41 protein-coding genes and 1 tRNA gene are annotated in these 46,519 nt (G+C 54.8%); 16 read left to right on the forward strand and 26 right to left on the reverse strand.

What is annotated here, in order from left to right; all coding sequences use genetic code 11:
- On the reverse strand, nt 1-1,606 hold a 1,606-nt coding region (gene ygfK, locus DWV16_RS19585), incomplete at its 3' end, for a putative selenate reductase subunit YgfK (protein WP_243007306.1).
- Between the two features lie 26 nt (nt 1,607-1,632).
- Nucleotides 1,633-2,970 (reverse strand): putative aminohydrolase SsnA, encoded by a 1,338-nt coding sequence (ssnA, locus tag DWV16_RS09760; RefSeq protein WP_118478995.1) that lies wholly within the window; start codon nt 2,968-2,970, stop codon nt 1,633-1,635.
- Nucleotides 2,971-3,327: 357 nt separating this feature from the next.
- Here ssnA and DWV16_RS09765 point away from each other — a divergent pair, with 357 nt between their 5' ends.
- Together DWV16_RS09765 and DWV16_RS19045 are read left to right on the forward strand one after the other, a co-directional pair.
- Nucleotides 3,328-3,960, forward strand: a complete 633-nt coding sequence (locus DWV16_RS09765) for a transcriptional regulator (protein ID WP_066458801.1) — start codon at nt 3,328-3,330, stop codon at nt 3,958-3,960.
- 161 nt (nt 3,961-4,121) lie between these two features.
- Nucleotides 4,122-4,298 (forward strand): hypothetical protein, encoded by a 177-nt coding sequence (locus DWV16_RS19045; RefSeq protein WP_158572841.1) that lies wholly within the window; start codon nt 4,122-4,124, stop codon nt 4,296-4,298.
- A gap of 645 nt (nt 4,299-4,943) precedes the next feature.
- On the opposite strand, the gene DWV16_RS09770 is transcribed toward DWV16_RS19045, so the two are convergent.
- The 16 genes from DWV16_RS09770 to DWV16_RS09845 form a co-directional block, all read right to left on the reverse strand.
- Entirely contained in the window at nt 4,944-5,582 is a 639-nt protein-coding gene (locus tag DWV16_RS09770; protein ID WP_066458798.1) for a transcriptional regulator, read from the reverse strand.
- A 24-nt stretch (nt 5,583-5,606) separates the two neighbouring features.
- Nucleotides 5,607-6,938, reverse strand: a complete 1,332-nt coding sequence (locus DWV16_RS09775; RefSeq protein WP_066458796.1) for a uracil-xanthine permease family protein — start codon at nt 6,936-6,938, stop codon at nt 5,607-5,609.
- 190 nt (nt 6,939-7,128) lie between these two features.
- Nucleotides 7,129-7,503 (reverse strand): RidA family protein, encoded by a 375-nt coding sequence (locus DWV16_RS09780; protein WP_118478997.1) that lies wholly within the window; start codon nt 7,501-7,503, stop codon nt 7,129-7,131.
- A gap of 140 nt (nt 7,504-7,643) precedes the next feature.
- On the reverse strand, nt 7,644-8,690 hold the full coding sequence (locus DWV16_RS09785; protein WP_118478999.1) for a sulfate/molybdate ABC transporter ATP-binding protein: 1,047 nt from the start codon (nt 8,688-8,690) through the stop codon (nt 7,644-7,646).
- Nucleotides 8,687-9,376 (reverse strand): molybdate ABC transporter permease subunit, encoded by a 690-nt coding sequence (gene modB / locus DWV16_RS09790; protein WP_118479001.1) that lies wholly within the window; start codon nt 9,374-9,376, stop codon nt 8,687-8,689. Before modB ends, DWV16_RS09785 begins: the two co-directional genes overlap by 4 nt.
- Nucleotides 9,377-9,398: 22 nt before the next feature.
- Nucleotides 9,399-10,247 (reverse strand): molybdate ABC transporter substrate-binding protein, encoded by an 849-nt coding sequence (gene modA / locus DWV16_RS09795; RefSeq protein ID WP_118479003.1) that lies wholly within the window; start codon nt 10,245-10,247, stop codon nt 9,399-9,401.
- A gap of 19 nt (nt 10,248-10,266) precedes the next feature.
- A complete protein-coding gene (locus tag DWV16_RS09800) occupies nt 10,267-10,767 on the reverse strand; it encodes a molybdenum cofactor biosynthesis protein B (RefSeq protein WP_066458786.1) in 501 nt (166 codons plus the stop codon).
- Complete coding sequence (locus DWV16_RS09805) at nt 10,760-11,239, reverse strand: MOSC domain-containing protein (protein WP_242863664.1); 480 nt, start codon at nt 11,237-11,239, stop codon at nt 10,760-10,762. The genes DWV16_RS09800 and DWV16_RS09805 overlap by 8 nt, the downstream gene beginning before the upstream one ends.
- Nucleotides 11,202-12,173, reverse strand: a complete 972-nt coding sequence (gene moaA, locus DWV16_RS09810) for a GTP 3',8-cyclase MoaA (protein ID WP_066458783.1) — start codon at nt 12,171-12,173, stop codon at nt 11,202-11,204. The genes DWV16_RS09805 and moaA overlap by 38 nt, the downstream gene beginning before the upstream one ends.
- 20 nt (nt 12,174-12,193) lie before the next feature.
- The gene (gene moaC / locus DWV16_RS09815) at nt 12,194-12,673 is read right to left on the reverse strand and encodes a cyclic pyranopterin monophosphate synthase MoaC (protein WP_118479007.1); all 480 of its coding nucleotides are present in this window, start codon (nt 12,671-12,673) and stop codon (nt 12,194-12,196) included.
- Entirely contained in the window at nt 12,673-13,698 is a 1,026-nt protein-coding gene (locus DWV16_RS09820) for a molybdopterin-binding protein (RefSeq protein ID WP_118479009.1), read from the reverse strand. The genes moaC and DWV16_RS09820 overlap by 1 nt, the downstream gene beginning before the upstream one ends.
- Nucleotides 13,685-14,080, reverse strand: coding sequence for a winged helix-turn-helix domain-containing protein (locus DWV16_RS09825; protein WP_066458779.1), 396 nt, complete (start codon nt 14,078-14,080; stop codon nt 13,685-13,687). Before DWV16_RS09825 ends, DWV16_RS09820 begins: the two co-directional genes overlap by 14 nt.
- Nucleotides 14,081-14,225: 145 nt before the next feature.
- Nucleotides 14,226-14,711, reverse strand: a complete 486-nt coding sequence (gene xdhC / locus DWV16_RS09830) for a xanthine dehydrogenase subunit XdhC (RefSeq protein ID WP_066458778.1) — start codon at nt 14,709-14,711, stop codon at nt 14,226-14,228.
- Nucleotides 14,704-15,591, reverse strand: coding sequence for a xanthine dehydrogenase subunit XdhB (gene xdhB, locus DWV16_RS09835; RefSeq protein ID WP_066458776.1), 888 nt, complete (start codon nt 15,589-15,591; stop codon nt 14,704-14,706). Before xdhB ends, xdhC begins: the two co-directional genes overlap by 8 nt.
- Nucleotides 15,584-17,899 (reverse strand): xanthine dehydrogenase subunit XdhA, encoded by a 2,316-nt coding sequence (gene xdhA / locus DWV16_RS09840; protein ID WP_118479011.1) that lies wholly within the window; start codon nt 17,897-17,899, stop codon nt 15,584-15,586. The genes xdhB and xdhA overlap by 8 nt, the downstream gene beginning before the upstream one ends.
- Nucleotides 17,900-18,087: 188 nt before the next feature.
- Nucleotides 18,088-19,362, reverse strand: a complete 1,275-nt coding sequence (locus DWV16_RS09845; RefSeq protein ID WP_118479013.1) for an amidohydrolase family protein — start codon at nt 19,360-19,362, stop codon at nt 18,088-18,090.
- A gap of 213 nt (nt 19,363-19,575) precedes the next feature.
- Here DWV16_RS09845 and DWV16_RS09850 point away from each other — a divergent pair, with 213 nt between their 5' ends.
- On the forward strand, nt 19,576-20,325 hold the full coding sequence (locus DWV16_RS09850; RefSeq protein WP_066458771.1) for a GntR family transcriptional regulator: 750 nt from the start codon (nt 19,576-19,578) through the stop codon (nt 20,323-20,325).
- Nucleotides 20,326-20,384: 59 nt separating this feature from the next.
- On the opposite strand, the gene DWV16_RS19325 is transcribed toward DWV16_RS09850, so the two are convergent.
- The 3 genes from DWV16_RS19325 to DWV16_RS09860 form a co-directional block, all read right to left on the reverse strand.
- Nucleotides 20,385-20,540, reverse strand: a complete 156-nt coding sequence (locus DWV16_RS19325; RefSeq protein WP_187116782.1) for a hypothetical protein — start codon at nt 20,538-20,540, stop codon at nt 20,385-20,387.
- A 16-nt stretch (nt 20,541-20,556) separates the two neighbouring features.
- Nucleotides 20,557-21,696 (reverse strand): sodium ion-translocating decarboxylase subunit beta, encoded by a 1,140-nt coding sequence (locus tag DWV16_RS09855; RefSeq protein ID WP_066458770.1) that lies wholly within the window; start codon nt 21,694-21,696, stop codon nt 20,557-20,559.
- Between the two features lie 392 nt (nt 21,697-22,088).
- On the reverse strand, nt 22,089-24,584 hold the full coding sequence (locus DWV16_RS09860) for a GGDEF domain-containing protein (protein ID WP_158572842.1): 2,496 nt from the start codon (nt 24,582-24,584) through the stop codon (nt 22,089-22,091).
- 189 nt (nt 24,585-24,773) lie between these two features.
- Between DWV16_RS09860 and DWV16_RS09865 the strand changes: the two genes are divergently transcribed.
- The 8 genes from DWV16_RS09865 to DWV16_RS09900 all read left to right on the forward strand — a co-directional run bounded on the left by DWV16_RS09865 (nt 24,774) and on the right by DWV16_RS09900 (nt 38,058).
- Nucleotides 24,774-25,976, forward strand: coding sequence for a dicarboxylate/amino acid:cation symporter (locus DWV16_RS09865; protein WP_066458766.1), 1,203 nt, complete (start codon nt 24,774-24,776; stop codon nt 25,974-25,976).
- 413 nt (nt 25,977-26,389) lie between these two features.
- Nucleotides 26,390-27,271, forward strand: a complete 882-nt coding sequence (locus DWV16_RS09870) for a GGDEF domain-containing protein (protein WP_118479017.1) — start codon at nt 26,390-26,392, stop codon at nt 27,269-27,271.
- A gap of 57 nt (nt 27,272-27,328) precedes the next feature.
- Nucleotides 27,329-27,709: an Hpt domain-containing protein gene (locus DWV16_RS09875; protein ID WP_066458760.1), complete on the forward strand. Its 381-nt coding sequence runs from the start codon at nt 27,329-27,331 to the stop codon at nt 27,707-27,709.
- The gene (locus tag DWV16_RS09880) at nt 27,706-29,772 is read left to right on the forward strand and encodes a diguanylate cyclase (protein WP_118479019.1); all 2,067 of its coding nucleotides are present in this window, start codon (nt 27,706-27,708) and stop codon (nt 29,770-29,772) included. Before DWV16_RS09875 ends, DWV16_RS09880 begins: the two co-directional genes overlap by 4 nt.
- Nucleotides 29,773-29,847: 75 nt before the next feature.
- Nucleotides 29,848-31,314 carry a GntR family transcriptional regulator gene (locus DWV16_RS09885; protein WP_118479021.1) on the forward strand — a complete coding sequence of 489 codons (1,467 nt, stop codon included), beginning with the start codon at nt 29,848-29,850 and terminating at the stop codon, nt 31,312-31,314.
- Nucleotides 31,315-31,449: 135 nt separating this feature from the next.
- Nucleotides 31,450-34,131 carry an ATP-binding protein gene (locus tag DWV16_RS09890; RefSeq protein ID WP_243007307.1) on the forward strand — a complete coding sequence of 894 codons (2,682 nt, stop codon included), beginning with the start codon at nt 31,450-31,452 and terminating at the stop codon, nt 34,129-34,131.
- Nucleotides 34,124-36,280, forward strand: a complete 2,157-nt coding sequence (locus DWV16_RS09895; protein ID WP_118479025.1) for an ATP-binding protein — start codon at nt 34,124-34,126, stop codon at nt 36,278-36,280. Before DWV16_RS09890 ends, DWV16_RS09895 begins: the two co-directional genes overlap by 8 nt.
- Nucleotides 36,277-38,058, forward strand: coding sequence for an ABC transporter substrate-binding protein (locus DWV16_RS09900; protein WP_118479027.1), 1,782 nt, complete (start codon nt 36,277-36,279; stop codon nt 38,056-38,058). Before DWV16_RS09895 ends, DWV16_RS09900 begins: the two co-directional genes overlap by 4 nt.
- Nucleotides 38,059-38,177: 119 nt before the next feature.
- Here DWV16_RS09900 and DWV16_RS09905 read toward each other — a convergent pair whose 3' ends face one another.
- Genes DWV16_RS09905 through nagA form a run of 4 tightly spaced genes read right to left on the reverse strand, consistent with a single transcriptional unit; the run spans nt 38,178 to nt 40,949 of the window.
- Nucleotides 38,178-38,714 carry a 6-phosphogluconolactonase gene (locus DWV16_RS09905; protein ID WP_370219034.1) on the reverse strand — a complete coding sequence of 179 codons (537 nt, stop codon included), beginning with the start codon at nt 38,712-38,714 and terminating at the stop codon, nt 38,178-38,180.
- An 11-nt stretch (nt 38,715-38,725) separates the two neighbouring features.
- Nucleotides 38,726-38,947, reverse strand: a complete 222-nt coding sequence (locus DWV16_RS19845) for a hypothetical protein (RefSeq protein WP_370219036.1) — start codon at nt 38,945-38,947, stop codon at nt 38,726-38,728.
- Between the two features lie 32 nt (nt 38,948-38,979).
- Nucleotides 38,980-39,720 (reverse strand): glucosamine-6-phosphate deaminase, encoded by a 741-nt coding sequence (locus DWV16_RS09910; protein ID WP_066458746.1) that lies wholly within the window; start codon nt 39,718-39,720, stop codon nt 38,980-38,982.
- Between the two features lie 50 nt (nt 39,721-39,770).
- A complete protein-coding gene (nagA, locus tag DWV16_RS09915) occupies nt 39,771-40,949 on the reverse strand; it encodes an N-acetylglucosamine-6-phosphate deacetylase (protein WP_066458744.1) in 1,179 nt (392 codons plus the stop codon).
- A gap of 240 nt (nt 40,950-41,189) precedes the next feature.
- Between nagA and DWV16_RS09920 the strand changes: the two genes are divergently transcribed.
- The 4 genes from DWV16_RS09920 to DWV16_RS09935 all read left to right on the forward strand — a co-directional run bounded on the left by DWV16_RS09920 (nt 41,190) and on the right by DWV16_RS09935 (nt 45,403).
- Nucleotides 41,190-42,257 carry a LacI family DNA-binding transcriptional regulator gene (locus tag DWV16_RS09920; RefSeq protein ID WP_066458742.1) on the forward strand — a complete coding sequence of 356 codons (1,068 nt, stop codon included), beginning with the start codon at nt 41,190-41,192 and terminating at the stop codon, nt 42,255-42,257.
- A 101-nt stretch (nt 42,258-42,358) separates the two neighbouring features.
- Entirely contained in the window at nt 42,359-43,417 is a 1,059-nt protein-coding gene (locus DWV16_RS09925) for a TRAP transporter substrate-binding protein (protein ID WP_066458740.1), read from the forward strand.
- Between the two features lie 112 nt (nt 43,418-43,529).
- On the forward strand, nt 43,530-44,102 hold the full coding sequence (locus DWV16_RS09930; RefSeq protein ID WP_118479029.1) for a TRAP transporter small permease: 573 nt from the start codon (nt 43,530-43,532) through the stop codon (nt 44,100-44,102).
- Entirely contained in the window at nt 44,099-45,403 is a 1,305-nt protein-coding gene (locus tag DWV16_RS09935) for a TRAP transporter large permease (RefSeq protein WP_066458738.1), read from the forward strand. Before DWV16_RS09930 ends, DWV16_RS09935 begins: the two co-directional genes overlap by 4 nt.
- An 80-nt stretch (nt 45,404-45,483) precedes the next feature.
- Here the strand turns inward: DWV16_RS09935 and DWV16_RS09940 are convergent, their stop codons facing one another.
- Complete coding sequence (locus DWV16_RS09940) at nt 45,484-46,257, reverse strand: type III pantothenate kinase (RefSeq protein ID WP_066458736.1); 774 nt, start codon at nt 46,255-46,257, stop codon at nt 45,484-45,486.
- A gap of 168 nt (nt 46,258-46,425) precedes the next feature.
- On the opposite strand from DWV16_RS09940, the gene DWV16_RS09945 reads away from it, so the two are divergent.
- Nucleotides 46,426-46,501 (forward strand) — tRNA-Thr (locus DWV16_RS09945).
- Nucleotides 46,502-46,519 lie beyond the last annotated feature (18 nt).

Below are 46,519 nucleotides of genomic sequence, written 5' to 3' on the forward strand. Positions count from 1 at the left end.
CGGGCTTTTTGAGTTCTTTCATGAGGTCTGCGTAGGCCGCTTTTGCCGCTTCAAGCTTCACATCGCGGATGCGCACGCTCTCCTCATAGAAATTGCGGGTGCATTTGTCCGCGCAGTGATGCGGGCAGATGGTGCCGGTGATGAATGGCAGCGGATTGCGCTCGGTGATGACTCTAAGCGCCTCCAGGTAGTTTCCCTCACCCGCCAGCCGCAGATAGGCCGGAATGTCCTGGCTGATCGGGCAGCCGTCACGGCAGGGAGCTTCGAAGCAGTCGACAAGCGGCACCTTCCTCGCCATTTTGCGGGACGGCAGGGGCTTGATCGGCTTGCGGTAGTAGGGATCCCCGAGCGCATCCTCGGCAAAATCGCTGACCGCCGCGACATTCACCCCGCTAAATGGCTGGTCGCCGCAGTTGAGGAGCGCTTCGGCCATCTGATAAATCCGTTCGTAGCCGCCCGGCTTTAAAAGCGTAGTGGCCAGGGTGATCGGCCAGATGCCGCAGGCGAAAAGCTTTTCAATGTTATGCAGATCCGCGCCGCCGGAATACGAGATGCGCAGCTTGCCGTCAAATTCCTTGGCGATCTTTTTCGCGAGCGAGATGGTCAGTGGATAAAGCGACCGGCCAGACATGTACATCTCCTCGCTTGGCAGCTCGCCGGCGGATACCTCGACCGGAAAGGTGTTGGTGAGCTTTACGCCGAATTCGAGTCCGCGCGCCTGCGTGAGTGCGGTGAGACGGTGGAACATCGGCACCGCGTCGGAGAACTGCAGATCCTCCTTAAAGTGGTGGTCGTCAAACACGATATAATCGAAGCCAAGGTCATCCAGCGTTTTGCGGGCGAATTCGTAGCCCAAAAGGGTCGGGTTGCATTTGATGTAGGTGTTGAGGTTCTTCTCGGTGATGAGGTAGGTCGCGATCCGCTCGATCTCCTGCGGCGGGCAGCCGTGCAGGGTCGACAGGGTGATCGAATCGCTCACGCGCGGGCTGACCGCCTCGATATAGGCCGCGTCCACCTTGGCAAAACGGCGCACATTCGCAAGCGCCCACTTTTTGCATGCCTGGAACACTTCGGTGTTTCCTGCGTCCTTCATTCCTTCGATGTATGCATCAATTTTGGGAGTTTTGATCCCCTCCAGGTCGTAGCCGACCGACATATTGAATACAAAACCATCCGGATCTCCCAAATCCAGTTCCTTTGCCAACAGCTTGCAGGCAAACCACGCCTTGACATATTCGTCGAACGCCTGCGGGACGGTCAGTTCGGTCGACCATTCGCAGTTGTAGCATTCATCCGCGGCGGTAATACAGGGTTTCGCCACACAGGCGGAAAGCTCCTCGCCATCCATCTTCTGCACCGTCTTGAGCTCGAAAAAGCGGCTTCCCGCCGCATAAGCGGCGATGATGTTCTGCGCGAGCTGGGTGTGCGGGCCAGCCGCCGGTCCAAACGGCGCTTCGAGCCGCTCTTTGAAGATCGGCAGCTTTTTATCATCCGGTTTGTGCCGGAAAACCTTCGCCACGCCGAAGATCGATTTCTGCTGCGCATATTCATTCAGTGCCCAGTTCATCAATTTATCAAATGCGATCGGTCTCATCTTATCGCTCATGATCATATCCTCCTTGCGCTTCTCTTTTATTTGCCCGCGTTGATCCGTTTCCACATGCCAGCGGCCTGTTCCCGTGCATGCGCGAGGACCGCCTGTTCATCGATGCCAATGAGTTCCCGGTCCTTCATCCGGACCTTTCCATCGATGATGGTGGTCACCGTCTGTCGGCCGCTCATGCCGAACAGGGTGTGACCGTTCGCATTGTCCGCGCTCATCGGGGTGAGCGGGATATAGTCGCTCACGATGATGTCTGCCGCCGCTCCTTCCGAAAGTTCGCCCAGCGGCTTTTGGAAGGAACGCGCGCCGATGGCGGCGTTGTTTTCGAACAGCATCTGCGGCACTTCCGCCCATGCGACGGTCGGGTCGCAGAGATTGTGTTTATGCAGGCAGTTGGCGGCCTTCATCGACTCGTACATGTCGTTCGTGTAGCCGTCGGTGCCGAGCCCACAGAGGATGCCCCGGCGCATCAGCTCGATGGTCGGCGGACAGCCGACCGCGTTTCCCATATTCGATTCCGGGTTATGTACCACCATGGTATCCGTCTGTTTGAGAATGTCCATCTCGATCCCGTTGATATGAATGCAGTGGCCAGTGATGGTCTTTTCCCCGAGGATATCATTGTCGTAGAGCCGGTTGATCACCCGTTTGCCATATTTTTTGAGAGAATCGTAGACATCGGTCATGCCCTCCGCCACATGGATGTGGAAGCCCACGCCTTCCGGCGTATTTTCGCGGCAGTGCGCGAGGGTCGCGTCCGAGAGGGTGAAGGAAGCGTGCATGCCCATCATGCCCTTGACCATGTCGGAATTTTCTTCCGCGCAGAATTTGATGAAGTCCGCGTTCTCTTTGACCGCCTGGCGCATCTTCTCCTCCCCATCCCGGTCGGAGACCTCATAGCACAGGCAGGTGCGCACGCCGAGCGCGCGGGCCGCGTCCGCGATCGCAAAGAGGCTGCCGGGGATCTCGCCGAAACTCGCATGATGGTCAAAAACAGTGGTCACGCCGCATTTGATGCAGTCGAGATAGGTGGCCATCGCGCTCATGCGGGTATCTTCAAGCAGCAGGTTGCGGTCGATCGTCCACCACATGCCGTCGAGGATGTCAAGAAAATTCTGCGGGTTGTAACCGTTGATTGCGATACCGCGCGAGAAGGCGCTGTAGATGTGGTTGTGGGCGTTGATAAGCCCGGGCATGATCATGCCGCCATGTGCGTCGATGAAATCCGCGCCGGGATATTTTTCCTTCAGTTCAGCGGTTGTTCCGACTGCAACGATCGTATCCCCGTCGGCTGCGACACATCCGTTTTCGATCAGGCGGTTGTGTTTCCCGCGGGTGAGCAGCCTTCCGTTTCCTACCAGTAACATGACTTTTTCCTCCTTCATTCGGGTTCATACTTTCAAAACCATTAAAAAAGGCGTCCATCCTATCTTTGGATGAACACCCTGTCCGGCTGGAGGGGGCGGATGCGAATCAGCCGGGTTCAAATGGTGAACATCCAGCCCGTGCGCGCAGCACTCCGTTGCAGCCTGAAAACAATTCAATTTTCATAGAATTTTGCCTTTATTCTATTGACTTTAGTTTAACATGAACAGGCTTAAAATGCAATAGTTCCTGCACATTTTCTAAAAAATATTTTTTAGGTGCAACATTTTTTGTTGCAAAATCCGTCGATTGTGGTATGATGAAGAATAGAATATTCTATTCCGAAGGAGAATCAATCTATGTTTGACGCTATGACGCTGGATTTTTTGAAACAGCTTGCCAAAGGGATCGCACAGCAATTCGGAAATGACTGCGAAGTGGTCGTGCATGACCTGACCTCCAACAATCCGGACAGTTCGATCGTCGCGATTGAAAATGGCCATGTGACCTCCCGCAAGCTTGGCGACGGGCCTTCTCACGTCGTTCTGGAAGCGCTTCATGGCGACCGCAGCAATTTGAAAGACCACCTCAACTATCTGACCAAAACGCACGACGGAAAAATCCTCAAATCGAGCACCATCTATATCCGCGACGAAAACGGCGACGCGGTGGGAATTTTTGCGATCAATTATGACATCACCAGCCTGCTCATGGTGGAAAACGCGCTCAAACCGCTCATCAGCACCGATCAGCCGGAAAAAGAACCGGAACGGATTACCCAAAATGTCAACGACCTGCTCGACGAGCTGATTGAACAGAGTGTGCGCAACGTCGGCAAGCCGGTCGCGCTGATGAACAAGGATGACAAGATCAAAGCGATCCAGTTCCTCAACAACACCGGGGCGTTCCTCATCACCAAGAGCGGCGACAAGGTTTCCAAATACTTCGGCATTTCAAAGTATACGCTTTATAGCTACATCGACGCAAAATAAACTGAAACGGAAAGGGCGGACGCGCGTATGCGCGTCCGCCCTTTATTTTGTTACTGTCTTTGTTGATTGTGGATCATAATATGAGATTTTGTAGTCTCTGTTTTAAAACGACAAAATATTATATAATTTAGTTCCAGATCAAAACAGGCCGGAGTGACAGCATGTTTCAGGTGAGTTCAGACTTTCTCAAAGCGAATATGCCGCGCACCATCCGTTTCACCGAAAGGCTGTTCTCTGAGCTGAACGAGGTCGCACAGCGGGAGGACATCTCCTTTAACATGCTCGTGTTGCAGTGTTGCCAATACGCGCTCAAGCATATGCACAAGGACGATGGATAGTTTAAAAAGAACAGGTAAAGCCCGGGAGTTTCTCCCGGGCGTTCCTTTTTTCTTGAAAAAGGAACCGAAAAAACGCCTGAAGTGGCGCTGCGGCGCAAGTCACGGGGGCGCCGCCCCCGCGACCCCCGCAAGCTTTTGAAAAAGCTTGACCAAAACTTTTGATTGTGAAACTTGGCGAAAACCTTTCGCGATGCGCGAAGCGCATTACAATCCGTTTGTCCGCTTTCGGCGCAGCCGGTTTTCGCAAGGTTGCGAAAACCCGTCCCGCGTTCCTTATCCCGAATCCGCCGCCAAAGGCGGCGGGGCGTCGCAGACGACACTTTGCCGGGGGACACGGGGGCGGAAAGCCCCCGTGAGCAGCCGTCGCGCATAAGCGCGCTTCGCCGCCAGGCGAGCAGGCTGCCAAACGCGGAACGCCACGTTTTGTCTAAGCAGATTGCGCGTGATCTCTGCCGCAGGCAGCAAAATCGCGCGCAAGGGGGCCGCGGGGTCTCCCCGCGTGTCCTTCTTTCGTCCATTTCTTGGACAAGCAAGAAATGGACTCGTGGCGCGCGGCGAAACGCGCAGAAGCGACGCACGGTGAAACGCGCGAAACCATACCGTACGAAGGCGAAAAATACCCGGGAGCCGCCTCCCGGGTATTTCTCACTTCTTGATCATATTTAAATAGCGGTAGATGGTTGGTACCGATACGCCCAGGTTTTCAGCAACACAGCCAATCGCGCCTTTCACCAGGAATGTACCCATATCGTTGAGCCCTTCCACAATCTCCAGCTTATCCTTCTGGCTCATCCTGCCGACCTGCTCCTCAATATTCGGACAAATCCGCTTGATGTTCGCCTGTACCAGATCGCCAACATTCATGTTGAAGTTCTCTTTGATCCCGGTATTTCCCTGTAAACCCAAGGCTGTGATCACCGATCCCAGTTTTTCATAAGCTTCGCTCAATGCGTGGTAATCGCTGTTGATGCAGAGCATCCCGACCATCTGGCCATCCTCATCCTTGATAAAATAAGTCGAGGATTTTAACTGATGCCCATTTTTTGCAACGCCCTGGTAATTCGCCATGTACGGCAGCTTCTCAAAAGAGGCTGTTTTCAGAACATTCAGGCTCAGGTCGGTGATCGGTGAGCCAACCACCCGTCCGCTGATATGCCCATTGCGAATCGCCACCACGCTCTGATGCCAGTCTGTCAGATCATGCAGCACCACTTCGGTGCTGTCTCCCAGACAGTCCGCCAGAAAATCCACCAGCGGCAGATAGGAACGCAGGTATTTGTTCAACGCATCTCCCCCTTTTAGGGAATTTTATTTCTTGATCGCCTCAACCGGATCTTTCGGCAGGATCAGGTTGAGCAGGATGGCGGCCAGAGTCGCGATAACAACTGAGGAGCCGCCGAATACGGTGCCAACCCAGCCCGGGAAGCCCGCCAGCGAACCGGCCGACTGGGTGACGCCCACGCCAAGCGCGACTGAAATGCCAACCACGGCGGTGTTGCGCGGAGTGAGTTTGACCGAGGAGATCATCCGGATACCGGTCATGGTGATCTGCGCGAAAACCGAGATGGTCGCGCCACCGATGACACACTGCGGGATGGTGGTGAGCAGCGCCGAGAACTTCGGGACAAAACCCGCGATCAGCAGAATGATCGCCGCAAAGCCAAAGACCACGCGGTTGACCACACGGTTCACCGTCACGATGCCGACATTCTGGCTGTAGGACGCGGTCGGCAGGCCGCCGAAGAAGGCACCGAAGATGCTCGCGGAGCCCTGGCAGATGATGCCGCGCTGCAGCTCCTGGTCGGTGGGCTCACGGTCGAGGCCGCCGATTGTGGTCGAAGTCAGGTCGCCGATCGTCTGCACCGAGTTGACGATGTACATAACCGCCATCGATACGCAGGCTGCCGGGACAAACTTGAGACCGAAATGCATCGGCACCGGCACCGAGACGATACCCGCCGCGCCGACCGAGGTAAAGTCCACCATGCCCATGCAGAGGGCTACAATATATCCCACAATGATGCCCATCAGGATCGATGCAAGCTTGGTGACGCCTTTGGTGAAGTAGTTGCAGAAGATGACCACGGCCAGCGTGATGATCGCTACCAGCCAGTTCTGCCAGGAACCGAAGGTTTCGCTGCCCGCGCCGCCAGCCATGTATTTGACCGCCGTCGGATAGAGCGAAAGCCCGATTGTGAAGATGACCGTACCGGTCACCATCGGCGGAAAGAACACCCGCAGCTGCTTGACGAAGATGCCAAAAATAATCGCCACCGCGCCGCCGATGATCTGCGCGCCAAGGATGACACGGATATCATGGTATTCATTTCCCAAAGCCAGCAGGGTCGGTACATAGGCGAAGCTGACGCCCATCACGACCGGCAGCCGCGCGCCGACCGGTCCCAGCCCAAACACCTGTACCAGTGTGGCGATTGCCGTGATCAGCAGGGAAACCTGGATCAAAAGGGTTTTATCCGCGGCGCTGATCCCCAGGACGCCGGAGAGGATGATCGCCGGAGTAACGACTCCAACAATCGCCGCCACAACGTGCTGCAATCCCAGAGGCACGACCTCTTTTGCGGCAGGCACACCGGACATTTCAAATACCGAACCTGTTTTCTTGCTGTCGATCTCTTTCATTGCGACACAACCTTACAAAAAATTTTGATGCCTAATATATTTTAATTAGGATCACTTTAACTATAGACCATTTGCAGGTGTGTTGCAAGATTTTTATCACAGTTTTGATAAAAAAGTATCAGGTATACTTTTGGCTATTCTGCACAGAAATTATAAAATCCAGACGCAAATTGGCCAAAAATTTCCGCCGCTATTTGACTGCTATCGCCTCAATTTCAAACAAGGCGCCTTTCGGCAGCGCGGCAACCTGTACGCAGGAACGTGCCGGCGCATGACCGCCAAAGAAATCCGCATAGATCTTGTTGACCGCGGCAAAGTCTCCCATGTCCGCGAGGAAAACAGTGGTTTTTGTCACATCGGAAAGGGACATCCCAGCCTCAGCAAGCACCGCAATCAGGTTCTGAAAAGCCAGCTTCGCCTGTTCTTCCACTCCGCTGCCAAGCTTGCCGGTCTTTGGGTCCGCGCCGAGCTGGCCGGAAGTGTAGACGGTATTTCCCGCGAGAACCGCATGGGAATAAGGGCCGACAGCCGCCGGTGCGTTTTGTGCAGTGATGATTTTATTCATGTTGATAACCTCCTGTGAAGAATTTGGTTACCCATATTATAACATCTTTTTATCAATAATAATAGTTTTTTATTACATTTTTCTTACAAAATTCTAGTCTTAGAAAAAGGGCGGATTCCCCACAGGAATCCGCCCTTTTTTCATCTTTCTTTTTCGCGCAGCGGCAGCAGCTTTTCCATCGGAAAACAGACATACACCGTGCCCATTTTGGAAACCCGCCCAGCGGTTTCCCGCCCGCAGGAAACCCGCAATGGTTCCCGCGCGCCCGGCAGGCGCACCTGCACTACCGCTTTGCGCGGCCGGTCATAGACCTGCTCAACCACAGCCGCAAAACAGTTTTCCCCCGCTTTATCGCAGAAATAAAGATCGTCGTCATGAATTCCAGCCTGACAGCACCCATCAAGCGGACGCGCGAACCGCAGACACATATTCCAGGCAGAAGCGGTCGCGTACTCCCCCGCGATTTCAGTGAGCGGCGAAATATTCTTGCAGCAGAGCAGCCGGGCAGTCTCCACAAAAGATGGCTGTGCGAACAGCTGTCCCGTGGGCGCGCATTCCACGACCCGACCATCCGTCATGACCGCGGTGCGGCCGCAGTAGCGATAGATTTCACTGATACTGTGAGAAACATAGAGAACGGCGCCTTCAAAGGCATCGAGCGCGGCAGCGAACTCCGGCTCGATCGTATGCCGCAGCTGCCCGTCAAGTGCCGAGAACGGTTCGTCGAGCATCAATAGGCCCGGCTCGCTCGCCATCATCCGCGCAAGCGCAACCCGCTGCTGCTGTCCGCCCGAAAGCTGATGCGGCAGACGGTTTTCCATCCCGTCCAGCTGCAGAAGCGAACAGAATTTGCGCACCAGCTCCGGCTGTTTCGCCTTGTCCTTCACACCAGCCGCGATATTCTGCGCAACGGTCATGTTCGGAAACAGCGCGTAGCTCTGGAACATGAGCCCCACCCCGCGCTGCTGTGGGGAAAGGTTTATCCGTTCTTCCGAGTCAAACAGCACCCGCCCGTTTAAAACGATCCGCCCATGATCCGGTTTCACAATTCCCGCGATACAGCGCAGGGTCATGCTTTTGCCGCAGCCCGACGCGCCGAGCAGCCCCAGCACCTCGTTTTCCGCTTCGAGCTTTATATCCAGTGTGAAACTGCCGAGTTGCTTATAAATTTCCGCAAAAAGGCTCATATCCCGCCTCCCGCGGCATTCTTTACCGTCTGCCTGCCATTATAGTAATTCATCAGGCCGAGCACGATGCAGGACACCACCGTGATGATCGCCACCCAGATTGCGGCGGCGTCCATATGCCCGCCCGCCGTGGCAAAATAGATCGCCACCGGCATTGTCTGGGTGCGTCCGGGGATATTGCCCGCGATCATCATCGTCGCGCCGAACTCCCCGAGCGCGCGCGCGAACGAAAGCGCCGCGCCCGCCGCGATCCCCGGCCATGCCTGCGGGACCATCACCCGCAGGAAAATCCGGCTTTCCGGCATCCCAAGCGTACGCGCCGCCCAAACCAGATCCACCGGCACCTGCTCGAGCGCCCCTTTGGCTGCCCGGTACATCAGCGGGAAGGAAACCACCACCGCCGCAAGCACTGTGGCCTGCCAAGAAAAGACAAGCGAAATGTCGAGCCCGCCGAGGAACCTGCCGATCGGGCTGTTACGTCCGAATACCACCAGCAGGAAGAAACCGACCACCGTCGGCGGAAGCACGAGCGGCAGGGTGAACAGTACGTCGGTCAGCCACTTGACCGGGCCGTTCGCATAAAGGAGCAGCCGGGCAAACAGCACCCCGAAAAAAAATACGAGCACCGCCGCAAGCACAGAAGTGCGCAGCGAAATCCAAAGCGGCGCCAGGTCGAACGAGCCCATCCCCGCACCTCCTCAAATAATTTTACGATACCGGGGAGAAGCCGTATTTGACAAACAGATCCTTCGCTTCGTCTCCGAAAAGATAATCGACGAACGCCTTCGCGGCATCGGGAGCGGTGCTGTCCCTGGTCACGCCGACCGGATAGATAACCTTCTTATGGGAACCCTCCGGCGCGGCACAGCAGATTTCCACCTTGTCGCTGATCTTCGCGTCGGTCTCATACACAATCCCGGCCTGTACGTTCTGGGTTTCGACCCAGGAGAGCACTTCGCGCACATCCTTGGCAAAGACAAGTTTGTCTTTCAGCTTGTCGGTGAGGCCGAGATTCGCAAACGCCTCCTCGGTATACTGGCCGACCGGGACGCTCGAAGGTTCACCCACGCCAATCTGGGTGATGGAGGTATCAGCCAAAGCTTCAAACGATTCAATCTTCTCTCCGCCCGCCGGGACAATCAATACGACTTTGTTTTCGAGGATATCCTTCACCGTTGCGTCGTTCATAAGCCCCGCTTCGGAAAGCGCGGTCATCTGCTTTTTGCCCGCCGAGAAAAACACATCGGCCGGTGCGCCCTGTTCGATCTGCTGCTGCAAAGCGCCGGACGCGCCGAAGTTGAAGGTCAGGGTCACACCTTCGTTTTCCGCTTCGTAAAGCGCTTTCATCTCGGTGAGGCAGTCGGTCAGGCTCGCCGCCGCCGAAACCATCAGTTCAACCGGCTCGCCTGCCGCCGCTTCCGAAGCTTCTTCAGAAGACGCTGGCTCGAGGGCCGGTCCGGAGGCCGGCACCGCGGAGGAAGCGGGCTCGGAGCCGGAGGAACATCCTGCGGCCAGCACCATTGCCGCCGCAAGGATCATACAAAACAGTTTTTTCATATTTCTTTTCTCCTTTATATCATTTTGTCTCAGGCGCGGCGCATTCCTGCGCCTTGCCTGTGAGCACCGCAAGCCCATGGGCAAGTTCAGGCATGACAAACGTCAGGTTTTCCCGCACGGCTTTGGGACTGCCGGGCAGGTTCACGATGAGCGTCCCCTTTCGCAGAACCGACACGCCGCGCGAAAGCATCGCCCGTTTCGTTATGTTTAAGCTCGAATAACGCATGGCCTCGGAGATGCCGGGCGCGAGCCTTTCAGCCACATCGAGTGTCGCCTCCGGCGTGCAGTCGCGCGGGGAAAATCCGGTCCCGCCGGTGGTGAACACCAGTTCGGCAACCCCTTCGTCGCACAGCCGGCGCAGCTCGTCCGCAATCACATCCCGTTCGTCCGGCAGGATTTTATAAAAAATGACCTCGTAGCCGTACTGTTCGCAGATCTCCCGCACAACGGCGCCGCTTTTGTCCTCCCGCAGCCCAGCGGCGCCCTTATCGCTTGCTGTGATGATCGCCGCTTTAAACATCGCGCACCTCCATCAAATCCCCCGCCGAGATCGTCCCGCCACGCAGCACCCGCGCGAAAACGCCCTCGGTCGGCATGATACATTCGCCCATCTTCTGATAGATCTGGCAGTGGCTGTGGCATTCCTTGCCGATCTGGGTCATCTCCAGCACCACGCCGTTGCAGTCGAGAATCGTCCCGACCGGCAGCGAGCGGAAATCGATCCCCTCCACCACGAGATTCTCCCCAAACGCGCCGTCGTCCACCTCGGCGCCGCGCGCGCGAAACGCCTCGATCTTATCGTACGAAAGCAGACTCACCTGACGGTGCCAATCTCCCGCGTGCGCATCGTTTTCGATTCCCCAACTCTCCCGGAACACAGCGCTCCCCACATTTTTCTTCTGGGTGCCGCGTTTCTCACTGATGCAGACCGCGATCACTTTTCCACGCATCCGTTCATCCTCCAATCTGCACCATTCGGTGCTGTTCCACATGCGCGGTCCCCCGCGCGCCGAATTGATGTCCCACAGGTTTTTGCAGAATCGCTTCCCGCATGAGCGCAGCAAGCGCTTCGTCGGAAATCCCATCGCGCAGCGGCCCTCGCAGGTCAATCCCAACATCGTAATGCAGGCAGAGCTTTAAAAAGCCCTCCGCCGTCAGCCGCACCCGGTTGCAGCTGTCGCAGAACCGGTCGCTCAGCGCGTTGATGAAGCCGACCCGCCCGCAAAATCCTGGCAGCATCCCGTAGGAAGCCGGCCCTCCGCCATTTCCGGCACACGCCGTCATCGGGCCATACAGCCGTTCGAGCGCTGTCCTGATCCGCCCGCCGGGAATTGGCGTAAAGCCATTGCCCAGGCCGATCGGCATCATCTCAATGAACCGAACGTCCACTGGATGATCCTTTGCCAGCCCCGCCACCGAAAGCGGATGCTGCATCCCGAATTCCTCCGCTGCCACACAGTTCACCTTCACCAAAAGCCCCAGCTCCAGTGCTGTTCTAACCGCCTCCAGCGCCTTGCCAAAACTGTCCCGCCGGGTGATCCGGCAAAAAACGGCCGGATCAAGCGTATCGAGGCTCACATTCACCCCGCCGAGTCCCGCAGCCGCCAGATCCTGCGCCATATCGCAGAAGAGAAGCCCATTCGTCGTGACGCTCACCTGTTCGATCCCGTCGATCTCCTTCACCCGGCGCACCAAATCCACAATACCGCGCCTGACAAGCGGCTCCCCGCCTGTCAGGCGGATGCGGCGCACGCCAAGCTTTGCCGCTGCGCGGCAGACCCGCAGAATTTCTTCGAATGAGAGGATCTCCCGATGGGAGACCGGCTCAACCCCTTCCTCCGGCATGCAGTAAACACAGCGCAAATTGCATCGGTCGGTGACTGACACCCGAAGATAATCAATTTCGCGTCCGCAGTTGTCCCTCATCCGCGCCGCCTCCTTTTCTATTAGACTGGCCGGGTAAATTTCCCCGACTTCCCCCCGCTTTTCTGGAGCAGGCGGATTTCCCCGATCTCCATGCCGCGATCGACCGCTTTGCACATATCGTAAATTGTCAGCAGCGCCACCGAAACGCCGGTGAGCGCTTCCATCTCCACGCCGGTCCTTCCGCTCACCCTGACCGTACAGGCCGCGGTAACTGCCATCCGCTGCGGGTCGACCACAAAGGTGATTTCGCATTTGTTCAACGCGAGCGGGTGACAAAGCGGGATCAGCTCCCAGGTGCGCTTCGCGGCCATGATGCCCGCCACCTGCGCCACGCTGAGCACGTCCCCTTTTTTCGCTGTCCGGGTTACGATCGCCGTATAAGCCTCCCGGTTCATCCGGATCGTCCCCTCCGCGACCGCGGCCCGCTCGGTCACTTCCTTTCCGCTCACATCCACCATCACGGCATTGCCGTTTTCATCGATATGGGTAAGCCCGTCCATCACACACCACCCTTTCCAAACCCGCAGTTTGGATAGCGGCAGGGCTCGCAGCCCAGACAGAGCCCGCCGTTTCCAAGTTTTGCAAGATCTTGCGCCGTGACCGGGTCGTCCGCCATGACGCGCGGCAGAACCAGGTCAAAAATGGTGCGTTTGGCATACATCACACAGCCAGGCAGCCCCATAATGGGCACGCCGCCGAGATACGAAAGCAGGAACATCGCGCCCGGCAGGACCGGCGCGCCGTAGCTTATGATCCGCGCGCCAGTATCGCGGATGGCGGCCGGGGGGCGGTCGTCCGGGTCGACGCTCATGCCGCCGGTACAGACCACCAGTTCCGCGCCGTCCGCAAGGAACGCTTTGATTGCGGCAGTGATATTTTTCGGGTCGTCTCCGCAGGAGGTGACACCCATAACCTGCCCGCCGTATTCCCCCAGCTTTTCCGCGACGACCGGGCTGAAGGTATCTTTGATGCGGCCATGGAACACCTCGTTTCCGGTGGTGACAATACCGCACTTTTTCTGCTTGTAGGGCAGAATCCGCATGACAGGTTCAGTGCCGGCAATGGCTTTCGCGGCATCGAGCTTCTCCTTTGCGATCACGAGCGGGATCACCCGCATCCCCGCGAGTTTGTCGCCTTTTTTAACCGGCAGATGGTTCGAGCGGGCCGCGATCATCAGCTCGCCGAGGGCATTGAGCTTTTCCAGCCGCGCCGCGTCGAATGCGAACAGCCCGTCGCTGGCGGCGGAAAGCTCGATCTTCCCCTCCTTGATGCCGCTCTCCTCCATATGCTCATTTTTGCAAAGATCGCAAAGGATCCTTGCGCCTTCGTCCTCGTGCAGCATGCCCTCCTGTTTCTCCCAGACGTAGAGGTAGTCCTTTCCCATCGAGAGCAGCACCGGAATATCCTCCGCCGCCACAATATGTCCCTTGCGAAAACGCGCGTCCTTGGTCACGCCGCGGATAATCTGGGTCATGTCATGGCAGATCACATGCCCGACCGCATCCTCCGTTCTAATCTTCTTCATGCCTTTCGCCTTCCATCTCACCATTATTTTGCGGTGCGCAGAATGTACCGCCGAAATACTCCGCAAACAGCCGGTCGGCGTTTAAATAGACCGCCTTCTGGAACGCCTCATATCGTTCCACAAAGCTCCGGCCCTGTTCGGTCAACCTTGAAAAACCGCCGCCAGCGCCGCCCACATGCCGCTCCAGCAGCATGAAACCGAGCTCCTGTTCCGCTGTGCGCACAATCTTCCATGCCTTTGAATAGGACATCCCCATCTCGCCGGCAGCCGTCTGGAGCGAACCGGTGCGGTCCACCCGCAGGAGCAGTTCGGAAACGCCCGGCCCGTAGAATACCCCGTCCCGTTTGAGGCGCACCTTCAGGGAATATTGCAGGTTATCCATCGTCCGCCTCCTTCAACCGTTATTCTCAAATAGATATAACGCTTTTCTTATTCTATCATAAAAGTCATACTTGTCAATGCAATCCCGCGTCTTCCAAAAAACCTCCGCCAAAATCGGCGGAGGTTCTCATTTTGAAAAAATTTTTTCATTTTCCAACCACCTTGTGGGTTTCGTTGACAATCCGCTCGAGCGCGTTCAGAATGTTCTGATATCCGGTACAGCGGCAAAGGTGCCCGGAGATAAGTTTACGCAGTTCGTCACGGGTATACTTTTTCCCACTGCCCACAATCTCCACCGCAGACATGATGAGCCCCGGCGTGCAGAAACCGCATTGTACCGCAGCTTCTTCCACAAACGCCTGCTGGATGGGGTCGAGTTCGCCGGCCGGGCCGCGCAGGCCTTCAACCGTGAGGATACTCTTGCCTTCCGCCCAAACGGCCAGATAGATGCAGCTGTCGATCGCCTCGCCGTCCACCAGAACGGTGCAGGCGCCGCATTCCCCAACTTCGCATCCTTTTTTGACGCTGGTGAGCCCCAAACGCTTTCGCAGCGTATCCGCGAGCGATTCGCGCTCATCGACCGCAATCTCTGCGGGCTTGCCGTTGACCGTCATTGTAATCACCTTAAGCATCAGCCACACCTCCCGCATGTTTGATTGCCCTGTCCAGCGCGCGGCGGCTCAGCTCCTTCACAAGCTGGACGCGGAATTCCTTTGACGCGCGCCAGCTCGTGCGCGGCGCAACCTCTGTGGCAGCGGTTTCTGCAACCAGCTCGAAAAGCTCCGCGTCAATCCCGCGCCCTGCCGCGAGCGCTTCGGTCCCGCGGCATCGGATTGGCGTTGGCGCAGCGACGCCGTACGCCAGCCGCAGATCCGCCACCGCCTTTCGATCAGCGGAAAGCTTCACATTGACCGCGCAGCCGAGCGTCGCGATATCCATCGCATTGCGCTGGGCATATTTGATATAGTGCCCGCCAAAACCTTCGTAATCACTTTTTTCAATGAAAATAGCGGTCAGCAGCTCGGCGTGCGCAAGATCAACTCTGCCGGGGCCTTTGTAGAAACGCTCCAGCGGCACCAGGCGCGCGCCATCCGGGCCGGTCAGTTCGAGCATCGCGTTCAGCGTGAGCAGCGTGGAGGCGCTGTCCGCGCTGGTCACGCCGTTGCAGACATTTCCCCCGATCGTCCCGATGTTGCGCAGCTGCGGCCCGCCCGCCTGATCGACCGCTTCACCAAGCATTGGCAGGTGTTTTTGGATGAGCGGATCGTTTGTGATGTGGGAGAAGGTCGTCACTGGCCCGATGCGGATGCGTCCGCCCGCATCCATCGAAACGCCTGTGAGCTCCGGAAGGCTGTGAATGCTCACCAGGCGGCAGCCTGCCAGCTTGCCCTCCCGAATCTTGATAAGCAGGTCGCTGCCGCCCGAAATGACAAGCGCTTTTGGGTCGTCCCGCAAAGCGGCAATCGCGTCCGCAGCGCTTTTTGCCTGATAGATCCCTTCGATATCATACATCCGAAGATCCCTCCCTTCCCTTGATGAGCCCGGCCTCGGTGAACAGCTCCACCAGCTTCTGCGGGTTCATCGGGAGCGTATCCACCGCCACGCCGGTGGCATGCAGCACCGCGTTGCGCACCGCGGGTGCCGGCGGGATCGCGGGCGGCTCACCGAGCGCCTTATTCCCGTAGGGACCGCTTGGATCGACCGGCTGCACAAAATCCGCATGCAATTCCGGTGTGTCCAGCGCGGTGGGCAGTTTGTAATCAAGCAGGTTGCCGTTTAACGGCCTGCCCGCGTCGTTATAGAGGAGCTGCTCGCCCAATCCATACCCCAGTCCCATGCTCATGCCGCCGTGCACCTGTGCTTCCGCGAGCTTCGGGTTGATAAGCACGCCGGAATCGTGGACGTTGATGATATCGAGCACCTTCACCTTGCCGACCGGGATATCCACCTCCACCTCGGCAAAGCAGACGCCGAACGCAAAGGTGTTGTCTTTGCAGTGGTTTGTGGCCTCTGCGGTGATATGTACCGAATGGGTCAGGCTATAGAAGGCCTCCATTGCGAGCGCCTGCATCGTAAGGAGTGTTTCACCGCTTTCATGCGCAACGATGCGGCTGTCGGAAATGTCGAGCGCGTCCGCCGGCAGTTCCAGCATCTCAGAAGCGTAACTGAGGATCTTCTCCCGAAAAATCCCGGCTGTCTTTTTAAGCGCCATGCCGCTGACATAGGTCTGGCGGGAGGCGTATGCGCCGGTATCGAACGGCGCGACGTCGGTATCCTGCATCGTAACAATATGAATGTCCTCATCCCGCAGGCCAATCGTCTCCGCCGCCATCTGGGTGAACACCGTATCGGCGCCCTGGCCGATTTCGGTCGCGCCCATCTGCAATTGTGCCGTGCCGTCCTGGTTGAGAATCAGCCGGCAGGCCGCCGTTTCAAGCGAAATCGGGTAGACGCCAGTCTTGTAGCTGAAAAGCGCCATGCCCACCCCGCGCCGGATGTCGCCGGTCTGGTTCCGGTATGCCCTGCGCTTCTCGTCCCAGCGGATGAACTCCTTGCCCTTCTCGATACACTCGAGCAGGCCAGTCGAATGGCAGGTGATACCGGTCATCGGGTCGACATATCCGAGCCGCATCACATTTTTTTCGCGCATCGTGATCGGATCGAGCCCCAGCGCCGCGGCGATATCGTCCATCCCGCTTTCGAGCGCGAATACCGCCTGCGGGATGCCGTAACCGCGCATCGCGCCGCCGGAAGCGATATTCGTATAGACGGTGTAGGCGTCCGCAGTCAGGGATTTCTCGTCGTGATAGGTGTGGCGGTAGGCGTTCGCCGCGTTCGCCACGATCGCGTGGCCGTGAGACGCATAGCCTCCCTGATTCGACCAAGCTTCCAACCTGCGGGCGACCAGCCTGCCGTCCGAACGGACGGCGGTCCTGACCCGGAAGGTGATTGCATGGCGCACCCGTGTGCAGGAAAAGGTCTCCTCGCGGGAGATTTCCAGCCGCACCGGCCGGCCGCCCACCTGGGTGGTCAGCCAGGCGTTAAGCGGCTCGTAGAGCACCTCCTGCTTGTTGCCGAATCCCCCGCCGATATACGGTTTGATCACCCGTACCCTGCCCCATGGAACGCCGAGCGCCTGCCCGACGACCCGCCGGACGATGTGCGGGATCTGGGTGGAGGAAACCACCACAATCCGGCCGTTCTCCATATAGGCAAAGGAAACAGGCGGCTCGATGTGGCAGTGCTGGACTGTCTGGGTGGTATATTGCTGCTCAAAGACGCGTACCTCATCTTCCCTGACCGCCTCGTCGAAATCCAGGTCGCCGACACGGTAACGGCTGTACGCCAGGATATTATCCGGCCTTTCGTCGTGGATTGGGACGGCCCCGGGCGCCATTGCCTGTTCGACCGTGGTAATTGCGGGATACTCCTCGTACTCGGCCTTTACGAGCCGCGCGGCGCGTGCGGCGGCGATCTCGTCCTCCGCGATGACAACGGCGATCTCGTCGCCGTAAATGCGCACCCGCTCGTTTAAAAGACGGCGGTCGGCCACATCCTGATGTTTCGGATCGGTCGACCAGGGATGCCCAGCGGTCGGAAAACAGCGCTCCGGCGCGTCAAAGCAGGTGAGGATTTTCACCACTCCCGGCACTGCCAGCGCTTCGGAAAGGTCGAATCGCAGCACCCGCCCGTTTGCAATCGTGCTGCGCACGACTTTAGCTTCCAACGCGTTTCGCGGGGTGAGGTCGTCGGTATATTTCGCGTTGCCGGTCACCTTTTCCACCGCGTCCACGCGGTTGATGCTCCTGCCAATTCCCATCGCGCATACCTCCTGTTCAACCGGGAAGTGTTTATCGTTTCTGCCTAAGTTTCATTACAGTTTCTTTCTTTTTCAGGATACAATTTATAAAAGTCATACTTTTATTTGTCAATATTATAACGCCTTCCGGGAAAGAAAACAACCAAATTTTCTCCATCTTCAAAGAAAATTTGGTTGCACAGGTTTGGTTATATTTTTATCCCCGCCACATATTTTTCACAGACTTCGCGGCCATCCGACAAAAAGATCAGCCGCTCCAGCCGCTCCAGCGGCGTGAGCGCCTGCGGATGCGGCAGGCGCGCGTCGTCGAATACCACCGCGTCAAATTCATATCCCTGCTCAAATGCGCCGACCTTGCCGAAAAACGCCCCGCCGCCGCGGGTTGCGAGATAAAACGCCTCAGAAACCGAGAGCGGCTTTTTTGTTTCATCCACCAGCCGCCAGCGCAGTTTGGAAACCTGCACCGCGTCAGCCATGGCCCGCAGCATCGAAAGGGAGAAGCCGCCTGCCATATCGGTGCCCAGCCCCATCGGCATCCCCGCGTCGAGATAGGCGCGCGCCGGAGCAATGCCGGAAGCAAGGTTCTCATTCGACTGCGGGCAGTGCGCGATAAAGACGCCGCGCTTTTGCATCAGCGCCAGTTCCGCCGGTTCCGGATGGACACAGTGCGCCATGACCGTAGGGCAGCTCCCGCCGAACAGGCCAAACCGATCATACGCCTCGCCATAACAGGAAACGCCCGGGCAGAGTTCCTTCACCCACGCAATTTCGGAAAGATTCTCGGAAAGGTGCGACTGAACCGGCAGGCCATAATCCCTTTGCAGCATCGAAAGGCCTTCCAAAAGCGCGTTCGAACAGGAGGGGATGAAGCGCGGCGTGAGGATTGGCCTCACATTCCGGAAATCCGAACAGGCTTCGATCCACTGCCGGGTCGCGTCGAGCGACTGTTCCGGCCCTGCTTCCCGCAGCGCATCCGGGCTGTTTCGGTCCATATTCACCTTGCCGACCAGCGCATGCAGGCCGGCGTTTTCCAGCAGTTCCATCAGCAGCAGGGTCGCCGGGGTGTGGATGGTCGCAAAGATACAGGCGCGGGTGGTCGCGCTCTCTTTGAGCGCGTCGGCAAAGATTCCGTAAGCTTTGCCCGCATAGGCGAGACAATCAAACTTCGCCTCCTCCGGGAATACGCGGGCGTCCAGCCAGTCAAGCAGCTCGAGGTCCATCCCCAGCCCTCGAAAGGCGTACTGCGGCGCATGCAGATGCAGGTCACAAAGCCCCGGGATCACCAGCTTCCCGGTGTGGTCAACCACCCGGATCCCTGCATATTTTTCCGGCAGCACACGGAATACGCCCGCAACCAGACCGTTTTCGCAGATCAGATAACCGTCCGGAAGGCAGCGGATCTCATCTTTTGAAGCGCTGTGCAGGATCGCGCCCTTGACGGCAAATGAAGCGCCCGATTTCATCGTGCAATTCCCCTTTACAGAGATTTTCCCTTGTAATTTGTCTGATTACCGCGTATAATGAAGGATATATTAGGAAATTTGGCAAAGATCGCGGTGGAATTTTATCTAATATCGTTATTAATCATACTAATCTATTCCGTTTTCATCATACCCCATTCCTCCAGTTTTTGCAAGCTCCTTCTATTTTACTTTCAAATGAAAGAGGTTATTCGCATGCCGTCAGAATACGAACTTCCCTATCTGGGCGGAAGGCTCATGTCCACCCAGGTGAGCGCGCTGCTCATCAAGGAGCTGAAGGAAGGCGCTTTTTCAGCCGCGGAACGCCTTCCCTCCGAGGTGGAGCTGGCGGAACGCCTGGGGGTGAGCCGCACCGTCATCCGCGATGCGCTCTCCGATCTGGAACGGGAAGGGTTCATCGAGCGGGTGCGCGGCATCGGGACGGTCATCAACCGGGAGATCGTAGGCCTCAAGCACCGGCTCGATCTGAAACTCGAATATAACGAGCTCATCCGCGACGCGGGCTACCGCCCAGGCGTTGACAGCATTTCGCTGCGGGTGGAGCCCGCCGACGAAGAGCTGGCGGAAATCTTGCAGATCGATTCCGGCGCGCCCGCTATCGTCTGCGAAAAACGGCTGCTCGCCAGCGGTACTCCTGTCATCTATTCGGTTGACTACCTGCCAAAGGCCCTCCTTGAAGGGATGAACTACGCGGATATCGACTGGTCGATGCCGGTGTTCGATATCCTCGACCGGTATTGCGGGCTCACTGTCGTCACCAGTATCGCCAAGCTGCGCGCCACCAACGCCGACCCGCTCATCCGGTCACGTCTGGAGGCTGCAAAAGGCGATGCGCTCATCATGCTCGACGAAATCGGGTTTTGCAAGCTCAGCCGTCCGGTGATGCGTTCCTTTGAATTCTATACCGACTTTTTCGATTTCACGCTTCTGCGCAAAAAATTCTGAACAGCCAAAAAGCCGCGCGCCCATGGGCGCGCGGCTTTTCCATTTTCTGAATGTCGGCTTTATTCGTCCTCGGACTTTTCGGCCTTTGATCCGGCCTTGGTGAGCACCACAACAACGCCCATGATCGCCAGGATAACCGTAAAGATGCCAAACATCCCAAGCCCCATCACTTCAAGGGAAATCCAAAAGTTACTGATTGCGCTTGCACTGAACATTTCTGCAAATCCTCCCTTATTTGATGAATGTCGGGATCAGATACAGGATGATGCCACCGGCGATCACCGACCCGATCTGGCCCGAAACGTTTGCGCCGATGGCATGCATCAGCAAATGATTTTGTTTGTCCTCCGCGAGCGCCATCTTCTGGATGACCCGGGCGGACATCGGGAACGCCGAAATGCCGGCCGCGCCGATCATCGGATTGATCTTCTCCCGCAGGAAAAGGTTCATCAGCTTTGCAAAAAGTACGCCGCCGATCGTATCCATAACAAAGGCCAGAAGCCCCAGGCACATGATGAGCAGGGTCTGCCAGGTTACAAACTGTTCGGCGCGCATCGAGAAGGAGATCGTAATACCGAGCAGCAGGGTGATAATGTTTGCAAATTCGTTCTGCGCGGTCTGCGAGAGGGAGGTCAGCACACCGCATTCGCGCAGGAGGTTTCCGAACATGAGAAAGCCGACCAGCGAAACCGACATCGGCGCGACCAGCCCCGCGATGATCGTGACGATAATCGGAAACAGGATGCGGGTGGTCTTGGTGATGCTCTTCGGGTTATAGGGCATGCGGATCATCCGCTCTTTTTGGGTGGTGACCAGTTTGATGGCAAACGGCTGCACGATCGGTACCAGCGCCATGTATGAATAAGCCGCCACCGCAATCGCACCCATGTAGTTCGATTTGAAGATCTGGGAAACCAGGATCGAAGTCGGGCCGTCGGCGGCGCCGATGATCCCGATGGAAGCGGCGTCCTTAAGGTCAAAACCGCAGAGCGACGCCACGCAGACGGTGAAGAAGATGCCGAACTGCGCCGCCGCGCCAAAGATCATCATCTTCGGGTTCGAAAGCAGCGGCCCGAAATCGATCATCGCGCCAATGCCGATGAACAGAAGGATGGGCAACGCCTCGGAAGATTCAATTGTCGTTTCAAACAGCCATTGGATAATGCCCGGCACCTCTCCGATGCCAGCCGTGACCTGGTTCACAACGCCTGAAAGCGGCAGGTTCACAAGGATCGCGCCGAAGCCCATCGGCATCAGCAACGCGGGTTCAAAGCCTTTTGCAATCGCCAGATAGATCAGCAGCCCGCCAATTGCGTACATCACAATCTGTTCAGGCTGGATCGCAAGGATACCGGATAGCAGAAATTCCATATTTTCGACCCCTTTAATAGAATAGTGGATGCTGTCAACGCCCGCTGCCCGGGCGATCTATAAGAACGGCCGCGAAGGCCGGCACAAACCGGGAAGAATCACAGAATAAAAGACCTGTGTTCATAAAGGACTATGAACACAGGTCTTGTCATTTCAAGTTAAACCATGATCCGAAGCAGGACCCGTGATGTTGATTTAACTGCACCGAAGTACTGACTACTCCCCTGGATTTCGATATGAAACAATTCAATTGTTAACTTTTTATTAAGAATAGCACAGCCGGTTCCCGCTTGTCAATCGTTTCCTGTCCCAGAAGGCCGCTTTTCATCAGGTTTCCCAATTCCGGCACGGTCTTTCCCCTTCGTTTTCAGCTTCCTGCCCCGAAAAGGCGGTCAGACGATCTCGCAGCTGTCCCTTCCGCGCTTTTTCACCGCGTAAAGCGCGCCGTCGGCCTCTTTATAAAGCGCGTCAAAACTTTGCCCCACGTTGGAAAGCGCAACGCCGACGCTGACGGAAACTGGATGCCCATCCTCTCCCGGAAAGATCCCATGAATCCGTTCCAGCAGCATCTCACATTTGCTCTCCACCAGCTTCCGGCTTGTTGTGCGCCTCATGAACACCAAAAATTCATCCCCGCCCAACCGGCCGATGACGTCCTCCTTGCGGAAAACCGCCCGCAGTACGGCGGCGGTTTCCATCAGAACCTGATCCCCGGCAAAGTGGCCAAAACGGTCGTTGACCTCCTTAAAGCAGTCGATATCGATAATGAAAAGCGCGCCCTGATCGTCCTTGCGGTTTCCGGCAAGGATCTTTGTAATCAGGTCGCGGCAGGTCGCCGCGTTATAGATCCCCGTCAGGCTGTCCGACTGCGCCTGGCGCAGCAGGTATTCGCGTTCCTCGCGTTCCCGCTGGACATTCATCATCTTTCCGATTACATAATCCGGCCGGGTTTCCGCTCCGCCGATATTCTTGGTGATCAGGCGCATCCAGCGAAAATTTCCGTCCGGCAGCCTGACGCGGATATCCCGCATCCCATCTTTGCCGGAAACGATCCACTCGTAAAGCGGGATCAGGTCCTCCTCCCCCTTGGCAACCCGTTCCGCCAGCTGTTTCGCGTACTGACGCATAACCCGCGGCCTTCCGAGCTCTTTCGAGCTCTCCTCTGACAAAGTCAGGCAGTCCTTCCGGTAATCATATTCAAACAGGTGCTCGCCCGTCAGCTTGCACAGCTGCTGGTAGCGCAGGTTTTCAAAAGCCAGCGCGCGTTCGGTCCGCACACGCAGGTAAAAATACAGAGACATCGCACCGAGCAGAAGCAACGCGAACACAACCACCGCCAGAATGACAGCGCGGGGATTTGAATCTATAAAGTCCTGGAAGGTGACCGGCGTGGATTCGACCGTATTGGTATAGATGATCGACTGGATATCCGCGTCCGAAATACTGTTCACAACCTTGTTGATGATCGTCAGCAGGTTGACGTCCGCCTGTTTGCTCACACCCATGCAAATCTGTTCGGAAATGTTCGCTTCCGGGATCAGGAGCAGGTTCCGGTAGGCGGACCGATTGAAATGGTATTGGACGGCATAGCTGTCCCCATAGCTGTAATCGGCCTCCCCGCGCTCCACCGCTTCCATGCATTCCTCTATCGTGTCACGCCAGACGGTTTCGCTCCCATAGCGGTTGAATCCTGATAACTCCGGCACGAGCGCGATGCGCAGCCCGGAAAAGTCATCCACCTCCAAATCCTTATGCAGAACCATGATGATTTTGGTTTCGAGGTACGGCCGGGTCAGCGCCACACCATAATCCCGCGCCACATTGTAGTCATAAGGCATCCCCGCCACCATAACGATTTTTCCATCAGCTAGGCTCTCCCGCATGGATGCGGGGGCCCCTGCCGGTTCAAACGAGAAGGCAAGCCCCGTCCGCTGCGCGACCAGCCGGAGAAGATCGACCGAAATGCCGCAAAAATCCCCGGTCTTTTCATCCAACCGCTGTATCGGCGCGTCCGCGGTGGACACTGCCACCGGGATTGTGCCCGCTTCGGAAATATAGGCCTGTTCTTCATCCGAAAGGACCAAGATCGACCGTGTCCCTCCAAAATATTTGTCATAGAGGTTCACCGCAAAATACGGATCGGCCTCGTTGATTTTCAAGATTGCGAAATTGAGTTTGTTAACAATTTCGGAATTTCCCTTTGTGGTCGCAAAATAATATGGCTGCGGGGCAAACTTTGCAATGGTCCGAACGCCCTCCTGCCGGTTCAGGTCCACATCGAGCAGCACATCCGCGCGCCCGTCTTTCAGCGCGGCGGTCTGTTCCTCCTGTGTACCGCACCTGATCAGTTCGTATGTGATCTGGTTCATCTCACAGAACTGCTCAAGCGCCGCAATCCGGCTGTTTGCCATATCGAGCACCGCGATCCGCAGCGGATCCAACGTCCGGTAATTGCTCTCGTTAATCTTTGTATTCTCCTCCAACGCCCAGAGCACCGAATAGGCCATCCCGTAGCTGCTTCCCGGATAATCGTATTCCTGCGCCAGCGCGTCGCTGTAAACCATCGCGCCCAGCAGATCGATTTCCCCCGCCTGGAGCATGCGCAGCATCTCGGTCAGCGATTCGTCGATGCTGCCCGGTACCTGCACAAACTCATATTCCCATCCGGTATACTGGGCAATCTCCTGCAAATACTCATAGGTATAGCCGGAATAATCCCCCGCATCGTCGATTTCGGCAAGCCCCTTCTGAAGGGGGAAGCCCACCCGGATTGTCCGCGCGGACGACGCCAGCGCCTGCGGGGCACAGGAGAGACCCAAACAAAGCCCCGCAACAAACAAAATGCCGAGGGTATTCTTCAAAAGCCGCTTCAACCGGCAGGTTTTCATAATAACGCCCCTCACATCTCCCCGGCCTTGTCCCCGGGGGTTATCTCCCATTCTATCCTAATGCACCTCAAATTGCAAGGCTGCGGCTGCCTTTCACACGGCCCGGAGCGCGGCCTCTTGCCAGAACGCGCCGGATATCGTACAATAGGAAAGCACCGCACCTTCAGAACATACAGATGGAGAGAAAAGATGGAAAAGAAAAAACTTGGCCTTGTGCCGCGCCTCATTATCGGGATCCTGCTCGGCATCCTCATCGGCAGCTTTCTGCCCGCCCCGCTCGTGCGGATTGTGATCACCCTTTCAAGTCTGTTCAGCACCTTTTTGCGCTTCATCATCCCACTGATGATCCTGGCCTTCGTCGTGACCGGCATTGCCGACCTCACCCACGGCGCCGGGAAACTCCTTGGGATCACCGCCGGAATTTCCTATGCTTCCACCATCGTGGCCGGGAGTCTCGCATTCTTTGTTGCAATCAACCTGTTTCCTCATTTTGTCACGGGCGGCATCGTCGCCTCGATCGGAGACCCGGAAGCCGGGATGCTCTCCCCCTATTTCTCAATCCCTCTGGAACCGCTTTTCGATGTCACCGGCGCGATCGTGCTGGCTTTCGTTTTGGGGCTGTGCATCTCTTCGATGCGCGGACGCGAAATCGGCGACAGCGCTTACAGCCTGGCCAATGAGTTTTCAAAAATGATTGTCAAGGTGCTGAACGTGGCCATCATCCCGCTGCTGCCGCTTTACATCATGGGTACCTTCGCCAACATGACCTACAGCGGACAGACCTTCCTGATCCTCTCGGTGCTCTGGAAGGTGTTCCTCGTGGTCATCTGCCTGCACCTTTGCTATCTGCTTGCAATCTTTCTGTTCGCGGGGGCCATCGGCAAAAAGAACCCCTTTTCGATGCTGCGCCACCAGGTTTCCGGCTATCTTGCGGCCATGGGAACCCAGTCGTCCGCCGCGACCATCCCGGTCAACCTGCGCTGCGCCGAGCTAAACGGCGTTTCCGCCCAGATTCGTAACTTTGTGATCCCGCTCTGCGCGAACATCCATCTGGCAGGCAGCATGATCACCATCACCTGCTGCGTCACCAGCGTCCTGCTCATGAACGCAATGGATGTGGGGCTGCACACCATAATTCCATTCATCATGACACTCGGCATCGCGATGGTTGCCGCACCGGGCGCGCCGGGCGGCGCGATCATGTCCGCCCTGCCGTTTCTGCCGATGGTGGGGATCGCCTCGGACAGCGCGCTCGCGAGCCTGTTGATCGCGCTTTACATCACACAGGACAGCTTTGGCACCGCATGCAACGTTTCGGGAGACAATGCCATCGCCGTAGTGGTGGACGCGGTCTATCACCGCTTCATCAAACGTCCGGATCGGAACGCCTAAATCGGAATCGTAAAAAAACATCCCGCTTTGAGCGAGTGTTCATAAGGATATTTCGTAAACCGGCCTAAAATGTGGGGGTATGAGGCGGACAGTTTCGGCTGTCCGCCTTTTGCTATGCCTAAAACCGCAACCTCCAAGCTGTATCAAGACAAGGGCAACGGCATATCGGATATAAACGGCAAAATAGAAAGCGGTTGCGCCGCGTTATTGATATCGGGCAGTTGTTTTACGACAATTTATATGAAACGCTGTGTCTACAAATTGACTTTTGTCGAAATGTGCAGTAAACTAATATATTATAGGTACACGGTTTTGGCGCGTGGATTTTCGAGGTAAATATAGCGTCATTTGCTTCTGCTGAAATAGCTTTTAGATTTAGATAAAGAGTGAAGTTGATAAGGGAGCGCGGGAAAATGTTTGAATTTAAGCGATTGGAAGATGAACTGCAAAAACAGCTTTCTCTTCATGTTCCGGAATTTTACCGCATCGTGGATGTTGATACGCACAAGGTGTTTGATTATCGCCACGGACAGTTAATTGAAACGAACCAGAAATGCTATCAGGTGTGGAATATGAACGCCCCCTGTATGAACTGCACCTCCTGCCGTGCCATAAAAGAAAACAAGCCCATGATCAAGCTCTGCTTTCTGGATAAGCGTATCTTTTTGGTTCATTCCATTCCGATTGAAATCAAAAAACGCAGATATTCTATTGAACTTATACAGGATGTCAGCAATAGCTTTCTTCTGCAGGAGAATAATTTGCGGAACGCGGATGAGGTGATGTCTCTAATTTCTCTTTTTGACGAGAGAATTATGAAGGACAACTCTACGAATTTATTCAATAAACAATACCTGTTGGAAAATCTGCCCTCTATGATGGCGCATGCAAAGAGTGAAAGCAAGCCATTGTCCCTGGCTGTTTTGGATATTGACCGCTTTAAGCACGTAAATGACCGTTTTGGGCATGTATTTGGCGACGAGGTAATTTTAAAAATTGCGGACACGCTGAAAGCATTGATGAACGAAAGCATCCATTCAGTAAGAGTTGGCGGAGACGAGTTTGCGGTGATATTTGAAAACATTGATCCGTCAGCGGCCATGGCGATATGTGATAAGGCGGCCTGTTCATTGGCCTCTTTCCATTTTGAATCTCATCCGGAATACAGCATTTCGATTAGCCACGGGGTTGCGGTTCTATATAAAAATGATACAGCGGAATCCTTTTTGGACCGTGCCGACCACATGATGTACGCGATGAAAAAGAAAAAACTGTGTGAACTGTGTGATAAATAAAATTCAAAAATATAAAGCACTGTATCGGCTTAAATAAGCGGAAGTAGGGGAAAACGAATGAATGTTGAAGAATGTTACATAAAAATAGGCGGAAGCTATGCCGACGCTACCCGCCTGTTTAAGACCGATGAGCGGATTATCAAATATTTTAAGATTATGCAAAAGGATGCCAATCTGGACGCACTTTGCAAAGCCTTGGAACAAAATGATTACGAAACGGCGTTTCGTGCTGCGCATACCCTCAAAGGTCTGGCTCTGAATATGCAGTTTACCAAGTTTGCCGGCGAGGTAAGCGAGTTGACGGAACTGCTTCGTCCCCGGGAAGCAAATGCCAACATCACGCCCCTGCTTTCAAAAACAAAGCAGACCTATCAAGTCATACTGAGCTGTATTGAAACCTGCCTGAAAAGTACGGCGGCAGAGGAGGTCCTGTTGTGAATACGAAAAGTAAGATTTTAATCGTGGACGACGCGGAGCTTAACCGTTCGGTATTGGCGGATATCCTTGATGAGAAGTATGAGATCATCGAAGCGGAAAACGGCCTTGAGGCGATTGCGCAAATTGAGAGAAACAAGCGCGAGCTCTCGCTTGTGCTTTTGGATATCATGATGCCGGAAGTGGACGGCTTTGAAGTGCTGGCAATTATGAACAAAAACAAATGGCTGGAGCAAATTCCGGTGATCATCATTTCGTCGGAAACCTCTCCGGCCTATATTGAAAACGCCTATGATTTGGGGGCTATGGAATATATCAGCCGGCCCTTCGAACCCAGAACAGTGCAGCACCGCGTTTCCCATATGATCATGCTCTATTCCAAACAAAAGCATCTTGAAAATATGGTAACAGAGCAGATGCTGGAAAAGGAAAAAAGCAATCAAATTATGGTTGATGTACTCAGCCATATCGTAGAATTCCGCAACGGCGAAAGCGGTATGCACGTCCTCAACATACGTCTGGTTACCGAGTTGTTGTTAAGGCGGCTTTGCGCAGTTACAGATCGCTACCGGGATATACAGACCAAAATACCGCTTATTGCTAACGCCTCCGCGCTGCATGATATCGGTAAAATTTCCATTGATGAAAAGATATTAAATAAACCTGACAGACTGACGGCTGAAGAATATGAAACCATGAAGTTCCACAGCATAGCCGGAGCCAATATGCTGGAAAAAACACAGTATTATCCGAGGGAAGAGCTTGTAAAGATTGCCCGGGACATTTGCCGGTGGCACCATGAACGGTATGACGGCGGGGGCTACCCTGACGGCCTTGTGGGCGACGAGATCCCCATCGAAGCACAGGTCGTGGCGCTGGCTGATGTATATGACGCGCTGACTCACGAGCGTGTTTACAAGAAAGCCTACTCTCACGAACAATCCATGCAGATGATTATGGACGGGCGGTGCGGTGTTTTCAATCCGCTTCTTTTACGTTGCCTGACGGATATCGGCACGGATCTGGAAAAAGAGCTGAAGATATGTTCCCTGGGCAAAATTCCTAAAATGGAAGCGCATGATCTTGCCCAAAGCCTGCTGCAAAGCGGAAACGCTTCTAACCGGACTTTGGCTCTCTTAGAGCAGGAGCGGGTCAAGTATCAATTTTTTGCGGCCATGTCCAGAGAAATCCAATTTGAATATAGCTTCCAAACCGATATGCTGGTGCTTTCAGAGTGGGGAGCGGCGCGACTGGGCCTGCCTGAAATCACGATCTATTCCGCAGAGAAACATGCGCTTCAGAAGATGATGGAAGCGGATGATTACAGCAATTTGCGGGAACAAATTCTCTCTGCCTCTCACGGCGAACCAACTGTCATCAAAAGCTATCGCCTCAATATACGCGGTCAGCGACGGTGGCACAAAATCTTAGCCCGTCCCCTTTGGTCGGGAGAGGACTTGGATGAAATCATCGGCATCATTGGAAAATGCATCGATGTTCATGATGAGCTTACGGAAGTAAACAGTCTGAAGCAGGTAGCGTCCACCGATGAACTGACAGGACTATACCGCCGGGAGTTTGCGCGGAGAAAAATCACGGAAACACTTGCCGAGGACACAGAAGCTGAGAAAAGGTTTGCGCTGATCCTCTTTGATCTGGATCTCTTTAAAAATGCCAACGATCAATATGGACATGTGTTTGGAGATCAGGTGCTGCGCGCAGTGGCGCATCGGCTGCAGAAGGTCGTTCGGAACTCCGATGTTGTCGCCCGGGCAGGCGGTGACGAATTTATGATTTTCTTGGAATACAAAGCGGATATAGACTCCGCTGCAAAGCGTATATTCACTTCCTTGAACGGCACGTATAACGGGTTTGATACCACGATCAGCATGGGCATTGCTCTCGCGCCGACGGACGCCACGGAATATGAAAAATTGTTCCACTATGCAGATCAGGCGCTTTATACGGTGAAACATAAGGGGCGCAACGGATATTGCTTTTATGACAAGTCAATGACGAGTCCGTTCTCTGCTCTCTCCCCGATTTCCAATGATAACCATTCTTGACGAAAATCAAGCGGCGTTTTCATACGGCAAAAGCGTTTCAAGCATTTTTATTTAAACTTAGGATAAGGAGATTTTATGAGCCGCGAGGAGTTTCAATACCAACGGATTTTTCAGATATTAAAAAATAAAATTGAATCAGGATCGTTTCCAAAAGGCTCATCTTTACCTTCCTGCACCAAGCTCTGCAAGGAATATACGGTATCTGCAAAGACTATGCGGCGTGTGCTTGCCATGCTGTCCGGTGCGGGACTCATCGAAACCAGCGAGGGCAAACGCGCCGTTGTTATCGACCGGCCGGCGCCGGCTTGCCCTGTGGATCAAATGAAAGAGCCGAACCCGGTTGCCATGGCGGATATTATAAAAACAGCGGAGCTGCTCTGCTATCCATTTATTTACCGGGGCATTTCTTTATGCCGCGGAACAGACTGGTTGATTCCCAAACAGATCGTTGAACAAATGAACCCCAAACAGTCCGGCCTGTTTTGGAGAAACTCAAAGTCGTTTTGGCGCTTCTTTATCGCACGATGCGAAAACGAGCTGGCCCTGCGGATAATAGGCAGTCTTGGTTTCGCGGATTTAATAGGTCTCAACGACTCCGAGCAGATACGAACCGCTTATCTGGAAGCACTGCTGCATTTTGTGGAAGAAGCTGAGCAGGCCAGCTGTACTGAGGAAGAACTGGAAAATTTTCTCACCGAAGTTTACCATTCCTCCCCTCTTTCAAAAAAGTCGTTTGCGTGTGTCGTCCCCTCGGATTCGCCGTTCAGGACTGGGATTCAAAGCAGCGAGCAATGGCTCAAAACAGCGGAAGAACGGTACTCCAGCGTGTATCTGGACATCTTGGGGCTGATCTCCATCGGGCACTATCGACCAGGAGATCAGCTCCCCTCCCATGCCGCGCTGCAAATACAATATGGCGTCAGTGTAGTTACCACCCTGCAAGCGGTTAAGACGTTGAAGCAATGGGGCGTAGTGGAGACAATCCGTGGAAAGGGTATCTTTGTGTCACAGAATCCGCCCGCAGCGGATCAGCTCCCGATTTCTCAAAAATTGATTGCAAGCTATGTCAAACGCTATTTGGAGAACTTCGAGCTGCTTGCCCTGACAGCAGAAGGGGTGGCGCTTTACGCCGCTCAGTCTGTATCCCCGGCACAGGCGCGGGCATTGCGTCAAAGGCTGGCGGATCTGGAGAGCGCAGGACGGCGGTCCCCGTCGTTCTCCATTACGGTTTTAGAATTTCTGGTGGAGCATATTCCCTATAAAGCCATGCGGGCAGTTTATGCGACTGTTTTGGAAAATCATCGCATGGTCATCAAAATACCGGGACTTGTCGGCAGTGGGAACGCATCGCAAGTGTTGGAAATGAATCGCAGGTGTATCGGGGCGGCGGATGCGCTGGCAGGCGGAGATGCTGTGGTATTTGCAAAACGGACGGCGGAAATGTTTCAGTATGTACACCGGCAGATCATACGGCAATGTGATAAATTCAACTATTTGCACGCAGCTAAGGCTCTATATGATACTTCTCTGCTGTGGAAGTAAGACAGGAGATTATGTATGAAATTCAAATCAAAAATAAGGAAAACGGCAAAGCGGTTTTATGCCGCCTGCATAGCCTTCTTGCTCCTTATACTTTCCGCTGCTCCTGCCGCTGCCCAAACGCAGAAAGTCCTTCGTGTGCCGTTCACAGAGGTCCCGGGATTTACCATGATCGATGAGAGGGGGCACCGCTACGGCCTGATCGTGGATTATCTCAACGAGATCGCCAAATATACCGGCTGGGCCTATGAATATATTGATACCGACAGCAACGATATGACAAAGGATTTTCTGGCGGGTAAATACGACCTGATGGGCGGCACCTATTATGCGGAATCCTTAGAACAATATTTTGCGTACCCGGATTACAGCTGCGGAACCACAAAATCCGTGCTGCTGGCGCGGCAGGACGATTACAGTGTCCGCGGCTATGACACAAAGGATCTGAACGGCAAAACCATCGGCGTTGTGGGGCGCGCCGCAGAAAACATACGCCGACTTGAAGCGTTTTTGTTTCTTAATGGAATCGAATGCACGATCAAACGCTATTCTCCCGAAGAGGTTGCCGCAGGGCAAATGGATACCGATTTGTCTGCTGGTATCATTGACCTGAAATTGGGAAATACAACGGATAATACGGGCAGGTTTCGTGCAGTGGAGTATATTGACGCGCAGCCCCACTATATCGTGGTTCAGCCGGATGATCCGCAGATGCTGGAGGAACTCAACTGGGCGATGGGCAAAATCCTGTCCGGCAACCCTGATTTCTCAAACCAGCTTTACGATCAATATTTTGGGGCCTCCAATACGCACAACCTGATACTCACCAAAGAGGAAGCGGAATATATTCGGGAAAAAGGTACAGTAACCGTGGTTGTTCCCGGCTACTTCCATCCCTTTTACTGTTTTGGCACCGATGACGGCGGACACGACGGTATTGTCCCTGAACTGCTTGGCAAAATCAGCGAGCAGTACGGCCTCAAATTTTCCTATGTCTTTGCCGAAAACTATGCTGAAACTCAGCAATTTGTGACACAGCGCAAAGCCGATATGGCAGGCTTTTTCTTTGAGGACTCTCATGCGGTTATCCGAGACGATCTGGTAACATCGGCATCATACACCGCCCTGAATGATTTGGTGGTCCGTAATAAATCGGTAACCTACCCGGGAGAAAATCTGACCTGCGGTTTGCTGGAAGGACGACAGCTGCCGGATTATGTGGATGCCAGTCATGTAAAATATTATGAAACCACCTATGATCTTCTGCATGCTGTAAATACCGGAGAAATTGATTTTGCCTACGGCCTGTCTACCCGTATGGAGCAAATAATGCAGGAGCATATATTCAATAATGTTGTCCCGGTTACACTCTCCAATAATCGAATAGACGTCTGTTTTGCGCTGCCCGCACCGGCGGATTCCAACTTGCTCACCATTATCAACAAGGGCATCAACAGCCTTTCTGGAAAAGACAGGGACGCGATTCTGGATCACAATTTTATTGCAATCGGTGACGATGTCTACACGCTGGGAAAATGGATTGAAAGCCATCCTATGGAAGCCGTGCTGGTCATCAGCGCTTTTTCAATCCTGATAATCTTTGCTGTTGTTGTCATTGCCAAAGCAAGAGTCAAAGCAGCAAATATGCAAAAGGCCATTGCCAAGGCAGAAGCGGAAAATATGGCGAAAAGCGAATTCCTCTCCCGCATGAGCCATGAGATCCGAACTCCTATGAATGCCATTGTGGGGCTGTCCACCCTCATCTCCATGAAGGACAATATTCCGCAGGACATCAGAAAGAGCCTTGCGAAGCTGAATGACTCATCCCGATATCTGCTGGGGCTTATCAACGACATTCTGGATATGAGCCGCATCGACCAAGGTATGATGACAATTGCCGATGAAAACTTTTCTCTTGATCGCGTGCTGGATGAAATTTGCAGTATCATGCAGGCGCAGGCGCAGCGCAAGCAAATAAAGCTTTTATCCAAAGTGCAGGTCAAGCACACCGATTTAACAGGCGACCCGATTCGCTTAAAACAGGTGCTCATGAACCTGCTTTCCAACGCTGTAAAATTCACGCCGAAAGACGGACAGGTTTTTCTGACCGTGGAGGAAATCGAGACAACTGATACAGGGGCGGCCTATCGGTTTTGCGTTTCCGATAGCGGCGTGGGAATTTCCAAGGAGGATATTTCCCGCATCTTTGAATCCTTTGAACAGATTGGCAGCAACCGTACCCGCAGTCAGGGAACGGGGCTGGGGCTTCCGATCAGCCGAAACATTGTTGAGCTTATGGGCGGCACGCTGAAAGTAAAAAGCGAAGTCGGCTCCGGCAGCGAATTCTATTTCACCATCTCACTTCCCTTTGGCAAGCCGGTAGAAACACACGTGCAGAATGCTTCGGCCGAAACATTTGCAAACTATCGTTTTTTGCTGGCGGAGGACAACCTCCTCAACGCGGAAATCGCCACGGACCTGTTTACAGCCGAGGGAGCGCAGGTGGAACTCGCGGCAGACGGCGTCGAAGCGGTGAAAATGTTCCATAAAAGTCAGCCCGGCTATTTTGATCTGATTCTGATGGATTTACAAATGCCGAATATGGACGGATTGGAGGCCACCAGAACCATCCGCACTTCCAGCCACCCGGAAGCAAAATCAATCCCGATTATTGCATTAACGGCAAACACCTTCCAGGAGGATCGGGATATGGCAAAAGCCGTCGGTATGAACGACTTTCTTGCCAAACCCTTGGACATGGATCTTATCCATGTTGTCCTGCAAAAATGGCTGAGCAAAGAGAGGCGATGCCGTGAGTAACAAAATAAAGAAAACCTCCCTTCGCAAGCGCAAGTATGTTCTTCCACTGATGCTGCTCGCCGTCACACTGGTGGTGAGCCTTTGCGCGTTGTTTGCCTCCTCGCTGGATGAACAGCTTTACCTCCAGCGGCTGTACAGTATGGAGCAGAACGCGAAAAAAAGCTCAGAATTGGTTAATATTTCCATTAAAAGCGAATGGGAAAAACTGCGTCAGCTGGTCTATATGATACAGCGCTTCCCAGCTCTCAACTCCCGGGAGCTATTGGACAGCCTTGTGGATATAAGTCAAAACGCCGAGGATCACTCCCCATGGACCTTCAGCTGTATTGACTACGAAAGCAACAGCTACAATTGGGATGGCACCGTCACCCGCTGGCCGCTGCCCAAGATGCTGCCAGCGGAGCTTCCCGACCGGCAGATCGCCATACGGGAATCCAATACCATCGGCGCCGAGCAGATGCTCTTTCTCCATCGGCTGCCGCGACCCATCACGCTTACCGATGGGGCTGTACTGACACACGTCACCCTTACCATCGATATGCACATTATACTCCCCGAACTGGAGGTTTCATCCTTTGGGGTGGGCAATTCCACCTACATCACAAAGACGGACGGCACGCGGCTGTATCATCAGACCTCCAGCGCGGAGGTCCTGCCGTCCTATAACGTCATAACCGCACTGAAAAATGCCGAATTTTTGTATGACACCAGCTATGAGACCCTTGTGGAAGCGGTAAAGACGGAGAACTTCTTTACAGGGGAGATCACCCTTCAGAATATGCGCTATTTCGTGTCCTGCGCCCCTGTGGCGGATCGTTGGACGATGATCCTATTTGTACCGGAAGAAAATGTCAGCGGTGGCACAACGGAGCTTGTGCAGAAGCTAATTCTGGAGATGGCGGGGATTGCCTTTGCGTTGTCCGTCGTGCTGATCCTGTTTATGCGCCTGAACGCACACCGAACGCTGGAAGCACAGCAGGAAGCCCTGCGGGCGGCAGAGCAGGCCAGCCAGTCCAAAAGCGATTTCCTCTCCAATATGTCCCACGACATCCGTACGCCCCTCAACGGCATTATGGGGATGTGCCATCTTGCCATGCGGGATTACGCCGACCCGGCGGGCTATCTGAAGAAGATCGATCAAAGCTCTCATCAACTGATGCTGCTCATCAACGATATTCTGGATATGTCCAGAATCGAGCAGGGCAAGGTGGAGATCCATGCAGCGCCACTGGATATTCACGCGCTACTGCGGGGATGTATCGCCAATGTCGAAGCCCTGGCCAGAGAAAAAGAGCTTGCGGTCAAGGTCGATACCGTCGGGCTGAAAGACTGCTGTGTGGAGAGCGACGAGCTGCTGCTCAATCAGGTCCTGACCAATCTGCTGGGCAACGCGGTGAAATTCACCCCGGAAAAGGGCGTCATCACCCTGCGCACCGCGCAGGAGGAGCCACGGGATGGGATTTCCCTGTATACCTTTGAGGTGCGGGACACGGGGATTGGTATGTCCCCGGAGTTTGTGACCCGCATGTTTGAGCCATTCAGCCAGGAAAACAGCGGCAGCCGCACGCAGTACAAAGGGACGGGGCTGGGGCTGTCCATTGTCAAACACCTGGTGGAAAAACTCCAAGGAGACATTCAGGTGGAGAGTACCCCTGGAAAAGGGAGCTGCTTTTCCGTGACCCTTCCGCTTGCCATCGCGCTGCCGGTTCAGGCTCCCGGGGAGATTGCAGAGTTGCCGAACCAGGGAGACGGTATGCGGGTGCTGCTGGTGGAGGACAACGAGCTCAACCTGCTGATCGCGTCGGACATCCTGGAGGAGCTTGGCGTTACCGTGGACACGGCCGCCGATGGCAGACAGGCCGTGGAGCGTTTTTCCGCCTCCCCCGAGGGGCAGTATCATCTCATATTCATGGATCTGCGTATGCCTGTGATGGATGGGCTGGCCGCCGCCCGTGCCATTCGCGGCCTGTCCCGGAGCGACGCCGGCGTGCCCATCGTAGCAATGACAGCGGACGCATTTGCAGAGGATGTGGAAAAGACCCGGGCCGCCGGTATGAACGACCATCTGGCAAAGCCGTTGGAAATAGACAGGCTAAAAGCCGTTATTTATCAATATCATCCCGAGAGAAAACGAGGAGAAAGTACATGAGGAAAACGTCGACCTTATCCCGAATTCTGGCCGTGGTGTTGACCATGGCTGTGCTGGCAGGCTTCCTTGCCGGGTGCGGCGGCGCGCCAGAAGACCATTCCCTCAGTATTCTGATCCCAAACCGGAGCATTGAACCGCTGATGGATAAGCTGACCGCCCAAGACCCGGACATCACCTTTGACGTGCAGCCCTATTTCGGCTCCGCGGTCTCTGTGCATATCCAGGAGCGGTTTGAGCGAAACGATCTGCCCGACATTATCCTGGCCACCTACGCGCCGGAGGACAGCACTCAAAAGGAAAACCTGCTGGATATCTCCGGCTACGGCTTTGTACAGAACTATAAGGCCAGCGTCCTCTCTAATCTCTCGGTGGACGGCAGCATCTATATGCTGGAGGGCCCCACCACAGCCCGGGGCATCGCCTATAACAAGACCCTCTTTGCCGAGCGGGGCTGGGCGGTCCCCACCAATCATGAGGAGTTTATCTCTCTGGTCAAAGCCATCCGTGCCGAAACCGACATGCTGCCCCTAACGCTGCCCGGATTGTATTCCGGCACCTACTTTACCCTGATGAGCGAATTGTCCCACTGCGACTTCCTGATGACGGCGGACGGCGTTACCTGGGCGCAGAAGTTCGCGCAGGGCGAGGCCTCTTCCCGGGAAGGCTTCGGCACCGGCATCACACTCCTGAAGGATTGGGTGGACGCCGGTGCGTTTGAAGCCGTACAGGCGGATATGAGCGATCAGCAAGGCGTCAAGATGCTTGTGGGCCGCGAGTGCGCCATGACGTATCTGGTGGGCGGACAGCCCTTTTTCCTGGGAAAGATCAAGGACTCCACAGACGAATTTGGGACCTTTCCCCTCTATGGCCTTGGTGGGAACAGTGAATTCTGTGCCACCAACTACGGCATTAAGATCGGTCTCAACAAGCGCTTGAACGAACCGGGAAACGAGAAAAAGCTGGAAAACGCCCTGAAGCTGCTGGAGCTGTTCTCCTCCGAGGAGGGACAGGAGCTTTTCCGCTCCAGTGAAGCGGATATTCTGCCTCTTGCCGGCACCACCGCCCATCTCCCGGAAGAATTTATCCCCCTTAACGAAGCCATGAACCGTGGTCACGCGGCGCCCTTTTTGTATCCCGGTTACGAGGATCTATTGGCCTTTACTGGTGAATACCTGCGGGAGGCTGTCACCTCCGGCAGCGATCTGGACAAAGCGTTCGAACTGATGGATTCCATCCGACAGGATACCATCAAAAATCAGTATACCAGCAACGCATTGGCCACGGTGAGCCAGGACCTGACCACAGAGCAGACCGTCAGGCTGGTGGCCAACGCCCTCTACGCCACGGGACTTGGGGACATTGCCCTGTGTACGGTGCAGCGGTATACCCCGGACATACACCTGGTTGCGGCAGCCAACGGCAAATACTATCAAGGCAACCTGGACACCACGAATATTGATATCCCCATAGGTCCCCGGTATAACGATCCCGTCTTCACCAACGACATGACCGGAGCCGAGATCAAGCAGCTCATGGAAACGGGTCTGGTAGTCACCAACGACGCGGGTATCACCGACTATCTGCCTTTTATCAGCGCAGGGCTCGACCCTGAAAAACTAAATGACGGGGAAAACTACAAGGTGGTCTTTTCGCCCAGCGACTGCGGAGAAAAATCCCCCATAGAGAAGGCCGCTGTCCCAAGCGACATCGTCTGGAAGGATTTCTGGCGTGAGTATATCATAGGGCTTGGCACCATCACGCCCGACAGTGTGAAGTAATGCTGCCGACCGGCGGGACGTTATGACGCGAAAGACAATTTTCCATATGTTATTATACATAAAAACAGCTGCCAATTAAAATTGGCAGCTGTTTTTGTTCATATAAAAAATGTGTGGGATCAAAGCATCGAAGCGGAGTCCGCGTCGAGATAGAGCTTTGCAGCCGGCTGACGGCGCAGGACGGAAGCCGGGCAGCGCTCGGAAACCTCCCCTTTCACCAGTTCAGAAATGGCGTGCGCCTTGGTTTTGGCCGGCACAATACAAAAGAGTGCCTTCGCGCGCATGAGACCCGGGATGGTGACAGTCATCGCCGTACGCGGAACCTCATCGAGCTGTGTAAAGCAACCGTCATTGACCTGCTGGTTGCGGCAGATTTCATCAAGCGCAACTGTTTTCACAAGCCGTTTATCCGCAAAGTCCGCGACCGGCGGATCGTTGAAAGCGACGTGGCCGTTCTCGCCTACGCCAAGGATGCAGATATCCATCGGATGCTCAAGCAGCACCTTTTCATAGCGGTCCGCTTCCGCCTGCGGATCAGCCGCGGACGGGTCGATATAAAACACCTCTTTAAAGGGTTTCTGTCCAAAGATCGCGCGGCGCAGGAAATTGCCGAAGCCCTGCGGCGCCTGGGGCGAAAGGCCGATGTATTCGTCCATATGGAACGCATTTACGCGCTCCCAGTCGATGTCCGCGGCTCGCTGAGCAGCGCTTCGAGCGCATCCGACTGGCTTGGCGCTGCGGCAAACATCATGTTCACCGTTTCCTTTTCCGCCAACAGCACCCGCAGCATTGCGGCGGCATCCTTCGCAGCCGCAATCCCCATCTCTTTCCGGGTTTCAAAGGCATAGCACTGCAGCCGGTCGACATTGAAATATTTTACCAGGGACATTTTTGTACCTCTTTTCTTTCAGGCGCAGCTTCTTACAGCGCGAAAAGTTTCTGTGCGGATGCGTCGTCGATGAACAGTTTCCAGTCGGGATGGGTCTTGAGGATAGTGGCAGGGACCATCGGGCTGACCGGCTGAGTCACAGTGTTGAAGATTGCTTCCGCCTTGACGCCATGCGGCGCGGCGGTCACGATGTGGCGGCAGGCCATGATCTGCTTGACGGTCATGGTGATCGCCTGCTTCGGGACATCGTCCACGGTTGCGAACCAGCCTTCGCCAACCTGCTGTTTTTTGCAGCGCTCGTCAAGGTCGACCACCTTGTAGGCCAGGTCGGTGTCAAAATCCGCCGGCGGGTCGTTAAACGCGATATGGCCGTTTTCACCAATGCCGATAACACCCACGTCAACAGGAGCGGAGCGCAGTTCCCTGGTCAGCGCTTCGATGTTGGCGGCAACGTCGCCCTCGCCATTCACAAAGTGCGCGGCCTTGACCGGCACTTTGCTGACAAAGCGCTCTTTGAGGTATTTGCGGAAGGAGGCGATATGGCTCTCCGGAAGCGCGACGTATTCGTCCAGATGGAACATCTCGACCTTTTCCCACGGCACATCCAGCTTGACGAGCGCGTCGATAGTGGCAAACTGGGAAGCGCCGGTCGAAAGGATCACGCGGGCCGAACCGTTCTTTTCGACCGCCTCGCACAGCAGCCGCGCAATTTCAGCGGCGGCGTTTGCGCCCAGGGATTCCGGGGTCGGGGATACGTTGACATTGATGTTCATAATAGTGGGACCTCCTATATGTTACGATATATTATTGACTGATGGTTCTTTTAAAAATTCGCCTTGACGCCGCCGACATAGACCGCCGAAACGTTGATATCCTCATCAAAGAGCACAAGGTCGGCATCCTTCCCGGCCTCGATCGAACCTTTCCGGCCGTCCTCACCGATAAATTTTGCCGGCAGCAGGCTGGCCATTTTTACCGCTTCCCAGATTGGGAGCCCGGCTTCGTAGACCATCACCCGGACCAGCCGGTCGGTTGTGGCGACACTGCCCGCAAAACAGGTGCGGTCGGGCATCTTGGCGATACCGCCCTCGATGATGACATCCTGGCCGCCTTTGCGCGGGCCAAGAATGGAGGGGCCTTCCGGCATGCCGGCGCCGCGCATGCTGTCGGTGCAAAGGCAGATTTCATCATGGTTTTTGCATTTGAGAATCAGACGAAGCAGTACCGGCGGCAGGTGCATCCCGTCCGCGATCAGCTCGACGGTCAGCCCGTCTATCAGGTAGCCGCTCTCCACCACGCCGAGCACGCGGAAACCGCCCTTGCGCACGATCGTGGACATGCCGGAATAGAAATGGGTCAGATGCCGGATGCCGTGGTCGAACGCCTCCTTCATCTGGTCGTAAGTGGCGGCGGTGTGGCCGGCGGCAAGCATCACGCCCATCGGCAGAAGCCGGTCGGCCATCTCAAGCGCGCCCGGCAGCTCCGGCGCGAGCGACCAACGCTTGATGCAGCCGTCCGCGCGCTCCATCACCTTCATATAATGTTCCGGCCTGGGGTTCTGAATATATTGGTCGGGCTGCGCGCCTTTCTCGACCATATCGAAATATGGACCCTCCAGGTGCAGGCCCAGCAGGTCGGGCATGTTTTCCCTGACCTTTTTTGCCTCTTTAAAATTGTCAATTGTGAGGAACAGGTCCTCATCGCTGCTGGTCATGGTAGTGGGCAGCACGCTGGTGGTGCCGTGGCGCAGATGCGCGCGCGCCGCGCCCACAATGTCCTCGGCGCTGCCGTCCATATAGTCGAAACCGCCGCCGCCGTGTGAGTGGATATCAATAAAGCCCGGTGCGAGATACCTCCCACCGCAATCTATGATTTCGCCCGCACCAATGAGCGAATTATCCATATCCCCAAAAGACAGGATCTTTCCGGCGTCCTCCTTGAGGAATCCGTTTTGGCGCACGCCGTCCGGCAGAACGAGCCGCGCGTTCACAAAGGTTTTCATAAAGGAACCGCTCCTTTCTAAATGACCACTTTAATTTTTACTATAGCCAGTTAAATTCTGCTTGTCAACTAAAAAATCCCCACGGATTTCGTTTTCACGCAGTTATGTCGGATTGCACAAATCTGTTGAGAATTTTTGTTGCTTTAGGTAATTGTTTTTCATGTAAAGGAAGTGTTAAAATTTATTTAACGATTACGTTAACGTTTACGACAGCGATTAACTTTATTTTTGAGGGGTAGTATGAACAGTGAAGTGACTCTTAAGGATATTGCGGCCGAACTGCACGTTTCGATGACAACCGTGCACCGCGCAATCCATAATAAGGACGGCATCAGTCAGTCAATGCGTCTGACCGTGCTCGAAAAAGCCAAAGAACTTGGCTATACGACCAACTATGTCGCCTCCTCCCTTAAGCGTCATACGATGAAAGTCGCAGTGGTTCTCTCTTCGGAAGAAGGCAGCGGCCGTTACTATCACCGCCAGTTTTGGAACGCGGTCCGCTCCTGCGAGGCCGAAGCAAATAGTTTAAATGTCCATGTCCTTTATTATGCTTTTGACGAGACGCCCGAGAGCCAGCTTGCTGTCCTTGATAAGGTTTTTACGGAAAACTACGGCAATCTTGACGGCCTGCTCATCATGCCCGCCGAATATGACGAACCGATGCGCCGCGCGATTGAACGCTTCACCTACAGCGGTGTTTCGGTGGTTCTGCTTGACAATGATATCCCCGGCTGCGGCAGAATCTGCTGCGTCGCGCCGCACAACACCCTCACCGGGCGGCTTGGCGGCGAACTGCTCACCTCAATGAACCTCCCGGAGGGCAAGGTGCTTGTGGCCGGCGGGTGTGAAACCAGCGCCTCACATGTACACAATCTGCGCGGCTTCCAGGCTTATCTCTCCGAACAGGGCGGCCGCCTGCAGCCGCTGGTGATCCATAAATACTACGACCTCTCGGAAACCTATCGGGAAGCCGTCGAAATCTTGAAGTCCCGCGACGATATCGTCGCTTTTTACCCTGTCACCGCACGTGAGACGATTCCACTGGCCCAGGCGATGATCGACTGCGGGCTCGCGGGCAAAATCTGCGGCATCGGAAGCGACCTTTACCCCGAAACGGCACAGTTCCTGAAGGACGGCGTCATCCGGGCCATTATCTATAAAAATGCCTACGACAAAGGGAAGCGCGGTTTCCGGCTGCTGTTTTCCCACCTGGTTAAAAAGATCAATCCGCCCGCTGAAAGCGTGGCGGTCCCAATCAGCATCATCATGAAAAACAATCTGCCCTTTTTCGCGGACCGGATCGAATAAACCGCCAAGCATTTGAAAGTCATTTTGCGGGGCACCGCGGCTCGAAATATATCAGCGATGTTTCTGCAGAAAATAAATGAGTTCAAAAAGGAGATTCAAAAATGAAAAAGATTTTGACTGCTGTTCTTGCTACCGCAATGATCGCCAGCGTGTTCGCTGGCTGCGGCGGCAGCTCCGCACCCGCGTCCTCCGCTGCACCAGCTGCCTCCACGCCCGCCGCGAGCGATTCCGCGCCCGCGAGCGAAGCCGCTCCCGCAGAAGAGACTTTCAACTTCAAGCTTGCTGAAAACCAGCCTGCCGACAACCCGATTTCCAAAGGGATGAACAAATTCGCGGAACTCGTTGCTGAAAAATCCGGCGGCACCGTGAACGTCGAAGTTTACCTCGACGCGCAGCTCGGCACCGAGAACGAAACCATCGACCAGGTCCAGGCCGGCACCCTTGATTTCGCCCGCATCAACACCTCCGCTTTGGCTTCCACCGCGGATGAAGTCGGCGTTTTCACCCTGCCTTACGTTTTCACCTCCACCGAGCAGAAATATAAAGTGCTCGACGGCGAGATCGGACAGGGCGTCAGCGACGCTCTGCAGAAATACAACATGATCGGCCTTGGCTACTGGGAGGCCGGTTCCCGCAACTTCTACACCACCAAAAAGCCGATCAAGAGCGTTGCCGATATGAAGGGCATGAAGATCCGCGTCCAGCAGAGCGACGTTGCGATCAAGATGGTCGAACTGCTCGGCGCCGCCGCCACCCCGATGGCATACGGCGAAGTTTACCAGGGCCTGCAGACCGGCGTTATTGACGGCGCCGAGAACGACTTTGTTTCCTACTACACCTCCGGTCACTATGAAGTTGCCAAATACTTCTCGCTTGACGGCCACATGGCGCCTCCGGCAATGCTGCTCATGAGCAAGACCTCTTGGGACAAGATGAGCGACGCGCAGAAAACCGCTGTTACCGAGGCTGCAAGAGAAGCCTGTGAGTGGCAGCGCCAGGCGATGCAGGATTATCAGAACGAGTCCCGCGCGAAGGTTGAGGAAGCCGGCTGCGAGATCTTCGAGGTTGACGCCAAGGAGTTCCAGGACGCTGTTTCCGAAATCTATGACATGTATCCGCAGTATGCCGACGTGATCGCGGCGATCAAAGAGGTTGCCTAATCCGGCGATTGCAGTATTCAAATTGCTCAGACCCAGATAAATCCCAAGCGGGAACCACGCGCCGTCCGGCGGCGCGTGGTTCCCTCAGATGTTACATTTAGGGGGTCCATATATGAAGAGGAGCTTTGGCACATTTCTGGAAAAACCCAAAAAATTTTTTGACAAATTTTCAACCTTTGAACGTTATATCTGCTGCTACCTGCTGATCATCCTGGTTGCGATCACCTTTGTCCAGGTTGTGATGCGCTTCCTATTCAACGCGCCGTTCAGCTGGGCGGAAGAGGTTACCCTGATGTTCCTCGTCTGGTTCGGCTATCTGTGCATGGCGGTCGATATCTACAACGATTCGCACGCGGCGTTGTATTTCCTTTATAACAAGATGCCTCCCATGATCCGCAAAGGAGCGGACCTTCTCCGGCATGGGCTGCTCTCCTGGCTGTTTGCCCTCATGATCAAATACGGCTGGCAGATCACCATGCTCAATATTGGAAAGCCTCAGCCGGCAACCCGTTTTTCGCAAGGCTGGCTGTTTGCTCCGCTGGTGGTTGGCGGTATCCTGATGGTTGTCTATTCGGTATTCAATTTCATTCAGGTGCTGGCGAAACCGCTCAGTGAATATAAAAAAGAATCCGAAAAGGAGAAAACCATCGATGACCTCAATGTGGAAAGAGGTGGTACCGTATGAGTGAGATCGCAGTCGGAACCTTCATTCTGTTCTTCACATTGATTTTCCTGATGTGCATTCGTATTCCGATCTCCTTCTGCCTGGGTATCTCCGCGCTGTTCACAGCCGTCTATCTTGATATCCCCTTCCTGAACCTGTTCCAGAAGATGTCCACCGGTATCACCAGCTTCACCTTCATGTGCGTGCCGTTCTTTATCATCATGGCACAGATCATGACCGACGGCGGTATTTCGGACAGGCTCACCAAGTTCTGCAACGTGCTTGTCGGGCGTGTGCGCGGCGGCACGGCGCTGGTCAACTGCATTGTTTCGATGTTCTTCGGCGGCATCTCCGGTTCCTCGATCGCCGACGTGTCCTCGATCGGTTCCTTCCTGATCCCGTCGATGATCAAGGAAGGTTATGATGCCGACTACAGCGTTGCTGTCACCTGCACCAGTTCGGTCGAAGGGGTTATCATCCCGCCGAGCCAGAACATGATTTTCTATATCGTTGCGGCCGGCAGCGGCCTTTCGATCAGCACCATGTTTATGTGCGGCTACATACCTGGCGTTCTCCTGACCGCGGCGCTGTGCGTCTGCTCCTATGTGATTGCGGTCAAGAAGAAATACCCGGTTTCTGAAAAGAAATCCTGGAAGGAAAACATGACCATTGTCCGGGAAGCGTTGCTTGGACTGGTCACCATTCTGATCGTTGCGGTCGGTATCGTCTGCGGCATCTTCACCGCGACTGAAGCCGGCGCGGTTGCCGCAGTCTACGCGCTGTTCGTCACTGTCTGCTTCTACCACACGATGAATTTCAAAAAGCTGATCGGCTGCCTGATGAAATCGCTCAAAACCCTGAGCACCATCATGGCGATCATCGCCACCTCCAGCGCGTTCAGCTATGTGCTTTCCTATCTGAAGGTTCCGACCCGCGTCGCAACCACGCTGACCAACATCTCCAGCAGTCCTGCGGTCGTCATGTTCCTGATGGTTCTTATGATGGCGATCCTTGGCTGCTTCATGGACATGGGCATCCTGCTCATCCTTCTGACCCCAATCCTCTATCCGGTTGCCATGTCGTTCGGCTTCAACCCCTACCATTTTGGTCTCATCATGGTTCTGACCTTGGGCCTCGGTCTTCTCACCCCGCCGGTCGGCACCTCTCTGTGGGCTGGATGCGCAATTGCAAACATCCCAATCGAGAAATCCCTCAAAGGATTCCTGCCGTTCTATTTCACCTATCTGGTTGTTCTTCTCATCATCATTGCGTTCCCGGATATCGCGCTGTTCCTGCCGCGCGTGCTTGGATACGTTGCATAATGAAAAAACAAGACCACCTGCCGATTTTCGGCAGGTGGTCTTCCCTTGTCCAAGGTTCCAGGAAAAGCGGAGATTCCTGTTCAGCCTCTTTTGTTTTCTTCATAAATGATCCGCAGGCCGTCGAGGGTAAGCGTGCGATCGATCGCTGAGAAAATCTTTCCTTCGTCGTCGACCAGCTTGGCCAGACCGCCCGTAGCGATCGCCCGGGTATCCTCTCCCAGCTCCGCTTTGATTCCATTTACAATATTGGTAACCGCCCCGATGTAGCCGTTTACAGCCCCTGATTGCAGGCTGGTGATGGTATTGCGGCCGATGATCTTCTCCGGACGGATCAATTCGACCCGAGGAAGTTTCGCGGTCTTTGAAAAAAGCGCATCCATCGAGATTTTGATACCTGGATAGATTGCACCACCAAGATATTCCCCGTTACGGCCAATGGCATCGAAGGTGGTGGCGGTTCCAAAGTCGACCACAATGAGCGGCCCGCCATATTTATGGTAGGCCGCAAGCGCCGCTACCAGACGGTCCGCACCTACATCTTTCGGGTTGTCATACCGGTTTTCAATCCGCATCTGGATATTATCCCCAACGATCAGCGGCTGTTTTTGGAAAAAATACTTCTTCATCGCATTGGTGATCGAATACATCACCTGCGGAACAACCGAAGCAATAATGATATCCACAATGTCATGCCGGTCGATCCCATTGATCGCGAAAAACTGTGTGGTAAAAAGCCCCACTTCATCCGAAGTAATCTCCCTGTTGGTTCCCAGACGAAAAGACGCAACCATCTTTCCACCGTCAAAGACGCCAAACTCCATGTTGGTATTTCCAATATCTATTGCAAGCAGCATTTTGTACCTCCGTGACAAATTCAGTACGTTTTTTTCTATTGTAAAACAGCCGTGCCGCCGCGTCAACGATAATTTTTCAACACAGGCTCCCCCGGAAAATTTGTGCAAAAGATATTGACCTTTTGGGTCGATAATGGTATACTATTTAAGCGTCCTTTTTGAATAATTGCTAGTATGGCTCAGTTGGTAGAGCAGCGCATTCGTAATGCGCAGGTCGTCGGTTCGAGTCCGACTACTAGCTCCAACCTTCCCCCCCCCCGCG

This window comes from Anaerotruncus sp. AF02-27, from assembly GCF_003465835.1.
GTDB lineage: Bacteria > Bacillota > Clostridia > Oscillospirales > Ruminococcaceae > Anaerotruncus > Anaerotruncus rubiinfantis.

What these genes read in the sequence shown, in the direction of transcription:
- DWV16_RS09920 (WP_066458742.1), top strand. Translation starts at nt 41,190, where the DNA reads ATGAACAGTGAAGTGACTCTTAAGGATATTGCGGCCGAACTGCACGTT.
- DWV16_RS09785 (WP_118478999.1), bottom strand. Translation starts at nt 8,690, where the DNA reads ATGAGCCTTTTTGCGGAAATTTATAAGCAACTCGGCAGTTTCACACTG.
- DWV16_RS09800 (WP_066458786.1), bottom strand. Translation starts at nt 10,767, where the DNA reads ATGTTTAAAGCGGCGATCATCACAGCAAGCGATAAGGGCGCCGCTGGG.
- DWV16_RS09775 (WP_066458796.1), bottom strand. Translation starts at nt 6,938, where the DNA reads ATGAAAGAGATCGACAGCAAGAAAACAGGTTCGGTATTTGAAATGTCC.
- DWV16_RS09885 (WP_118479021.1), top strand. Translation starts at nt 29,848, where the DNA reads ATGAGCCGCGAGGAGTTTCAATACCAACGGATTTTTCAGATATTAAAA.
- DWV16_RS09940 (WP_066458736.1), bottom strand. Translation starts at nt 46,257, where the DNA reads ATGCTGCTTGCAATAGATATTGGAAATACCAACATGGAGTTTGGCGTC.
- DWV16_RS09845 (WP_118479013.1), bottom strand. Translation starts at nt 19,362, where the DNA reads ATGAAATCGGGCGCTTCATTTGCCGTCAAGGGCGCGATCCTGCACAGC.
- DWV16_RS09905 (WP_370219034.1), bottom strand. Translation starts at nt 38,714, where the DNA reads ATGGACGAATACATCGGCCTTTCGCCCCAGGCGCCGCAGGGCTTCGGC.
- xdhC (WP_066458778.1), bottom strand. Translation starts at nt 14,711, where the DNA reads ATGCTTAAGGTGATTACAATGACGGTCAACGGCAAGCCCGCAGAGATT.
- DWV16_RS19845 (WP_370219036.1), bottom strand. Translation starts at nt 38,947, where the DNA reads ATGTCCCTGGTAAAATATTTCAATGTCGACCGGCTGCAGTGCTATGCC.
- DWV16_RS09900 (WP_118479027.1), top strand. Translation starts at nt 36,277, where the DNA reads ATGAGGAAAACGTCGACCTTATCCCGAATTCTGGCCGTGGTGTTGACC.
- DWV16_RS09930 (WP_118479029.1), top strand. Translation starts at nt 43,530, where the DNA reads ATGAAGAGGAGCTTTGGCACATTTCTGGAAAAACCCAAAAAATTTTTT.
- DWV16_RS09875 (WP_066458760.1), top strand. Translation starts at nt 27,329, where the DNA reads ATGAATGTTGAAGAATGTTACATAAAAATAGGCGGAAGCTATGCCGAC.
- DWV16_RS19045 (WP_158572841.1), top strand. Translation starts at nt 4,122, where the DNA reads ATGTTTCAGGTGAGTTCAGACTTTCTCAAAGCGAATATGCCGCGCACC.
- DWV16_RS09855 (WP_066458770.1), bottom strand. Translation starts at nt 21,696, where the DNA reads ATGGAATTTCTGCTATCCGGTATCCTTGCGATCCAGCCTGAACAGATT.
- xdhB (WP_066458776.1), bottom strand. Translation starts at nt 15,591, where the DNA reads ATGTATGATATCGAAGGGATCTATCAGGCAAAAAGCGCTGCGGACGCG.
- DWV16_RS09820 (WP_118479009.1), bottom strand. Translation starts at nt 13,698, where the DNA reads ATGAAGAAGATTAGAACGGAGGATGCGGTCGGGCATGTGATCTGCCAT.
- DWV16_RS19325 (WP_187116782.1), bottom strand. Translation starts at nt 20,540, where the DNA reads ATGTTCAGTGCAAGCGCAATCAGTAACTTTTGGATTTCCCTTGAAGTG.
- DWV16_RS09780 (WP_118478997.1), bottom strand. Translation starts at nt 7,503, where the DNA reads ATGAATAAAATCATCACTGCACAAAACGCACCGGCGGCTGTCGGCCCT.
- DWV16_RS09870 (WP_118479017.1), top strand. Translation starts at nt 26,390, where the DNA reads ATGTTTGAATTTAAGCGATTGGAAGATGAACTGCAAAAACAGCTTTCT.
- DWV16_RS09935 (WP_066458738.1), top strand. Translation starts at nt 44,099, where the DNA reads ATGAGTGAGATCGCAGTCGGAACCTTCATTCTGTTCTTCACATTGATT.
- DWV16_RS09910 (WP_066458746.1), bottom strand. Translation starts at nt 39,720, where the DNA reads ATGAACATCAATGTCAACGTATCCCCGACCCCGGAATCCCTGGGCGCA.
- xdhA (WP_118479011.1), bottom strand. Translation starts at nt 17,899, where the DNA reads ATGGGAATTGGCAGGAGCATCAACCGCGTGGACGCGGTGGAAAAGGTG.
- nagA (WP_066458744.1), bottom strand. Translation starts at nt 40,949, where the DNA reads ATGAAAACCTTTGTGAACGCGCGGCTCGTTCTGCCGGACGGCGTGCGC.
- DWV16_RS09925 (WP_066458740.1), top strand. Translation starts at nt 42,359, where the DNA reads ATGAAAAAGATTTTGACTGCTGTTCTTGCTACCGCAATGATCGCCAGC.
- DWV16_RS09825 (WP_066458779.1), bottom strand. Translation starts at nt 14,080, where the DNA reads ATGGATAACCTGCAATATTCCCTGAAGGTGCGCCTCAAACGGGACGGG.
- modB (WP_118479001.1), bottom strand. Translation starts at nt 9,376, where the DNA reads ATGGGCTCGTTCGACCTGGCGCCGCTTTGGATTTCGCTGCGCACTTCT.
- moaC (WP_118479007.1), bottom strand. Translation starts at nt 12,673, where the DNA reads ATGGACGGGCTTACCCATATCGATGAAAACGGCAATGCCGTGATGGTG.
- modA (WP_118479003.1), bottom strand. Translation starts at nt 10,247, where the DNA reads ATGAAAAAACTGTTTTGTATGATCCTTGCGGCGGCAATGGTGCTGGCC.
- moaA (WP_066458783.1), bottom strand. Translation starts at nt 12,173, where the DNA reads ATGAGGGACAACTGCGGACGCGAAATTGATTATCTTCGGGTGTCAGTC.
- DWV16_RS09860 (WP_158572842.1), bottom strand. Translation starts at nt 24,584, where the DNA reads ATGAAAACCTGCCGGTTGAAGCGGCTTTTGAAGAATACCCTCGGCATT.
- ssnA (WP_118478995.1), bottom strand. Translation starts at nt 2,970, where the DNA reads ATGTTACTGGTAGGAAACGGAAGGCTGCTCACCCGCGGGAAACACAAC.
- DWV16_RS09865 (WP_066458766.1), top strand. Translation starts at nt 24,774, where the DNA reads ATGGAAAAGAAAAAACTTGGCCTTGTGCCGCGCCTCATTATCGGGATC.
- DWV16_RS09765 (WP_066458801.1), top strand. Translation starts at nt 3,328, where the DNA reads ATGTTTGACGCTATGACGCTGGATTTTTTGAAACAGCTTGCCAAAGGG.
- DWV16_RS09850 (WP_066458771.1), top strand. Translation starts at nt 19,576, where the DNA reads ATGCCGTCAGAATACGAACTTCCCTATCTGGGCGGAAGGCTCATGTCC.
- DWV16_RS09805 (WP_242863664.1), bottom strand. Translation starts at nt 11,239, where the DNA reads ATGTGGAACAGCACCGAATGGTGCAGATTGGAGGATGAACGGATGCGT.